The organism is Micromonospora palomenae, assembly GCF_007829925.1.
Lineage (GTDB): Bacteria > Actinomycetota > Actinomycetes > Mycobacteriales > Micromonosporaceae > Micromonospora > Micromonospora purpureochromogenes.
On the sequence record NZ_VIXA01000003.1, the window covers coordinates 620,686 to 677,083 of the forward strand.

At 72.7% G+C, this 56,398-nt stretch carries 50 protein-coding genes and 2 tRNA genes (2 of these 52 running past the window's edge); 34 read left to right on the plus strand and 18 right to left on the minus strand.

The genetic code is table 11. The annotated features are described in order from the left end of the window. The 17 genes from FHX75_RS23880 to FHX75_RS23960 form a co-directional block, all read left to right on the plus strand. Positions 1-662 carry the 3' portion of an ROK family protein gene (locus FHX75_RS23880; RefSeq protein ID WP_154942548.1) on the plus strand. Its footprint begins 517 nt before the window's first position, so 662 of the gene's 1,179 nt are visible here — the last part of the coding sequence; its start codon lies beyond the left edge, outside the window; the stop codon is at positions 660-662. Between the two features lie 180 nt (positions 663-842). Further along, positions 843-2,354: a sugar ABC transporter ATP-binding protein gene (locus FHX75_RS23885; protein ID WP_211364579.1), complete on the plus strand. Its 1,512-nt coding sequence runs from the start codon at positions 843-845 to the stop codon at positions 2,352-2,354. Between the two features lie 31 nt (positions 2,355-2,385). Further along, the gene (locus FHX75_RS23890; RefSeq protein WP_154942550.1) at positions 2,386-3,498 is read left to right on the plus strand and encodes an ABC transporter permease; all 1,113 of its coding nucleotides are present in this window, start codon (positions 2,386-2,388) and stop codon (positions 3,496-3,498) included. A 123-nt stretch (positions 3,499-3,621) separates the two neighbouring features. Continuing rightward, positions 3,622-4,674 (plus strand): substrate-binding domain-containing protein, encoded by a 1,053-nt coding sequence (locus FHX75_RS23895; protein ID WP_154942551.1) that lies wholly within the window; start codon positions 3,622-3,624, stop codon positions 4,672-4,674. Between the two features lie 53 nt (positions 4,675-4,727). Next, the gene (locus tag FHX75_RS23900) at positions 4,728-5,903 is read left to right on the plus strand and encodes a Gfo/Idh/MocA family protein (RefSeq protein ID WP_425463534.1); all 1,176 of its coding nucleotides are present in this window, start codon (positions 4,728-4,730) and stop codon (positions 5,901-5,903) included. Positions 5,904-6,414: 511 nt separating this feature from the next. Continuing rightward, the gene (locus FHX75_RS23905) at positions 6,415-7,563 is read left to right on the plus strand and encodes an inositol-3-phosphate synthase (protein ID WP_154942553.1); all 1,149 of its coding nucleotides are present in this window, start codon (positions 6,415-6,417) and stop codon (positions 7,561-7,563) included. Continuing rightward, positions 7,560-8,579 carry an SCO3242 family prenyltransferase gene (locus FHX75_RS23910; RefSeq protein WP_154942554.1) on the plus strand — a complete coding sequence of 340 codons (1,020 nt, stop codon included), beginning with the start codon at positions 7,560-7,562 and terminating at the stop codon, positions 8,577-8,579. The genes FHX75_RS23905 and FHX75_RS23910 overlap by 4 nt, the downstream gene beginning before the upstream one ends. Further along, positions 8,576-9,541: a sugar phosphate isomerase/epimerase family protein gene (locus FHX75_RS23915; RefSeq protein ID WP_154942555.1), complete on the plus strand. Its 966-nt coding sequence runs from the start codon at positions 8,576-8,578 to the stop codon at positions 9,539-9,541. The genes FHX75_RS23910 and FHX75_RS23915 overlap by 4 nt, the downstream gene beginning before the upstream one ends. 31 nt (positions 9,542-9,572) lie before the next feature. After that, a complete protein-coding gene (locus FHX75_RS23920; protein WP_154942556.1) occupies positions 9,573-10,172 on the plus strand; it encodes an EboA domain-containing protein in 600 nt (199 codons plus the stop codon). Further along, the gene (locus tag FHX75_RS23925; RefSeq protein WP_154942557.1) at positions 10,173-11,027 is read left to right on the plus strand and encodes a TatD family hydrolase; all 855 of its coding nucleotides are present in this window, start codon (positions 10,173-10,175) and stop codon (positions 11,025-11,027) included. Further along, positions 11,027-12,277: a metabolite traffic protein EboE gene (gene eboE, locus FHX75_RS23930; protein WP_154942558.1), complete on the plus strand. Its 1,251-nt coding sequence runs from the start codon at positions 11,027-11,029 to the stop codon at positions 12,275-12,277. The genes FHX75_RS23925 and eboE overlap by 1 nt, the downstream gene beginning before the upstream one ends. Further along, positions 12,274-13,770 carry an alkaline phosphatase family protein gene (locus FHX75_RS23935; RefSeq protein ID WP_246158497.1) on the plus strand — a complete coding sequence of 499 codons (1,497 nt, stop codon included), beginning with the start codon at positions 12,274-12,276 and terminating at the stop codon, positions 13,768-13,770. The genes eboE and FHX75_RS23935 overlap by 4 nt, the downstream gene beginning before the upstream one ends. Further along, entirely contained in the window at positions 13,767-14,834 is a 1,068-nt protein-coding gene (locus tag FHX75_RS23940) for a polyprenyl synthetase family protein (protein WP_154942559.1), read from the plus strand. The genes FHX75_RS23935 and FHX75_RS23940 overlap by 4 nt, the downstream gene beginning before the upstream one ends. A 339-nt stretch (positions 14,835-15,173) precedes the next feature. Continuing rightward, positions 15,174-18,041 carry a PQQ-dependent sugar dehydrogenase gene (locus tag FHX75_RS23945; protein WP_154942560.1) on the plus strand — a complete coding sequence of 956 codons (2,868 nt, stop codon included), beginning with the start codon at positions 15,174-15,176 and terminating at the stop codon, positions 18,039-18,041. 74 nt (positions 18,042-18,115) lie between these two features. Next, positions 18,116-20,230: a ThuA domain-containing protein gene (locus tag FHX75_RS23950; RefSeq protein ID WP_154942561.1), complete on the plus strand. Its 2,115-nt coding sequence runs from the start codon at positions 18,116-18,118 to the stop codon at positions 20,228-20,230. A 113-nt stretch (positions 20,231-20,343) separates the two neighbouring features. Continuing rightward, positions 20,344-21,333 carry a sensor histidine kinase gene (locus FHX75_RS23955; protein ID WP_154942562.1) on the plus strand — a complete coding sequence of 330 codons (990 nt, stop codon included), beginning with the start codon at positions 20,344-20,346 and terminating at the stop codon, positions 21,331-21,333. Positions 21,334-21,548: 215 nt separating this feature from the next. Then, the gene (locus FHX75_RS23960; RefSeq protein ID WP_154942563.1) at positions 21,549-22,556 is read left to right on the plus strand and encodes a sugar phosphate isomerase/epimerase family protein; all 1,008 of its coding nucleotides are present in this window, start codon (positions 21,549-21,551) and stop codon (positions 22,554-22,556) included. A gap of 79 nt (positions 22,557-22,635) precedes the next feature. Here the strand turns inward: FHX75_RS23960 and FHX75_RS23965 are convergent, their stop codons facing one another. From FHX75_RS23965 to FHX75_RS23980, 4 genes are all read right to left on the minus strand, one after another. After that, entirely contained in the window at positions 22,636-23,820 is a 1,185-nt protein-coding gene (locus FHX75_RS23965; RefSeq protein WP_154942564.1) for an ROK family transcriptional regulator, read from the minus strand. A gap of 107 nt (positions 23,821-23,927) precedes the next feature. Continuing rightward, positions 23,928-25,001, minus strand: coding sequence for a sugar phosphate isomerase/epimerase family protein (locus FHX75_RS23970; RefSeq protein WP_246158498.1), 1,074 nt, complete (start codon positions 24,999-25,001; stop codon positions 23,928-23,930). An 85-nt stretch (positions 25,002-25,086) separates the two neighbouring features. Continuing rightward, on the minus strand, positions 25,087-28,407 hold the full coding sequence (locus FHX75_RS23975) for a ThuA domain-containing protein (RefSeq protein WP_154942565.1): 3,321 nt from the start codon (positions 28,405-28,407) through the stop codon (positions 25,087-25,089). 283 nt (positions 28,408-28,690) lie between these two features. Next, complete coding sequence (locus FHX75_RS23980; RefSeq protein WP_154942566.1) at positions 28,691-29,080, minus strand: hypothetical protein; 390 nt, start codon at positions 29,078-29,080, stop codon at positions 28,691-28,693. A 285-nt stretch (positions 29,081-29,365) separates the two neighbouring features. Between FHX75_RS23980 and FHX75_RS23985 the strand changes: the two genes are divergently transcribed. The 4 genes from FHX75_RS23985 to FHX75_RS24000 all read left to right on the plus strand — a co-directional run bounded on the left by FHX75_RS23985 (position 29,366) and on the right by FHX75_RS24000 (position 33,285). Beyond that, positions 29,366-29,438: transfer RNA gene (locus FHX75_RS23985), tRNA-Asn, on the plus strand. Positions 29,439-29,716: 278 nt separating this feature from the next. Beyond that, a complete protein-coding gene (locus FHX75_RS23990; RefSeq protein ID WP_154942567.1) occupies positions 29,717-31,837 on the plus strand; it encodes an MMPL family transporter in 2,121 nt (706 codons plus the stop codon). Further along, entirely contained in the window at positions 31,827-33,068 is a 1,242-nt protein-coding gene (locus tag FHX75_RS23995) for an NAD(P)/FAD-dependent oxidoreductase (RefSeq protein WP_154942568.1), read from the plus strand. Before FHX75_RS23990 ends, FHX75_RS23995 begins: the two co-directional genes overlap by 11 nt. 140 nt (positions 33,069-33,208) lie before the next feature. Then, a tRNA-Ile gene (locus FHX75_RS24000) sits at positions 33,209-33,285 on the plus strand. 166 nt (positions 33,286-33,451) lie between these two features. On the opposite strand, the gene FHX75_RS24005 is transcribed toward FHX75_RS24000, so the two are convergent. Together FHX75_RS24005 and FHX75_RS24010 are read right to left on the minus strand one after the other, a co-directional pair. Continuing rightward, positions 33,452-34,096, minus strand: coding sequence for a dihydrofolate reductase family protein (locus FHX75_RS24005; RefSeq protein ID WP_154942569.1), 645 nt, complete (start codon positions 34,094-34,096; stop codon positions 33,452-33,454). Between the two features lie 226 nt (positions 34,097-34,322). Then, complete coding sequence (locus FHX75_RS24010; RefSeq protein ID WP_154942570.1) at positions 34,323-34,589, minus strand: helix-turn-helix domain-containing protein; 267 nt, start codon at positions 34,587-34,589, stop codon at positions 34,323-34,325. Between the two features lie 76 nt (positions 34,590-34,665). Between FHX75_RS24010 and map the strand changes: the two genes are divergently transcribed. After that, entirely contained in the window at positions 34,666-35,493 is an 828-nt protein-coding gene (gene map, locus FHX75_RS24015; RefSeq protein ID WP_154942571.1) for a type I methionyl aminopeptidase, read from the plus strand. A gap of 221 nt (positions 35,494-35,714) precedes the next feature. Then, positions 35,715-36,005, plus strand: coding sequence for a CPCC family cysteine-rich protein (locus tag FHX75_RS24020; RefSeq protein ID WP_246158500.1), 291 nt, complete (start codon positions 35,715-35,717; stop codon positions 36,003-36,005). A 107-nt stretch (positions 36,006-36,112) separates the two neighbouring features. Here FHX75_RS24020 and FHX75_RS24025 read toward each other — a convergent pair whose 3' ends face one another. From FHX75_RS24025 to FHX75_RS24035, 3 genes are read right to left on the minus strand one after another with little or no spacing between them, the layout of a single operon-like run. Further along, entirely contained in the window at positions 36,113-37,357 is a 1,245-nt protein-coding gene (locus tag FHX75_RS24025) for an RNA polymerase sigma factor (protein ID WP_154942572.1), read from the minus strand. Continuing rightward, the gene (locus FHX75_RS24030; protein WP_170285444.1) at positions 37,354-37,740 is read right to left on the minus strand and encodes a YciI family protein; all 387 of its coding nucleotides are present in this window, start codon (positions 37,738-37,740) and stop codon (positions 37,354-37,356) included. The genes FHX75_RS24025 and FHX75_RS24030 overlap by 4 nt, the downstream gene beginning before the upstream one ends. Before the next feature lie 5 nt (positions 37,741-37,745). Then, positions 37,746-38,126, minus strand: coding sequence for a YciI family protein (locus tag FHX75_RS24035; protein WP_154942573.1), 381 nt, complete (start codon positions 38,124-38,126; stop codon positions 37,746-37,748). A gap of 142 nt (positions 38,127-38,268) precedes the next feature. Between FHX75_RS24035 and FHX75_RS24040 the strand changes: the two genes are divergently transcribed. Further along, complete coding sequence (locus FHX75_RS24040; protein WP_246158511.1) at positions 38,269-38,685, plus strand: TfoX/Sxy family protein; 417 nt, start codon at positions 38,269-38,271, stop codon at positions 38,683-38,685. A gap of 90 nt (positions 38,686-38,775) precedes the next feature. On the opposite strand, the gene FHX75_RS24045 is transcribed toward FHX75_RS24040, so the two are convergent. From FHX75_RS24045 to FHX75_RS24055, 3 genes are all read right to left on the minus strand, one after another. Further along, positions 38,776-39,648, minus strand: coding sequence for a HEAT repeat domain-containing protein (locus FHX75_RS24045; protein ID WP_154942575.1), 873 nt, complete (start codon positions 39,646-39,648; stop codon positions 38,776-38,778). 92 nt (positions 39,649-39,740) lie between these two features. After that, positions 39,741-40,175, minus strand: a complete 435-nt coding sequence (locus tag FHX75_RS24050; protein ID WP_154942576.1) for a hypothetical protein — start codon at positions 40,173-40,175, stop codon at positions 39,741-39,743. Positions 40,176-40,273: 98 nt separating this feature from the next. Further along, positions 40,274-40,849: a TetR/AcrR family transcriptional regulator gene (locus FHX75_RS24055; RefSeq protein WP_154942577.1), complete on the minus strand. Its 576-nt coding sequence runs from the start codon at positions 40,847-40,849 to the stop codon at positions 40,274-40,276. Between the two features lie 190 nt (positions 40,850-41,039). Here FHX75_RS24055 and FHX75_RS24060 point away from each other — a divergent pair, with 190 nt between their 5' ends. Next, positions 41,040-41,759 carry a hypothetical protein gene (locus tag FHX75_RS24060; RefSeq protein ID WP_154942578.1) on the plus strand — a complete coding sequence of 240 codons (720 nt, stop codon included), beginning with the start codon at positions 41,040-41,042 and terminating at the stop codon, positions 41,757-41,759. Between the two features lie 68 nt (positions 41,760-41,827). Beyond that, the gene (locus FHX75_RS24065) at positions 41,828-42,169 is read left to right on the plus strand and encodes a hypothetical protein (RefSeq protein WP_154942579.1); all 342 of its coding nucleotides are present in this window, start codon (positions 41,828-41,830) and stop codon (positions 42,167-42,169) included. 125 nt (positions 42,170-42,294) lie between these two features. Here FHX75_RS24065 and FHX75_RS24070 read toward each other — a convergent pair whose 3' ends face one another. Next, the gene (locus tag FHX75_RS24070) at positions 42,295-45,123 is read right to left on the minus strand and encodes a ricin-type beta-trefoil lectin domain protein (RefSeq protein WP_154942580.1); all 2,829 of its coding nucleotides are present in this window, start codon (positions 45,121-45,123) and stop codon (positions 42,295-42,297) included. 306 nt (positions 45,124-45,429) lie between these two features. On the opposite strand from FHX75_RS24070, the gene FHX75_RS24075 reads away from it, so the two are divergent. The 4 genes from FHX75_RS24075 (at position 45,430) to FHX75_RS24090 (ending at position 48,427) form a co-directional block, all read left to right on the plus strand. Then, on the plus strand, positions 45,430-46,233 hold the full coding sequence (locus tag FHX75_RS24075) for a class I SAM-dependent methyltransferase (protein ID WP_154942581.1): 804 nt from the start codon (positions 45,430-45,432) through the stop codon (positions 46,231-46,233). A gap of 56 nt (positions 46,234-46,289) precedes the next feature. After that, positions 46,290-46,667 (plus strand): hypothetical protein, encoded by a 378-nt coding sequence (locus FHX75_RS24080; protein WP_154942747.1) that lies wholly within the window; start codon positions 46,290-46,292, stop codon positions 46,665-46,667. Positions 46,668-47,120: 453 nt separating this feature from the next. Beyond that, on the plus strand, positions 47,121-47,390 hold the full coding sequence (locus FHX75_RS24085) for a hypothetical protein (protein ID WP_154942582.1): 270 nt from the start codon (positions 47,121-47,123) through the stop codon (positions 47,388-47,390). Next, on the plus strand, positions 47,390-48,427 hold the full coding sequence (locus FHX75_RS24090) for a hypothetical protein (protein ID WP_154942583.1): 1,038 nt from the start codon (positions 47,390-47,392) through the stop codon (positions 48,425-48,427). The genes FHX75_RS24085 and FHX75_RS24090 overlap by 1 nt, the downstream gene beginning before the upstream one ends. Positions 48,428-48,699: 272 nt before the next feature. Here FHX75_RS24090 and FHX75_RS24095 read toward each other — a convergent pair whose 3' ends face one another. Both FHX75_RS24095 and FHX75_RS24100 read right to left on the minus strand, forming a co-directional pair. Continuing rightward, on the minus strand, positions 48,700-49,242 hold the full coding sequence (locus FHX75_RS24095) for an SRPBCC family protein (RefSeq protein WP_154942584.1): 543 nt from the start codon (positions 49,240-49,242) through the stop codon (positions 48,700-48,702). Between the two features lie 2 nt (positions 49,243-49,244). Next, positions 49,245-49,556 carry an ArsR/SmtB family transcription factor gene (locus FHX75_RS24100; protein ID WP_246158553.1) on the minus strand — a complete coding sequence of 104 codons (312 nt, stop codon included), beginning with the start codon at positions 49,554-49,556 and terminating at the stop codon, positions 49,245-49,247. A gap of 90 nt (positions 49,557-49,646) precedes the next feature. Between FHX75_RS24100 and FHX75_RS24105 the strand changes: the two genes are divergently transcribed. Continuing rightward, on the plus strand, positions 49,647-50,576 hold the full coding sequence (locus FHX75_RS24105; protein WP_154942586.1) for an LLM class F420-dependent oxidoreductase: 930 nt from the start codon (positions 49,647-49,649) through the stop codon (positions 50,574-50,576). Positions 50,577-50,579: 3 nt separating this feature from the next. Here the strand turns inward: FHX75_RS24105 and FHX75_RS24110 are convergent, their stop codons facing one another. Beyond that, positions 50,580-50,978 (minus strand): hypothetical protein, encoded by a 399-nt coding sequence (locus FHX75_RS24110; RefSeq protein WP_154942587.1) that lies wholly within the window; start codon positions 50,976-50,978, stop codon positions 50,580-50,582. A gap of 79 nt (positions 50,979-51,057) precedes the next feature. Here FHX75_RS24110 and FHX75_RS24115 point away from each other — a divergent pair, with 79 nt between their 5' ends. From FHX75_RS24115 to FHX75_RS24125, 3 genes are all read left to right on the plus strand, one after another. Beyond that, on the plus strand, positions 51,058-51,804 hold the full coding sequence (locus FHX75_RS24115) for a hypothetical protein (protein WP_154942588.1): 747 nt from the start codon (positions 51,058-51,060) through the stop codon (positions 51,802-51,804). Beyond that, a complete protein-coding gene (locus FHX75_RS24120) occupies positions 51,801-53,045 on the plus strand; it encodes an FAD-binding protein (RefSeq protein WP_154942589.1) in 1,245 nt (414 codons plus the stop codon). Before FHX75_RS24115 ends, FHX75_RS24120 begins: the two co-directional genes overlap by 4 nt. A gap of 94 nt (positions 53,046-53,139) precedes the next feature. Then, positions 53,140-54,006: an AraC family transcriptional regulator gene (locus FHX75_RS24125; protein WP_154942590.1), complete on the plus strand. Its 867-nt coding sequence runs from the start codon at positions 53,140-53,142 to the stop codon at positions 54,004-54,006. Positions 54,007-54,168: 162 nt separating this feature from the next. Here the strand turns inward: FHX75_RS24125 and FHX75_RS24130 are convergent, their stop codons facing one another. Both FHX75_RS24130 and FHX75_RS24135 read right to left on the minus strand, forming a co-directional pair. Then, positions 54,169-55,311 (minus strand): site-2 protease family protein, encoded by a 1,143-nt coding sequence (locus FHX75_RS24130; RefSeq protein WP_154942591.1) that lies wholly within the window; start codon positions 55,309-55,311, stop codon positions 54,169-54,171. 46 nt (positions 55,312-55,357) lie between these two features. Beyond that, positions 55,358-56,398, minus strand: partial view of a 7-cyano-7-deazaguanine synthase gene (locus FHX75_RS24135; protein ID WP_154942592.1) — the 3' portion only. 240 nt of this gene lie beyond the right edge of the window; only the last 1,041 of its 1,281 coding nucleotides appear in the window; the start codon falls outside the window, past its right edge; it ends in the stop codon at positions 55,358-55,360.

Sequence of the window (56,398 nt, forward strand, 5' to 3'; positions counted from 1 at the left end):
ACGGCTGCCCGGCGGTGGTCGACAACGACGTCAACATCATGGCGATCGGGGAACGGCACGGCGGGGTCGCCCACTCGATCGACGACTTCCTGTTCGTCAAGATCGGCACCGGCATAGGGTGCGGGATCTACCTCAGCGGCGAGGTCTACCGGGGCACCGACGGCTGCGCCGGCGACATCGGCCACATCCAGGTCGACGCGCACGGCGCGGTCTGCTCCTGCGGCAACGTCGGCTGCCTGGAGGCGGTCTTCAGCGGGGCCGCCCTGGCCCGCGAGGCGGTCGCCGCCGCCCGGGCCGGCACCTCCCCGGCGCTCGCCGAACGGCTCGCCGCCCGGGGCGTGGTCACCGCCCGGGACGTCGCCGAGGGGGCGGTCGAGGGCGACGTCACCTGCATCCAGCTGATCCGCGACGGCGGCCGACGGGTCGGCCAGGTGTTGGCCGGCCTGGTCAGCTTCACCAACCCCTCGATGATCGTGATCGGCGGCGGGCTGGCCCAGCTCGGTCACATCCTGCTCGCCGAGATCCGCAGCGTGGTCTACCGCCGGTCGCTGCCGCTGGCCACCGGCAACCTGCCGGTCGTCCTGTCCGAGCTGGGCCCCCGCGCCGGCGTCGCCGGCGCCGCGGTGCTGGCAAGCGACGTCGCTTTCGGGGAGGCATCGTGAGCGCGAGGAGTGAGCCGGGCCTGCGAGCCCCGCAGTCGCGAACTGAGGTGGCCCGGTGAGCGCGAGGAGTGAGCCGGGCCTGCGAGCCCCGCAGTCGCGAACTGAGGTGGCCCGGTGAGCGCGCCCGAGGGCGGGACGGCTCCGCTGGTGACCCCGCCGGCCGACACCGTCGCGGGCGAGGTGGTCCTGCGCCTGACCGACGTGGTGAAGACCTTCCCCGGCGTACGGGCGCTGGACGGGGTGCAGCTGGAGGTGCGGGCGGGCGAGGTGCACTGCCTGCTCGGGCAGAACGGCGCCGGCAAGTCCACCCTGATCAAGGTGCTCGCCGGGGTGCACCGGCCGGACTCGGGGCACGTCGAGTGGCGCGGCCAGCCCGCCGCCTTCGCCGACCCGCAGGCCGCCATGCGCGCCGGGATCGCCACCATCTACCAGGAACTCGACCTGGTCGAGGACCTGTCGGTGGCGGAGAACGCCTTCCTCGGCCACGAGCCGCGCCGGCTCGGCTTCGTCCGGCGCGGGCAGATGGCCCGCCGGACCCGGGAGATCCTGAGCCGGCTCGGCCACGGTGAGATCCCGCCGGGCCGGATGGTCCGCGCCCTGCCGGCCGCCGGCAAGCAGGTGGTCAGCATGGCCCGGGCGCTCTCCCACGAGGCGCGACTGATCATCATGGACGAGCCGAGCGCGGTGCTGGCCCACGACGAGGTGGGCAACCTGTTCCGGATCATCCGGGAGCTCACCGCGCAGGGCATCGCGGTCATCTACATCTCGCACCGGTTGGAGGAGATCCGCGAGATCGGCGACCGGGTGACCGTACTCAAGGACGGCCGGACCACCGCGGCGAACCTGCCGGCCCGCGAGACCCCGACCCGCGACCTGGTCTCGAAGATGACCGGCCGCACCATCGAGTACGTCTTCCCGGACCGCCCGGCCGGGACCGACACCGGCGCGGAACTGCTGCGCGTCGACCGGCTCGGCCGCGCGGGCGAGTTCGCCGACGTCTCGCTGCGCGTGCGGGCCGGCGAGATCGTCGGTATCGCCGGGCTGGTCGGCTCCGGGCGCTCCGAGCTGCTGGAGACCATCTTCGGCGCCCGCCGCGCGGAGACCGGCACCGTCCACGTGGACGGCCGGGCGCTGCGCCCGGGCAGCGTCGGCGCGGCCGTCCGGGCCGGCATGGGGATGGCGCCGGAGGAGCGCAAGAGCCAGGCGCTGCTGCTCGGCGAGCCGATCCACCGCAACGTCACGCTGGCCACCTTCAGCCGGTACGCCCGCCTCGGGTTCACCGACGCCGGCCGCGAGCGTGACGAGGCGGAGCGGATCGCCGACCGCCTCCAGCTCCGGCCGCGGGACGTACGCCGCCCGGTGCGCACGCTCTCCGGCGGCAACCAGCAGAAGGTGGTGGTCGGGCGCTGGCTGCTGGGCGACACCCGGCTGCTGCTGCTCGACGAACCCACCCGCGGGGTGGACGTCGGCGCCCGGGCCGAGCTGTACCGGGTGATCCGCGACCTGGCCGCGCAGGGCGTCGGGGTGCTGCTGGTCTCCAGCGAGGTGCCCGAGGTGCTCGGCCTGGCCGACCGGGTGCTGGTCATGCGCGAGGGCCGGATGGTGCGCGAGGCGCCCGCCGGCGAACTGGACGAGAACACCGTGCTCGACCTCGTCATGGCGGGGTCCCTGATGGAAGGCGCGCCGGCATGAACGAGCGCACACAGCGGAGCGAGGTGGCGGCATGAGCGAGACCGCGACGCCGGAGAGCCGGGCGGAGCTGCCGGCGCAGTCCCCGCCGGTCGACCCGGCGGAGACGGCGGCGGCGACCAACAAGGCCGCCGCGCCGGGCCGGCTGTCCTGGTGGCACGGCGACGGCGGCGAGGGCGCGAAGCGCAACCTCGGCCTGATCGCGGTGCTGGTGGTGCTGGTCGTCATCGGCGCCGCCACCCGCTCGGACCTCTACTCGAACCCGGACTGGGTGTGGGACAACACCCTCACCATCCTCAAGCTGGCCTCGGTGGTCGGCGTGGTGACCGTCGGGATGACCTTCGTGATCATCGGTGGGGGCATCGACCTCTCCGTCGGCGCGATCGTCGCGCTCGCCGGGGTCTGGTGCACCACGGTCGCCACCCAGAGCTACGGCGCCGGCGGCATGATCTTCTCGGCGCTGGTCGTCGGGTTGGCGGTCGGCCTGGTCAACGGGGTGCTCATCTCGTACGGCCGGCTGGTTCCGTTCATCGCCACGCTGGCGATGCTGGTCGCGGCGCGCGGTCTGGCCGCGGAGATCTCCGACAAGCAGACCCAGGTCTCGAACAACACCTTCATCAACGGGATCGCCGCCAACAAACTGCTCGGCATCCCGCTGCTGGTCTACATCCTCGCCGCGGTCGTCGCGGCCGGCTGGGTGCTGCTCAACCGCACCACCTTCGGCCGGCGTACGGTCGCGGTCGGCGGCAACCCGGAGGCGGCCCGCCTGGCCGGCATCAACGTCCGGCGGCACACCGTGCTGCTGTACGCGCTGTCCGGGCTGTGCTGCGGCATCGCCGCCATCATGCTCACCGCCCAGGCCAACTCGGCCCAGGCGGCGATGGCCAACCTCTACGAGCTGGACGCGATCGCCGCCGCGATCATCGGTGGCACGCTGCTCAGCGGCGGGCGGGGGACGATCGTCGGCTCCCTGCTCGGCGTGATCATCTTCTCGACGATCACCAACCTCTTCGCCATCAACGGCCTCTCCACCGAGGCCCAGAACATGGTCAAGGGCGGCATCATCGTGGCGGCCGTCCTGGTCCAGCAGGTGCAGTTCCGTAGCCTCACCCAGTTCCTCGGCCGCAATCGGGCCACCACCGCCTGACCGCCGCGGCGCGGTGACGCGCCGCCCTCCTCACGACACAACGCATCTCGGCGGCCACCTGACGACGGTGGCCGGGATCCGCACACCCTTTTTCGCCCCATCACCGTCACTTTGGAGGTCGTCATGACCCAGCACAGTCGTGACCTGTCCCGCCGCCGGTTGCTGTTCGGCGGGGCCGCCGTCGGCGCCGGCGTGCTCCTCGCCGGTTGCACCAGCAACGAGACCGAGCCCACCGCCGCGCAGACCAAGGCCGCCGCGACCGGCGGCAACGCCGAGCCGGGCAAGAAGGTGATCATCGGCTTCTCCGCCCCGGCCGCCGACCACGGCTGGATCGCCGCCATCACCAACAACGCCAAGGCGCAGGCCCAGGCGTACTCGGACGTGGAGTTCAAGTCCGTCGAGGCCGGCGCGGACGCGGCGGCGCAACGGGCGGCGCTGTCCACGCTGATCTCGCAGAAGCCCGACGTCATCGTGCTGCTGCCGCACGACGGCAAGGAGCTCAACGCCTTCGGCCTGGAGGCGATGAAGTCCGGCATCCCGGTGGTCAACCTGGACCGTGCCTTCCCGGACGCCCGCGCCTACCGGCTCCAGATCAAGGGTGACAACTACGGCATGGGCGTGGCCGCGGCCACGTACATCGTCGAGCAGCTCAAGGCCAAGGGCGTGAGCAACCCGGTCATCGGCGAGATCCCCGGCATCGACTCGCTGGAGCTGACCCAGGAGCGGTCGAAGGGGTTCGCCGACACCCTCGCGGCGAACGGTCTGAAGGTGGCCAACCGCCGACCGGCCGAGTTCACCGCCGACTCCGGCCAGCAGGCCGCGACCGGGCTGTTCCAGGCACTGCCGAAGATGGACGCCCTCTGGAACCACGACGACGACCAGGGCATCGGCGTCCTCGCGGCGGTCAACCAGGCCAACCGCAAGGAGTTCTTCATGGTCGGCGGCGCCGGCTCGAAGAAGGCGATGGAGGACATCCAGTCCGACAACACGGTGCTCAAGGCCACCGTCACCTACAGCCCGTCGATGGCCTCCTCGGCCATCTCCCTGGCCCGCCTGATCGGCCAGGGCAAGGGCATGTCCGACCTGGTGGAACTCCAGGTGCCCAAGGAGATCGTGCTCGCCTCCGAGACGATCACCAAGGAGAACGCGGGCAACTACCTCAAGCTCGGGTTCTGACACACGGGGGGAGACCCACCTTGTCCACACAGCACAGCGAACTGCGGGTCGGCATGGTCGGCTACGAGTTCATGGGCGCGGCGCACTCGCAGGCGTGGCGCACCGTGAACCGGGTGTTCGAGCTGCCGGCGCGGGTCCGGATGGCGACGATCTGCGGCCGGGACGCCGGGAAGGTCGCCGCCGCGGCCGACCGGCTCGGCTGGGACGCGTACAGCACCGACTGGCGGGACCTGGTCGCCTCGGACGACATCGACGTGGTCGACATCTGCACACCCGGGGACAGCCACGCCGAGATCGCGCTCGCCGCGCTCGCCGCCGGCAAGCACGTCATCTGCGAGAAGCCGCTGGCCAACACGGTGGCCGAGGCCCGGGAGATGACCGCCGCCGCGGCCGCCGCCCAGGCCGCGGGGGTACGGTCGATGTGCGGTTTCAACTACCGCCGGGTGCCCGCGGTCGCCCTGATGCGGCAGCTCGTCGCCGAGGGTCGGCTCGGGGTGCTGCGGCACGTCCGGGCGGCGTACCTCCAGGACTGGATCGTCGACCCGCAGTTCCCGCTGGTGTGGCGGTTGCAGAAGGACAGGGCGGGCTCCGGCGCGCTCGGTGACATCGGCGCGCACATCATCGACCTGACCCAGTACGTCACGGGCCAGCGGATCACCGGGGTCAGCGCGGTGACCGAGACGTTCGTCAAGGAACGGCCGTTGCCGGGCGGGTCGAGCGGCCTGGCCGCGCAGGCCGACGGCAACGGCCGGGCCACCGGCGCGGTCACCGTCGACGACGCGGCGGTCTTCGTCGCCCGGCTGGACGACGGGGCGCTGGCCACGTACGAGGCGAGCCGGTTCGCCACCGGTCGTAAGAACGCCCTCCGGGTGGAGATCAACGGGTCCCTCGGGACCGTCGCCTTCGACCTGGAACGCCTCAACGAGCTGGAGTTCTACGACGCCACCCGGCCCACGGCCGAGCAGGGCTTCAGCCGCATCCTGGTGACCGAGGCAGAGCACCCGTACCTGTCGGCCTGGTGGCCGCCGGGGCACATCATCGGCTACGAGCACTCCTTCACCCACCAGATGCGCGACTTCGTCGAGGCGGTCGCGACCGGCGCCGACCCGACGCCCTCCTTCGCCGACGCGTTGCAGGTCCAGCTGGTGCTGGACGCGGTGACCCGCTCGGCGGAGCTGGGCTCCCGGTGGACGGAGGTGGAGCCCGCGCTGGCCGCGCTCCCCGTCTGACCAGGCCACCTCCGGCGCCGACCGGCGAGGACCCGACCGCGGTTGCGCCCCGCGGGCGGGACGGGATCGGCACCGGAGGGCGTGCCGCCCCGGCCACCACGGCCGGCGGCGCACGCGTACGACGGTCGTCCGGTGCGGCCGGACCGGGATTCCCCGGCCGCACCGGAGGACCGCCACCACCGTCCCGGCGACCCGCAGCACGCCCGGCCGCCAACCGGCCGGGGCCGGGCCGCCACCACCACACGTCCGGTCGCGGGGCGCGCCGCCGCCCGTCGACCGGATACGGGGGAGGCAGGGCCGAGACGCCGACCGACCCTGCCTGCCAGCCCCGTCCGCACGCCGTGCGGGGTACCGGGTCCGGCGTCGCGCCGCCGACGTCGCCGCCGCGGCCCGGTCCCGCCCCGGACGTCCGGGCGGACGGGGCCCCGGCGGACCGGTATCTTTCCGGCGAACCATCTGATATTGATGTAGTTAGATGCAAGGGGCGGTTCCTCCGGACGGAAGGAGCACCATGCGTACGGGTGTCTGGCTGGTGGGGGCGCGCGGTTCGGTCGCGACCACCAGCATCGTCGGCGGTCTCGCCCTGCGGGCCGGGCTCACCGCGCCGACCGGTTGCGTCACCGAGCTGCCCGCGCTGCGCGGGCCGGCCCTGCCCACCTTCGCCGACCTGTTCTTCGGCGGCCACGACCTGGCCACCACCCCGCTGACCAAGCGGGCCGAGACGCTGGCCGACGCGGGCGTGCTGCCCGGCCGGCTGGCCGCCACCCTCGCCGCCGAGCTGACCGCCGTCGAGGAGGACCTGCGACCCGCCCCCACCGGCGGCACCCAGGCCGACCGGGCCGCCGCCGCCGTCGCCGACCTCACCGCGTTCCGCCGGCGGCACCGGCTGGACCGGGTGGTGGTGGTCGACGTCTCCGCCACCGAACCGGCCGCCCGGCCGCACCCCGGGCACGCCGACCCGGCCGCCCTGCGGGCCGCGCTCGCCGGCCCCGACGAGGTGCTGCCGCCCAGCTCGCTCTACGCGTACGCCGCCGTCGAGGCCGGCTGCCCGTACGTCGACTTCACCCCGTCCACCGGGCTGCGGCTGCCGGCGCTGGCCGAGCTGGCCGTCGCGCGCGGCCTGCCGTACGCCGGGCACGACGGCAAGACCGGGGAGACCCTGGTCAAGTCGGTGCTCGCGCCGATGTTCGCGATGCGGCACCTGGCCGTGCGCTCCTGGTCCGGGGTCAACCTGCTCGGCGGCGGCGACGGCGCCACCCTCGCCGACCCGGCCGCCAACGCCGCCAAGGTGGAGAGCAAGCAGCGGGTCCTCGGCGAGACCCTCGGCTACCTGCCGCAGGGGCAGACCCGCATCGAGTTCGTCGAGGAGCTGGGCGACTTCAAGACCGCCTGGGACCTGATCACCTTCACCGGCTTCCTCGGCACCGGCATGCGGATGGAGTTCAGCTGGCACGGCTGCGACTCCGCGCTCGCCGCCCCGCTCGTGCTCGACCTGGCCCGGCTGACCGCCGCCGCGCACGCCGCCGGCCGGGTCGGCCCCCTGACCGACCTGGCGTTCTTCTTCAAGGACCCGCTCGGCTCACCCACCCACTCGCTGGCCGAGCAGTGGCAGCGGCTGGTCGAGTTCACCGGGCGGCTGCACGCCGAGGCCGCGGCATGAGCACGTTGGGCGACCTGGCCGAGCTGGTCCGGGCGCCGGCCGCGCTCTCCGTACCGGGTGACGTGGTCGCCGGCGCCGCCGCGGCCGGGGCGCTCGGTCGGCGTACCGCCGGGCTGGCCGGCGCGTCGGTGCTGCTGTACTGGGCCGGGATGGCCGCCAACGACTGGGCCGACCGCCGGCTGGACGCGGTCGAACGCCCCGAGCGGCCGATCCCCAGCGGCCGGGTCTCGCCCGCCGCCGCGCTCGGTCTCGCCGCCGGCCTCACCGCCGCCGGCCTGGGCCTGGCCGCCGTCACGGGCGGCCGGCGGGCCACCGCCGTCGCGATCCCGCTCGCCGCGACGATCTGGGGGTACGACCTGGCGGCGAAGAACACCGCCGCCGGGCCGGCCGTGATGGCCGCCTGCCGGGGACTGGACGTGCTGCTCGGCGCGACCGGCGGGCGGCCGGTCCGGGCGCTGCCGGCGGCGCTCACCGTCGCCGCGCACACCGTCACCGTCACCGCGCTCTCCCGGCGCGAGGTGGCCGGCGCGGACACCGCGCTGCCGCTGCGCACCCTCGCCGGCACCGCCCTGGTCGCGATCGCCGCCGCCCGCCGGTCCACGACCCCCATCCGCCCCGCCCCGGCACCCCAAGGCCGCCCGGCCCCGCCCACCGTCGGGCTCGTCGCGGCGCCCGCCGCCGCTCGCCCTGCTCGCACCGGGCTCGTGGCGTCGGCCGCCGCCTGGTCCGTCGCGTCGACCAACGGCGGCCCCGGTGCCGGCGCGCGCCGCGCCGCCGCCGTGCTGCCCGTCGCGCTGGCCGGCTGGTACGCCGCCCGGTACGGCGGGGCGCAGGCCCGGGTGGCGGCCGACCCGTCCGCCGGCCGGGTGCGCGCCGCGGTCGGCGCCGGGATCACCGGGCTGCCGGCGTTGCAGGGCGCGCTCACCGCCCGGGCCGGTGCCGGCCTGCTCGGCCTGGCGGTGGCGGCCGCCGCGCCGCTGGGCCGCCGGCTGGCCCGCAGGGTGTCCCCGACATGACCACCCCGCGGCCCCACCCGCCGGCCCCGCGGCCGACCCCTGACCCGGTCGGCCCGGAGCACCCGGCCGGGGCGGGGCCGCGGTTCGGCTACGGCACCAACGGCTTCGCCAACCACCGGCTGGACGACGCCCTCGCGGTCATCGCCGAGCTGGGCTACCAGGGCGTCGCGCTCACCCTCGACCACGACCACCTCGACCCGTTCGCGCCCGGGCTGGCCCGCCGGGTCGACGAGGTGGCCCGCCGGCTGGACTCGCTCGGCCTCGCCGTGGTGGTCGAAACCGGGGCCCGGTACCTGCTCGACCCCTGGCACAAGCACGCGCCGACGCTGCTGCACGACGAGCCGGCCCGCCGGATCGACTTCCTGACCCGGGCGGTCCGGATCGGCGCCGACCTCGGCGCGGAGGCAGTCTCGTTCTGGGCCGGGGTACGCCCCGACGCCGTACCGCCGGCCGTCGCCTGGGACCGGCTGGTGGCCGGCTGCGCCACGGTGCTCGACGCCGCGGACCGCGCCGGGGTGACCCTCGGCTTCGAGCCGGAACCCGGGATGCTCGTCGAGGACATCGCCGGCTGGCGGCGGCTGCGGCAGGCCCTCGGCGACCCGGCGCGCTTCGGCATCACCCTCGACATCGGACACTGTCGCTGCCTGGAGCCGCACCCGGTGCCCGAGTGCGTCCACCAGGTGGCCGCGCACCTGGTCAACGTGCAGATCGACGACATGCGCCGGGGCGTGCACGAACACCTGGAGTTCGGCACCGGCGAGATCGACTTCCCGCCGGTGCTGCGCGCCCTCACCGACGCCGGCTACCGGGGGCTGGTGGCGGTGGAGCTGCCCCGGCACTCGCACGCCGCGCCCGCCGTCGCCGCCCGGTCCATCGACTTCCTGCGCGCCGCCGCCGAGGCGGGCCGAGCCGCCGGGGCCGCCCCGACCGGCCTGCCGCACCGGGCGACCGAGGTGGCCTAGACACCGACCAGCACCAGGGGAGGAGAGACGGATGACACCGGATCGACTGCGGGCCGCGCTCGAGGGCGTACCCGATCCCGACTGGCTGGCGGCGGCGCTGCGCCGCGTCGCGGCCGAACCCGCGACGATCGCGCGGTTCTTCCCGGCCGCCGGCCGGCACTGCGGTCGGGGTGACCTGGCCGGCGCGCCCGGCTGGACCGCCGACGAGGCGGCCCGCGCGCTGCTGCTCACCGCGCTGCCCGCCGACCACGCCACGCACGCCGAGGCGCTGTACCGGCACGGCGACGCCGCCGAGAAGCGGGCCGTGCTCAAGGCCCTGCCGCTGCTGCCCGTCGGCGCGGCCGGGGTGCCGCTGCTGCACGACGCGATCCGCACCAACGACACCCGGCTGGTGGCCGCCGGCCTCGGCCCGTACGCCCGGCACCTGGACCCGGCGTCCTGGCGGCAGGCGGTGCTCAAGTGCGTCTTCGCCGGCGTGCCGCTGGCCGTCGTGGCCGACCTGGACCGCCGCGCCGACGGCGAGCTGGCCGCGATGCTCGCCGCGCTCGCCGCGGAGCGGCACGCCGCCGGCCGGGAACTGCCCGCCGACGCCACCGACCTGCTCGACCGGCTCACCATCAGGGAGGCGTGAATGCGCATCTTCGACCCGCACATCCACATGACGTCGCGGACCACCGACGACTACGAGCGGATGGCCGCCGCCGGGGTCCGCGCGGTGGTGGAGCCGGCGTTCTGGCTGGGGCAGCCCCGCACCAGCCCCGCCTCCTTCGCCGACTACTTCGACTCGCTGATCGGGTGGGAGCCGTTCCGGGCCGGGCAGTTCGGCGTCCGGCACCACGCCACCGTCGCGCTCAACCCGAAGGAGGCCAACGACCCGCGCTGCCGGCCGGTGCTCGACCTGCTCCCGCGCTACCTGGAGAAGGACACCGTGGTCGCCGTCGGCGAGATCGGGTACGACTCGATGACCCCGCAGGAGGACGAGGCGTTCGCCGCCCAGCTGGCCCTGGCGGTGGCGCACGACCTGCCGGCGCTGGTGCACACCCCGCACCGGGACAAGGCCCGGGGCGTCGAGCGCAGCCTCGCGGTGGTCGCCGAGTCCGGCATCGACCCGGGCCGGGTGGTGCTGGACCACCTCAACGAGGTCACCGTCAAACTGGTCCGGGACACCGGCTGCTGGCTGGGCTTCTCCATCTACCCGGACACCAAGATGTCCCCGCCCCGGATGGTGGAGCTGCTGCGCACGTACGGGCCGGAGCGGGTGCTGGTCAACTCTGCCGCCGACTGGGGGCGCTCGGACCCGCTGCTGACCCGGGCCACCGGCGAGGCGATGCTGCTGGCCGGCTTCACCGACGACGACGTCGACCGGGTGCTCTGGCGCAACCCGGTGGAGTTCTACGGGCAGTCCGGCCGGCTCGACCTGACCGACCTGGACGCCGCGTCCGCCGGGACCTTCGCCGGGAACTCGATCCTGCGCGGCGGTGACTGATGCGGCTGCGGCACGCCGACGGCAGCACCGTCCACCTCGGCTACTGCACCAACGTGCACCCCGCCGAGGACGCCGCCGGCATCCTCGCCCAACTGCGGAGCCACGCCGAGCCGGTGCGCGAGGCGCTCGGCGCCGACCGGCTTGGGCTCGGCCTCTGGCTGGCCGCGCCGGTCGCCGCCGAGCTGGCCGCCGACCCGGCCGCCCGGCTCCGGCTGCGCGCCGAGCTGACCCGTCGCGGGCTGGAGGTGGTCACCCTCAACGGCTTCCCGTACGCGGCGTTCCAGGCACCCGTGGTGAAGGGCGCGGTCTACCGTCCGGACTGGACCACCGAGGCCCGGCTGCGCTACACCCTCGACCTGGCCCGGGTCCTGGCCGACCTGCTCCCCGACGACGCGGCCCGGGGCTCGGTCTCCACCCTGCCGCTGGCCTGGCGGCAGCCCTGGGACGCCGCCCGCGCCGACACCGCCCGCCGCCGGCTGGACGACCTCGCGACCGGGCTCGCCGCGATCGAACGCGACACCGGCCGCCCGGTGCGGGTCGGCTTCGAGCCGGAGCCGGGCTGCGTGGTCGAGCGCACCGGGCAGGCGGTCACCGCGCTGGCCGGCGTGGACACCGACCGGCTCGGCGTCTGCCTGGACCTGGCGCACCTCGCCTGCGCCTGGGAGGAGCCGGCCGAGGCGCTGGCCCGGCTGCGCGCCGCCGGGCTGCCGGTGGTCAAGGTGCAGGTCTCCGCCGCCCTGGAGGCCGCCCACCCGCCGACCGCCGCCGACGCGCTGGCGCGCTGGGTGGAGCCCCGCTTCCTGCACCAGACCCGGGCCGCCGGCACCGCCCACGCCGCCGACCCGGCCGACCCGGCGTACGCCGCCGACGACCTGGACGGCGCCCTGGCCGGGCGGCCGCCGGGGCCGTGGCGGGTGCACTACCACGTGCCGCTGCACGCCCCGCCCGAACCACCGCTGACCTCGACCGTGCCGGTGCTGCGTACCGCGCTGGCCGAGCTGTTCGCCGGTCCCGCCGCCGGCTGCGACCACCTCGACGTCGAGACGTACACGTGGGGGGTGCTGCCGGCGGCGCGCCGGCCGCGCACCGACGCGGAGCTGGCCGCCGGCATCGCCGCCGAGCTGGCCTTCGCCCGCGACGAGCTGGTCGCGCTCGGCCTGACACCGGCGGGGGAGTCCCGTCCCGACGACCGGAGGGGTACGACGATGAGCGAACGAGTGACCGACCGACATTCCGAGGTGCCGGCATGAGCCGTCGACTGGTGGTGCTGGACGTGGTCGGGTTGACCCCGCGGCTGCTGGCGCACATGCCCCGGCTGCGCGCGGTCGCCGACGAGGGGTTCGCCGCCGGCCTGGGCACGGTGCTGCCCGCGGTCACCTGCTCGGCGCAGGCGACCCTGCTCACCGGGGAGCCGCCGGCCGGGCACGGGATCGTGGGCAACGGCTGGTACTTCCGCGACCTCGGCGAGGTGCTGCTGTGGCGGCAGCACCACGCGCTGGTCGGCGGGGAGAAGCTCTGGCAGGCCGCCCGCCGGGCCGAACCGGGTTACACGGTGGCCAACGTCTGCTGGTGGTACGCGATGGGCGCGGACGTGAACTGGACGGTCACCCCCCGCCCGGTCTACCACGCCGACGGTCGCAAGGAGCCGGACTGCTGGACGGACCCGCCGGAGCTGCACGACACGCTCACCGACGCGCTGGGCACCTTCCCGCTCTTCACCTACTGGGGGCCCGGCGCCGGGCTGCCCTCCTCGGCGTGGATCTGCCGGGCCGCCGAGCGGATCCTCGCCGACCACGCCCCGGACCTCACCCTGGTCTACGTCCCGCACCTCGACTACGACCTGCAACGCTTCGGCCCGTCCTCGCCCCGCGCCGCCGCCGCGGCGGCGGAGCTGGACGCGGTGCTGGGCCCGCTGCTGGACGCCGCCCGCGCGCGGGACGCGACCGTGGTGGCGCTGTCCGAGTACGGCATCACCGACGTCTCCCGCCCGGTGGACGTCAACCGGCTGCTGCGCGCCGAGGGGCTGCTGCGGGTCTACACCCAGGCCGGGATGGAATACCTGGACCCGTGGACGTCGCGGGCCTTCGCCGTCGCCGACCACCAGGTGGCCCACGTCTACGTCCGGGACCCGGCCGACGTGCCGGCGGTGGCGAAGCTCTGCGCCGGCCTGCCCGGGGTGGCGGAGGTGCTCGACGCCGACGGCAAGGCGGCGGCCGGGCTGGACCATCCGCGCGCCGGCGAGCTGGTGCTGGTGGCCGAGCCGGACGCCTGGTTCACGTACTACTACTGGCTCGACGAGGCCCGCGCCCCGGACTTCGCCCGGCTCGTCGAGATCCACCGCAAACCCGGGTACGACCCGGCGGAGCTCTTCTTCGACCCGGCCGCGCCCGGGGCGGCGAAGCGCCGGGCGGCGGTCGCGCTGGCCCGCAAGAAGCTGGGCATGCGGTACCTGATGAGCGTGGTCGGCCTCGACGCCGGGGCGCGGGCGGTCCGGGGCTCGCACGGTCGGCTCCCGGCCGACCCGGCGGACGCCCCGGTGCTGCTCTGCTCCGATCCGGCCGCCGCCCGGGACCGGCTCGCGGCCACCGAGGTGAAGGCGCTGCTGCTGGAGCTGGCCGGGCTGGCCCCGCCGTCCGCCCCGGCCGGCGCGGCGCGGGTGCCGGCCGCCGTGGCGTCGTCGGCGGGTCCCGGGCGACCGTCCGGTCCGGCCGGACCGCCGCCGGGACCGGGGGAGCGGCGGTGACCGTCACCGCGCCCCCGACCGACACCAGCGGGCTGCGGGCGCGTTTCGACGCCGAACTGGTGGCCTTCCTGGACCGGCAGGGGCCGGACTGGCCGGACGGCGCGCCGCGCGGCATCTTCGCCGCCCTGCACCGCTTCGTGCTGGCCGGCGGCAAGCGGTTGCGCCCGCTGTTCTGCTACTGGGGCTGGCGCGGCGCCGGCGGCGGGGACGACCGGCCGATCGTGGTCGCCGCGGCGGCGCTGGAGCTGTTCCACGCGTTCGCCCTGATCCACGACGACATCCTCGACGGCAGCGACCGCCGCCGGGGCGCGCCGTCGGTGCACCGGCTCTTCGCCGACCTGCACACCCGGTCCGCCTGGCGCGGCGACCCGGAGGCGTACGGGCGCAACACCGCGCTGCTCTGCGGGGACCTCTGCGCCGCCTGGTCGGACCAGATGTTCCACGAGTGCGGGTTGAGCACCGCGCAGGTCTGCCGGGGGTACGCGGTCTTCGCCCGGATGCGGACCGAGGTGATCGCGGGGGAGTACCTGGACCTGGTCTCCGGTGTCGGGGACGGCTCGGTGGCCAGCGCGCTCACCGTGATCCGGATGAAGGCCGCCCGGTACACGGTCACCCGCCCGTTGCAGATCGGCGCGGCGCTGGCCGGCGCCGAGCCGGAGCTGGTCGCCGCGCTCACCGACTTCGGTGACCCGCTCGGCGACGCGTTCCAGCTCCGCGACGACGTGCTCGGCGTCTTCGGTGACCCGGCGGTGACCGGCAAGTCCGTCCTGGACGACCTGCGCGAGGGCAAGCCGACGGTGATGATGGCGCTGGCCCGCGACGCTGCCGACCGGGCGCAGAGCGCCCGCCTGCGCGACCTGTTCGGCAATCCTGGCCTGGACGCCGACGGCGCGGCCGAGCTGCGCGCGATCATCGAGGCGACCGGGGCCCGGGAGCAGATCGAACGGCTGATCCTGCTGCGGGCGGACGCCGCCCGGGCGGCGCTGGACCGGCTGCCGCTGGAGGAGCCGGCGCTGGCGGCGCTGGCCGCGCTGGCCGACCAGGCGGTGTACCGCCGGAGCTGACACCGGCAGCGCGCCACGGCCCTGCGGGGCCTTTCCTCGCCGTGCCCGCGAGCTTTCAACCGATTGAACAAAAGTTCGCTTCCACGGGGCAGAAGGTATGGACAGACAAATTCACAAGCCTTAATGTTCGTGGCATCACGAACATGTTTCGTCGAGGTGAACCGGCGGCGCGGTAACCCATCGACTGGTGGCCTCCGGGCGCGCGGTCCCCCGCCCCGACCGGTGGTCACGGCCGGTCCGGCGCCGCCCGGACGGCCCTGCCGCATCCCCGTACCCGGCACCGGCGCGACGGCGCGCGCCCCACCCTGGCAGTCACTCGTCAGGAAGGGACAGCACAGAATGTCCATGAAGGACGCACCCACCCACCGCTCCCCACGATGGTCCTCCGCCGCGTCCGCCCTGCTCCTGGTGGCGGCCGTCGGCACCGTCGGCGTCACGGCCGGCCCGACCGCCCTCGGCGGCCCCGCCCCGGCCGCCGCCCACGTCATCACCGCCACCGACTTCCAGCAGGTCGAGCTGGCCCGCGGCGTCGCCGAGACGGGCGAGCCGATGTCGCTGGCCGTGCTGCCGGACCGCTCGGTCCTGCACACCGCCCGCAACGGCACCCTGCGGCGCACCGACGCCAACGGCACCACCTCGGTGATCGGCACCCTGTCGGTCTACACCCACGACGAGGAGGGGTTGCAGGGCGTCGGCGTCGACCCGAACTTCGCCACCAACCGGCACATCTACCTCTACTACGCTCCGCCGCTGTCCACCCCCGCCGGCGACGCGCCGGCCACCGGCAGCGACTTCTCCGCCTGGCAGGGCGTCAACCGGCTGTCCCGGTTCACCCTCAACGCGGACTTCACCGTCAACCAGGCCAGCAAGGTCGACGTGCTGGACGTCCCCGCCGACCGGGGGCTGTGCTGCCACGTCGGCGGTGACATCGACTTCGACGCCGCCGGCAACCTCTACCTGTCCACCGGGGACGACACCAACCCGTTCGACTCCGCCGGCTACGCCCCGCTGGACGAGCGGACCAACCGCAACCCCGGATACGACGCGCAGCGCAGCGCCGGCAACACCAACGACCTGCGCGGCAAGATCCTGCGGATCAAGGTGAACGCCAACGGGTCGTACTCGATCCCGTCCGGCAACCTCTTCCCGGTCGGCACCGCGCGGACCCGGCCCGAGATCTACGCGATGGGCTTCCGCAACCCGTTCCGGATGAGCGTCGACAAGGCCACCGGCATCGTCTACGTCGGCGACTACGGCCCCGACGCCGGCACCACCTCGGCCACCCGGGGCCCCTCCGGCCAGGTCGAGTTCAACCGGGTCACCGCGCCGGGCAACTACGGCTGGCCGTACTGCACCGGCACCAACACCAGCACCGAGACCTACAACGAGTGGGACTTCGCCACCGGCACCGGCGGCGCCAAGTACAACTGCACCGGCGGCCCCACCAACAACTCGTTCCGCAACACCGGCCAGAGCACGCTGCCCGCGGCCAAGCCGGCCTGGATCCGATACGCCGGCGACGCCGGCAGCCCGCCCGAGTTCGGCGGCGGCTCCGAGTCCCCGATGGCCGGCCCGGTCTACCGCTACAACGCGTCGTCGACGTCGACCACCAAGTTCCCGCAGTCCTTCGACGGGCAGTTCTTCGCCACCGAGTTCGGCCGCGGCTGGATCAAGCCGATCCACGTCAACGCCGACGGCTCGCGCGGCACCATCGACAGCTTCCCGTGGACCGGCAAGCAGGTGATGGACTCCGCCTTCGGCCCGGACGGCGCGTACTACGTGCTCGACTACGGCACCGGCTACTTCAACGGCGACGCGAACTCGGCGCTCTACCGCTTCGACTACATCGGCGGTGGCAACCGGGCGCCGACGGCGAAGGCGACCGCCGACAAGACCTCCGGCGCCGCCCCGTTGACGGTCAACTTCTCCTCGGCCGGGTCGTCGGACCCGGAGGGCGGGGCGCTGACGTACGCGTGGACCTTCGGCGACGGCACCACCTCCACCGCCGCCAACCCGTCGAAGACCTACACCGCCAACGGGACCTACACCGCCACGCTGACGGTCAAGGACCCGCAGAACGCCACCGGCAGCGCCAGCGTGGTGATCAGCGTCGGCAACACCGCCCCGACCGTGACGATCAACAACCCCGGCAACGGCAAGCTCTTCTCCTACGGCGACACGGTGCCCTTCAGCATCACCGTCACCGACCCCGAGGACGGCACGATCGACTGCACCAAGGTCAAGATGACCTACGTGCTCGGCCACGACCAGCACGGCCACCAGATCACCTCGAAGACCGGCTGCTCCGGCTCGATTGCCATCCCGGTCGACGGCGAGCACGACGACGCGGCGAACATCTTCGCCATCTTCGACGCCGAGTACACCGACGCGGGCGGGCTGACCACGCACACCCAGCACACCCTCCAGCCTCGGCACCGGCAGGCCGAGCACTTCAAGACCTCGTCCGGCATCAACACCTTCGACAAGGCGACCGCCGAGGGCGGCAAGACCGTCGGCGACATCAACAACGGGGACTGGATCGCCTTCCAGCCGTACCAGCTGGGCAACGTCACCTCGTTCAGCGCCCGGGTCTCCTCGGCCGGCGCGGGCGGCACCCTCCAGGTCCGGGCCGGGTCGGCCACCGGCACGGTGCTCGGCTCCGCCACGGTGCCGGTCACCGGCGCCTGGGACTCCTTCACCACGGTCAGCGGCGCGATCTCCGGAGCGCCGGCGGGCACCACCACGCTCTACCTGACCTTCGCCGGGTCGGGCACCGGGGCGCTCTACGACGTCGACTCGTTCACCTTCACCACGGGCGCGACGGTGCGCACCGGGCCGGTGGTCGGGCTCGCCGGCAAGTGCCTGGACGTCCGCAACGCCGCCACCGCCGACGGCACCCAGATCCAGCTCTACACCTGCAACGGCACCACGGCGCAGACCTGGACGGTGACGCCGAACTCGACGATCAAGGCGCTGGGCAAGTGCCTGGACGTCTCCGGTGGCGGCTCGGCCGACGGGACCAAGATCCAGCTCTGGACCTGCAACGGCAGCGGCGCGCAGAACTGGTCCGCCCAGGCCGACGGCACGGTGCGCAACCCGCAGTCCGGCAAGTGCCTCGACGTCTCGGGCAACAACTCCGCCGACAGCACCCCGGTGCACCTGTGGACCTGCACCGGCGCCGCCAACCAGAAGTGGACCCTGCCGTAACCGAGTGAACGCGCGGGGACCCCGCCCGGCCCGCCGGCCCGCCCGGGGTCCCCGCCCACCGATAGGAGAGCGACATGCGCAGACTCCTGCGTCCCGTCCTCGGCGCGGCCACCGCCGTCCTCGCCGTCATCGCCTGCACCGCCCCCGCCACCCCGGCGTCCGCCGCCGACGCCCCGTACGACGTGCTGGTCTTCTCCAAGACCGCCGGGTTCCGGCACGACTCCATCGCCGTCGGCACCCAGGCCATCCGCGACCTGGGCGCGGCCAACAGCTTCACCGTCACCGCCACCGAGGACGCCGCCGCGTTCACCACCGGCAACCTGGCCCAGTACGAGGCGGTGGTCTTCCTCAACACCACCGGCGACGTGCTCAACGCCAGCCAGCAGACCGCCTTCGAGTCGTACATCGGCTCCGGCGGCGGGTACGTCGGCGTGCACGCCGCCGCCGACACCGAGTACGGCTGGTCGTTCTACGGCAACCTGGTCGGGGCGTACTTCGCCTCGCACCCGGCCATCCAGCAGGCCAACGTCAAGGTGGAGAACCGGGCGCACCCGGCCAGCGCGCACCTGCCGCAGACCTGGACCCGCACCGACGAGTGGTACAACTACCAGACCAACGCCCGCTCCACCGCCCGGGTGCTGGCCACCCTGGACGAGTCGTCGTACTCCGGTGGCGGGATGGGCGCGGACCACCCGCACTCCTGGTGCAAGACCTACAGCGGCGGCCGGGCCTTCTACACCGGCGGCGGGCACACCCAGGCGTCGTACGCCGAACCGGCGTTCCGGGCCCACCTGCTCGGCGGCATCCGCTACGCGGCCGGCCGCGCCAAGGCCGACTGCCGGCCGGAGACCGGCTACACCACCCTCTACAACGGTTCCACCACCGGCTGGTCGCAGGCCGGGCCGGGCAGCTTCACCAATGCCGACGCCACGCTCACCTCGGTCGGCGGGATGGGGCTCTACTGGTACAGCGCGAAGCAGTTCACCAACTACTCGCTCAAGCTGGACTGGCGGCTCGCCGGCGACGACAACTCCGGGGTCTTCATCGGCTTCCCGCCGTCGACCGACCCCTGGTCCGCGGTCAACAACGGCTACGAGATCCAGATCGACGCCACCGACGCGGCCGACCGCACCACCGGCGCGGTCTACACCTTCAAGTCGGCGGACATCGCCGCCCGGGACGCGGCGCTGAACCCGCCGGGCGAGTGGAACACCTACGAGCTGCTGGTCGAGGGCGAGCGGCTCCAGGTCTTCCTCAACGGCGTGAAGATCAACGACTTCACCAACACCAACCCGGTCCGCTCGCTCGCCGGGCACATCGGCCTGCAGAACCACGGCACCGGCGACGACGCCTCGTTCCGCAACATCCGGATCAAGGAACTCGGCTCCACCCCGCCGGGCGGCAACACCACCGTCCAGGCCGAGGCGTTCAGCTCGGCCAGCGGGGTCACCCCGTTCACCAAGGCCGGCGCGAACGGCGGGCAGACCCTCGGCTACATCGACCCGGGCGACTGGTCGGCGTACAACGGGGTGGACCTGACCGGGGTGACGTCGTTCAGGGCGCGGGTCGTCTCCGGCGGGCCCGGCGGCACCATCCAGGTGCGTACCGGCTCGACCACCGGCACCGTCCTCGGCTCGGTCGCGGTGCCCAACACCGGGAGCTGGACGACGTACGCCGACGTCACCACCGCCCTGTCCGGGGTGCCGTCCGGCACCCAGAACCTGTACCTGACCTACACCGGCACCGGCACCGGGCTCTTCGACGTCGACGACTTCACCCTGGTCCGGGGCGGTGGCGGCGGCACCGGCGGCACCGGACCGATCAAGGGCCTGGCCGGCAAGTGCCTGGACGTCCGCAGCAGCGGCACCGCCGACGGCACGCAGATCCAGCTCTACACCTGCAACGGCACCGGGGCGCAGACCTGGACGGTGACGCCGAACTCGACGATCAAGGCGCTGGGCAAGTGCCTGGACGTCTCCGGTGGCGGCTCGGCCGACGGGACCAAGATCCAGCTCTGGACCTGCAACGGCAGCGGCGCGCAGAACTGGTCGGCCCAGGCCGACGGGTCGCTGCGCAACCCGCAGTCCGGCAAGTGCCTGGACGTGGCCGGCAACAACTCCGCCGACAGCACCCCGGTCCAGCTCTGGACCTGCAACGGCGCGGCCAACCAGAAGTGGGTCCTGCCCTGACCCACCGACCGGGTCGTCCACCACGTCGATCCCGTGCACGCGACGCCGCCGGGGTGCCCTCGCACCCCGGCGGTGCCGCGTCCGGGGCCGGGCGGCTGCCGTACCTTGACCGCATGGGACGGCTCGCGGAGTGGCGCCGGATCGCGCGGGCGCACCCGGCGGTCGTCGACGCGCTGCTGGCCGCCGCGCTCTTCGTGGCCGGCCTGCTGCCGGTGAACCCGCCCGGGGCGCCGCTCACCCTCGCCGCCGTGCTGCTCGCCGCCATCGGCTCCGGTGCGCTGGCGGTGCGCCGCCGCCACCCGCTGCCGGTGCTCGCCCTGACCACCGTCAGCGTGCTGCTCGCGCAACTCGCCGGGGTCGCCCGGGGGCCCATGGTGCTCACCGTGGCGATCGCCGCGTACACCGTCGCCACCCGCGCCGACCGGCGGACCGCCGCCGTGGCCGGCCTGGTCGGCGCCCTGGCCGTCGGCGCGGCGGCGATCACCACGCTCGGCGTGGCCGGCCTGGACCCGGCGGTGGTGGTGCTGCTGCTCTGGTTCGGCGTCGCGGTGGCCGTCGGCGACGCGGTGCGCAGCCGGCGGGCGTACGTCGCGGTGCGGGAGGAAAGGGGCCGGCGCGCCGAGCGGATCCGTGCGGAGGAGGCGCTGCGCCGGGTCGCCGAGGAGCCCACCGAGCCGGCCCCCAGCCTGAACCGGCTGGACGCCCTGGTGGAGGGGTTCAGCGCCGGCCAGCCGGTGCGCTGGACCGTGGCCGGCCAGCCCCGCCCGCTGCCCACCGAGGTGGACGTCGCGGCGTACCAGATCATCCAGGAGTCGCTGACCAACGCCCGCCGGCACGCGCCGGGCGCGGCGGTCGCGGTCCGGCTGCGCTACGACCCCGACGGCGTCGCCATCGAGGTACGCGACACCGGCGCCGAGCCGTCCCCGTCACCGTCGCCGTCCCCGTCCCCGTCCCCGTCCCCGTCGCCGAGCGCCGGGCTCGGCCTGCCCGGCCTGCGCGAGCGGGCCGAGGCGGTCGGCGGCACCTTCACCGCCGGCCCCCGCCCGAACGGCGGCTGGTCGGTGCGCGCCGAACTGCCCGCCGCCGAGGAGCAGGCCGAGTGACGTCCGCGGGTCCGTGGCGACCCCTTCCCAGCCGGTCCCGGCGGTCCTAGAGTGAGGGCGGCGACCGCGAGGTGGCCGGTGACCCGGCGGGAGGCGCAACCCGTCGGGCCCAGGTGCGTGCCGCACCCACCGGCGACCCGTGACGCCTCCGCACTGGTGGCCCCTCGCCCCGCCCACGCTGAGGAATCCCCATCACGACAGGGGAGACAACGACGATGGCGCGACCGATCACGCTCTTCACCGGCCAGTGGGCCGATCTTCCGTTCGACGAGGTCTGCCGGCTCGCCTCCGAGTGGGGCTACGACGGGTTGGAGATCGCCTGCTGGGGCGACCACTTCGAGGTCGACAAGGCCCTCGCCGACGACTCGTACGTCGAGCGCAAGCGGGAGACCCTCGCCAAGCACCACCTCAGCGTCCACGCCATCTCCAACCACCTGGTCGGCCAGGCGGTCTGCGACCACCCGATCGACGAGCGGCACCAGGGCATCCTGCCGGCCCGGATCTGGGGCGACGGCGAGCCCGAAGGGGTGCGCCGGCGCGCCGCCGAGGAGATGAAGGACACCGCCCGCGCGGCGGCGAAGCTCGGGGTGAAGACGGTGGTCGGGTTCACCGGCTCGTCCATCTGGCACACCCTGGCGATGTTCCCGCCGGTGCCGCCGGAGATGATCGAGCGGGGCTACCGGGACTTCGCCGACCGGTGGAACCCCATCCTCGACGTCTTCGACTCCGTCGGGGTCCGCTTCGCCCACGAGGTGCACCCGAGCGAGATCGCCTACGACTACTGGACGACGCGGCGGGCGCTGGCGGCGATCGGCCACCGGCCGGCGTTCGGGCTCAACTGGGACCCGTCGCACTTCGTCTGGCAGGAGCTGGACCCGGTGAACTTCATCCTCGAGTTCGCCGACCGGATCTACCACGTGGACTGCAAGGACGCGAAGGTGCGCACCGGCGACGGGCGGCGCGGCCGGCTCTCGTCCCACCTGCCCTGGGCCGACCTGCGCCGGGGCTGGGACTTCGTCTCCACCGGCCACGGCGACGTGCCGTGGGAGGACTGCTTCCGGGCGCTCAACGCGATCGGCTACGACGGGCCGATCTCCATCGAGTGGGAGGACGCCGGGATGGACCGGCTGGTCGGCGCGCCGGAGGCGTTGCAGTTCGTCCGCCGGCTCGCCTTCGACGCCCCCGCGGCGGCGTTCGACGCCGCGTTCAGCAGCAAGGACTGACCCGTCCCGGTCCGACCGACCGCCTCCCTGCCCGCACGGTGCGGCGGGAGGCGGTCGGTCAGGCTGCCCGGCGGGCCGGTCACTCGGCGGCGAAAACCTGCTCGCTGATCAACCGGGCCGCGCCCACCACGCCGGCCCGCTCGCCGAGGTCGGACAGGACGATCGGCATCGTGCCGGTGGCCAGCGGCGCCGACCGGCGGTAGACCACGGCCCGGATCTCGGCCAGCAGGGTGTGCCCGAGGCCGTCCGGCGCGCCACCGATGATCACGATGCCCGGGTTGACGAAGCTCACCAGCCCGACCAGCACCTGGCCCAGCCGGCGGGCGGCGTCCCGCACGACGGCCTGCACCGCCGGATCGCCTCCGGCCGCCGCCCCGGCGACGTCCGCCATGGTCAGGGTGCCGGCGGTGGCGAGCCGGTCGGCCAGGGCGGGGGAGCGGCCCGACCGCGCCGCGTCCAGCGCCGCGCCGATCAGGCCGGCCTCGCCGCAGTACGCCTCCAGGCACCCCGCCTCGCCGCAGGCGCAGCCCGGGCCCTCGTCGGCGAGCCGCAGGTGGGCGATGTCGCCGGCGCCGCTCGTCGCGCCCCGGTGCGGCGCGCCCCGCAGCACCAGGCCGCAGCCGATCGCGGTGCCGAGCTTGACGTACAGGAAGTCGTCGAAGGTGCGGCCGATCCCGGCGTGCTGCTCGCCGAGCGCCATCACGTTGGCGTCGTTGTCGACCAGCGTCGGGCAGCCCAGCTCGGCGCCGAGGGTGTCCCGCACCGGAAACCCGTGCCAGCCGGGCAGGGCGCCGGGCGCGATCGGGGTGCCCTCCCGGAAGGCGACCGGCCCCGGCAGGCCGACGCCGACGCCGGTGAGCTGGGCCAGGCCCAGTTCGGCCCGGAGCTTGCCGACCAGTTCGCCGGCCCGGGCGACCACCGGCCCCGGACCGGACCGGACGTCTGCCGGCTCGCGGAGCTCGGCCAGCACGTTCAGCTCGCCGTCGGTGACGGCGACGGTGAGCCGGTCCGTGCCGATCACGACGCCGGCGAAGCGGACCGTGCCGGCGACGCGGAGCAGCGACGACCTCCGGCCGCCGCGGGAGGCCGCCGGCCCGGCGGTCTCGACCAGGCCCAGCTCCACGAGGCGGTCCACCTCCGCGATCAGCCTCGACCGGGACAGGCCGACGGCGTCGCCCAGCTCCACCCGCGACCGCGGGCCGTCGTCGCGCAGCATCCGCAGCAGTCGTGCCTGGTACGCGTTCTCCGGTCGGACGGGAACCATCGCCACCACCTCCGGCCGGAGTCTTCCACGGCGGTGTTACGTCTGATGGCGCGAGTGGCCGCACCCGGTACGCCCGGGTGCGGCCACTCGATCGACGGTCGGGTCCGTCAGCCCCGCAGACCCGACATGTGCTGGTAGCTCACCTCGGCGTAGCGCAGCGAGCGGCCCGGGTCGGCGCTGCCGCCCGGCGCGTTGTCCTGCTCCCACATCGGGTTGTGGTAGCCCTTGGCACCCATGTTGGCGAAGAAGGTGCCGTAGTCGATGTCGCCCTGGCCGAGCGGCACCATGTCGTACCCGCTGGTGGTGTTCGGGTTGAACGCGCCGTCCTTGGCGTGGAACAGCGGGAACCGGATCGGCTGGGCCGCCACCGTGGCCAGCGGGTCGAAGACGTCGGTCTGCGTCACCCCGTCCGGGTCGGTGTAGCTGCGGAACCGGTGCTGGGCCACGTGCGCCCAGTAGATGTCCATCTCGAACCAGACGTACTCCGGGTCGGTGAGCCCGATGAAGTACTCCAGCTTCCGGACGCCGGAGGACCGGGTGGGCCGGCCCAGCGCGTCCAGCGGCCCGCTGTCGAGCAGGAAGTTGTACGCCGCGTCGTGGTTGTGCGTGTAGAGCTTGAGCCCACGGGCGGCGGCCAACTGGCCGAGGGTGTTCCACCGGTCCGCCGCCGCGTCCCAGTCGGCCTTGTAGTTGCTGCCGGTCGGGTCGTTGCCGGTGCCGATGTGGGTCATCCCCAGCGTCTCGGCGATGTCGAGCTGCTGCTCGAACGCGGCGAGGGTGGTCGGGTTGATGGTGCTCGGGATGGAGGCGTGCGAGCCGTTGGCGCGCAGCCCGTTGTCGTCGAGGATCTTGCGGATCTCGGCGGCGGTGATCTGTCGGCCCAGGATCGAGACGTGCTGGTTGTAGCCGGCGAACTCGACCTCCTTGTAGCCGATCTCGGCGAGCCGGGCGAGCACCCGCTCGAAGCCGTACGGCACTCCGGTGGCGTCCGGTGCGGCGCCGATCCGGTCCCGGACGCTGTAGAGGATGATGCCGCGCTTGCCGGTCGGCACGAGCAGTCCGTTGCCCGCGGCTCCGGCGGCGGGCGCCAAGCCGGCGGCCCCGACGGCGGCCGCGCCGGCGACGCCGGCGAAGGCGCCGAGGATCCGGCGACGGCTCATTCCGTGCTGTCTGTCGTTCATCTGCTGCTGCCTCTCTCGGTGCGATGACGGGTGATGGTGCCCAGGGCCGCGGACCGCCGGGTGGCGGCCCGCGACCACGGCGGCGCTACGGAGCGACGCCGATGCCCTGGCCGGTGAACTCGACCCAGTTGAGGTTGCCGAGACCGCCGGTCGGGCCGCCGGGAACGGTGCGGAACACGAGGTAGAGCCGGTGCGTGCCGCCCGGGTCGGTGATCGGCACGCCTGTGCTCGTGAAGGCGTTGTTGCCGCTGGTCGCGTTGACCGTGGCGGTGGTCAGCAGGGGCCCGGTGGGGGAGTCGAGCCGGAACTCGACGCCGAACCGGGGCTGCCCGGCGGTGGCCGCGCTGCCGCCCGAGGTGCGCAGCGTGACCGACTGCATGTTCTGCAGGTTGACGGTGTTGTTCACCGCGATCCAGTCGCCCGGATCGAGGCTGCCGCGCTGCTGCCCGCCGCCGGTGTCGGCGCTGGTCCCGACGGTGGTGCCGGACTCGTCGGTGGCGAACTCGACCTCCTGCCGCTTCGCCTGGATGATCTGCTGGTCGACGGTGGTCAGCGCCGGTTGGCCGTTCGCGCCGCCGTCGGTGTACGACGCGCTGACCACGCCGTAGATGTAGCCGCCGTGGGACGCGTCGTCCGGGTCGGTGGGCAGCACCCCGGAGCAGCCGAACTGGTTGGCCTCGCCGTGGCCGTGCTGGTCGTGGCCCAGGACGAAGGTCACCTCGACCTTGGCGCAGTCGACCGGCCCGTCCTCCGGGTCGGTGACGGTCACCGACCAGGGGATGTCGTCGCCCCAGCTGAAGAAGCCGCCTTCGAGCGGGGTGTTGACCGTGACGGTCGGCGCGGTGTTGCCGACGGTGATGGTGGTGTTCGCCGACGCGCTCTTGCCGCTGGAGTCGGTCACCGTCAGCCGGGCGGTGTAGACCCCGTTGGCGGTGTAGGTGTGCGACGGGTTCGGGTCGACCGAGTCGGTGGTGCCGTTGCCGTCGAAGTCCCAGGCGAACGAGATCGAGTCCGCCGGGTCGGGGTCCTTGGAACCCTCGCTGGAGAAGGCGACGGTCAGCGGCGCGATGCCGTTGGTGGGCGTCGCGGTGAGCACGGCGTTCGGCGCCCGCAGCCCCTTGACGTAGCTGAACTTCAGCATCGCCGCGTCCGGGTTGACGTTGAAGAACCCGTCGCCGTACGTCAGCAGGTAGAAGTTGCCGTCGGCGCCCCACTTCATGTCCATCGGGTTGTCGCAGAGGAACGGCCTGGTCGCGGTGGTGGGCGCCTGGCCGCAGTTCAGCACATTGTTGATCTTCAGGATGTCGCCCTTGGCGTCGAGCCGGACCTCCTTGAGGGTGTCCCGGGTGAACTCGCCGAAGAAGACCGCGCCGTCGTAGTACTCGGGGAACTTCGTCTCCGACCTCAGCTCCGGGTCGAAGTCGTAGCGGGCGGCCCCGTGCGGCCCGACGCCGCCGGTGCCGAGTTCCGGGAAGAGCACCGGGCAGGTCTGCGTCGGCGTCGACAGGTACGACTCCGGGCACGGGGTCGGCGCCTGGAACGAGTACCAGAGCTCGGACTTCTCGACCGCCGGCAGGTCGGTCAGGCCGGTGTTGTGCCGCGAGGTGTTCTTCGGCGCCGCGCAGTCGAACGGCGCGACCGGCGAGATCGGGCTCGTGGTCCAGTTCATCTCGATGTACGGCAGGTTCGGCTGCACGCACATCGGCCAGCCGTAGTTCGCCGGCTTGTCGATCACCATCATCCGGCCAGTGCCCGCCGGTCCCCGGCCGACCGCGGCCGTCGAGGAGTCGGGGGAGTAGTCGGTGACGTAGGCGACGTCGTTCTTGTCCAGGGTGATCCGGAACGGGTTGCGCAGCCCCATCGCGTAGATCTCCGGCCGCGTCTTCTCGGTGCCGGCCGGGAAGAGGTTGCCCGGCGGCACGGTGTACGAGCCGTCCGCTCCCACCGCGATCCGCAGCACCTTGCCCCGCAGGTCGTTGGTGTTGGTCGAGCTGCGCCGGGCGTCCGCGAACGGCGCCTGGTACACCCCGGTCGCGCTGACCGAGTCGTTGTGCGGCGAGAAGCCACCCGAGCCGCCCGCGCCCGACGGGGTGTCGTCGCCGGTGACCAGCCAGAGGTTGTTCTTGGAGTCGAACGCGATGTCGCCGGCCACGTGGCAGCAGGCGCCCCGGTCCACCGGCACCTGGAGGATCTTCTGCTCGGTGCTCAGGTCGAGCGAGGGTGTCTCACCGTCGACGAACTTGTACCGGGACAGCTGGAAGTATCCCTTCCACCGGTCCCAGGTGGCCGGGTCGGTGCTGGTGGTCGGCGCGCCTCCGGCGGGGGTGTCCAGCGGGGGCGCGTAGTACAGGTAGACCCACCTGTTGGTGGCGAAGTCCCGGTCGATCGCCGGGCCGTACATCCCGTCCTCGCTGTGGGTGTAGACCGGGATCTGGGCCAGCACGGTGGTCTCGTTGCTCTCCGGGTCGTGCAGGCGTACGCCGCCGCGGCGGTCGGTCTGGATCACCCGTCCGTCGGGGAGCGTGTCGAAGCCGATCGGCTCGTTGACGTTCGGCTGGGCCCCGATCACCGTCATCTGGTAGTTGGCCAGCACGGTCGCGCCGCAGTCGCCGTCGGTCACGCCGGCCGCCCACTGGATCGCCCCGCCGAGGTGGGCGCGCAGGTCGGTGCTGCCGTAGCTCTCCGGCGTCGCGCCGAGTCCGGTGTAGAAGGAGCGGCCGCCCTGGTAGTCCTTGCACCAGGTGACCGGGTGGTCGAAGCCCATCGACCCGCCGGCGTACGTCTTCTCGTCCACGGTGGCCAGCACGTGCGACACGCCCCGGACGTTGTCGGCGAAGTTGTACCAGCGGTCGGTGTGCGTCCACCGTTCCGGCAGCCGCTCGGAGGCGGGGTGCACCCGGTCGGCGACGGTGACGGTGGCCGGGCTCGCCGAGGTGGCGGCGCCGGTCGCCCGGGTACCCAGGACCTTGTCCAGGAAGGACCAGCCGGGCTCGGCCTCGATGGCCGAGTGGACGCCGACGAAGCCGCCGCCGTCGCGGTAGTACTGCTCGAACGCGGCCTGCTGGCCGTCGGTGAGGACGTCGCCGGAGGTGTTCAGGAACACCACGGCGCGGAACTGCTTGAGATGCGGCTCGTCGAACTTGCGGGCGTCGTCGGTCACCTCGACGGTGAACCGCCGGTCGTTGCCGAGCTGCCGGATCGCGTCCACTCCGGCGGCGGTGGCGGCGTGGCTGCCTCCGGCCGACCGGGTGAACACGAGGACCTTGTAGTCCATGCCGTTGCTGGCGGGCACCGGGGCGGCGAGCGCCGGCGTCGGCTGCGGTGGTGCGGTCGCGACGAGTGTCGCGCCGACGAGGGTGAGAAGGCTGAGGTAGGCGGTGGCCCTTCGGCCGGTGGGTCTGCGCATCGAACCTCGCTCTGGTCGGGGCGGGTCCGCCTCAGCGCCGTCGCTGAGGAGGGTCGCTACGAGTACCAAGAGCCTGGCCAGGTTCTACGCAGGACGATATTTGCGCAGGGGACCAAAGAGAAGAGGTTGACGGCAGAAGTTTTCGATGTTTCGTGCGAACTTTTGCTTCAAATCGCCGAAAGTGGCATCGGCGGGGGTGGCTATGGGCCTGACCTGCCGCGTTTCCGGCCCAGACGCCAGCGGGCCGGTCGTCGATGACGACCGGCCCGCCGGAAGGTGCGGGTTAGAGGGTGCTGGCGTTGGTGCCCGTGCCCGACGGCTTGGGCCGCGGGGTGGTGGACGACGAGCTGGGGGAGCTCGACGAGCTGCCCGACTTCGCGCCGATGGTGGCCGGCGTGCCCGCGAAGGCGTCGTCCGCCGCGGTCAGCTCCTGCTTGTTGCCGTTGCCGGTGCCCAGCTTCTCGCCGAGCTTGGACTGGCCGAGCTTGTCCTTGCCCTCGCTGTAGAGCCGGGTCGCCTGGGCCTGTGCGACACCCGCCGCCTCCTGGACGGTCGGGTGGTCGAGCACCTTACGGCCCCGGACGACCAGCTCCTCGTACTTCTCCCGGCCGGCACGGGCGCCCAGGACGAAGCCCGCAGCCAGCCCGCCAAGGAACATGATCTTTCCGCGCATGGCGGCTCCTTTCGTACCTGACGCTCCGCCGTTCCCGCCCGGAGATCCGGTCGGGTCCGACCATGTCGCGCCCTAGTCCTCTGTCGGCAGCTAACTACCCATCCTGCTCCGCGCTCATGCCTGGTTGTGCCGTGATGACGATTTGTCCGGTTTTATTCCTGCCGTGTCGCACCCCTCCCGGGCGAGGGCTCGGGGAGGTAACCCCCTGGACCAGACCCCCCGGGAATCCTGTACTCTTGTGCCGTCGCCGAGCGCCGGAGAGATCCGGAGCACGGTGCCAAGCAGTCCCCCGTAGCTCAATTGGCAGAGCAGCCGGCTGTTAACCGGCAGGTTTTTGGTTCGAGTCCAAACGGGGGAGCTCACGCTCCACCCACGCCCGTCGGCCCCGCCGACGGGCATTTCTCGTTCTCCCCCCTGTCCGGCCGCCACCCTCCCGGTGATCAAGAAGTTTGCGTCACCGACGGGCCGTCCGCAGACGCAAACTCCTTGATCACCGACGGGCACCGGGCCGTGGAGAGCGGGTGTGGTCCCGCGTCCGGTTTCGGCCCGCCAGGGCGTGCTCGGGCGGCAGGATGGGCGATGTCGACTTAGACTCCCGCTGCGTCGATTGGTGCGTCGATTCAAGGACGGGTGGAGATGGCCGGAAGACGGGGACCTGGTGCGGCGACGCTGATCGCGGTGCTGGCGGTGCTCGGCTGGCTGGTGGTCGGCGGGATCGCCGGGCCGTACTCCGGGAAGCTGGGCGAGGTCGCCACCAACGACAACGCCTCGTTCCTGCCCGCCGACGCCGAGGCGACCCGGGCGCAGGACCTCGCCGGCGGCTTCGTGGAGCGGGAGAGCACCCCGGCGCTGGTGGTCTACGAGCGCGGCTCCGGCATCACCGACGCCGACAAGCAACGGGCGGCCGCCGACACCGCGCGGTTCGCCCAGGTCCCGGGCGTGCTCGGGCCGCTGCCGCCGCCGATCCCCAGCCAGGACGGTCAGGCGCTTCAGGTCGTCGTACCGATCGACGAGGCGGAGGGCGAGGAGATCGGCCGGGTGGTCGAGGAGCTGCGCGGGATCGCCGGTGGCGACCGGGACGGGCTCACCGTCGACGTCGCCGGACCGGCCGGGCTGCTGGCCGACCTGATCGAGGTGTTCGGCGCCATCGACGGGCCGCTGCTGCTGGTCACCCTGGTCGTGGTGCTGGTGATCCTGCTGATCGTCTACCGCAGCCCGGTGCTCTGGCTCTTTCCGCTGCTCGCGGCGGGGATGTCGTACGCGCTGGCGTCGGTGTTCGTCTACCACCTGGCGAAGAACGACGTGATCAAACTGAACGGGCAGGCGCAGGGCATCCTGACCGTGCTGGTCTTCGGCGCCGGCACCGACTACGCGCTGCTGCTGATCGCCCGCTACCGGGAGGAACTGCACCGGCACGAGCGGCCCTGGGACGCGATGAAGACCGCCTGGCGGGGCGCCGCCCCGGCGATCATCGCCTCCGGGGCCACGGTGATCGTCAGCCTGCTCTGCCTGCTGCTGTCCAGCCTCAACTCCAACCGGGCGCTCGGCCCGGTCGCCGCCGTCGGCATCGCCGCCACGCTGGTCGTGATGCTCACCTTCCTGCCGGCGCTGCTGGTGCTCGGCGGCCGGTGGGCGTTCTGGCCCCGCCGGCCCCGCGCGGACCAGGCCGACCCGCGGGCCGACGGCATCTGGAGCCGGGTCGCCGGCTTCGTCGCCCGGCGCGCCCGCCCGGTCTGGTTGGTGACCGCCGCGGCGCTGGCCCTGCTCACCCTCGGCCTGATCCAGCTCGGCATCACCACCCTCGGCCAGTCCGACCTGTTCACCAACCGGACCGACTCGGTCGCCGGCCAGGAGGTCATCGCCCGGCACTACCCGGCCGGCACCGGCAGCCCGGCGACCATCTTCACCAACCAGCAGGCCGCCCAGGAGGTCGCCCGGGTGGCCCAGGGCGTCCCCGGCGTCGCCGCCGTACGGCCGGTGACCGGTGAGCGGGCCGGCCCACCCGAGGAGAACGCGCCACCCAAGGTGGTCGACGGCAAGGTGCAGCTGGAGGCGACGCTGTCCGACCCGCCGGACAGCGACGGCGCGGAACGGGCCATCCGCGACCTGCGGTTGGCGGTGCACCGGGTCGCCGGCGCCGACGCCGTGGTCGGCGGGTTCACCGCGATCAACGTGGACACCTCCGCCGCCTCCACCCGGGACCGCAACGTGATCATCCCGGTGGTGCTGATCGTCATCGCGGTGATCCTGGCTCTGCTGCTGCGGGCCCTGCTCGCCCCGGTGCTGCTGATCGCCACCGTGGTGCTGTCGTTCCTGGCCACCCTCGGGCTGTGCGCGCTGATCTTCCGGTACGTCTTCGACTTCCCCGGGGTCGACGCGTCCTTCCCGCTCTTCGCGTTCGTCTTCCTGGTCGCCCTCGGCATCGACTACAACATCTTCCTGATGAGCCGGGTCCGCGAGGAGTCGGTCAAGCGCGGCACCCGGGCCGGGGTGCTGTCCGGCCTCGCCGTGACCGGCGGGGTGATCACCTCCGCCGGCATCGTGCTCGCCGCGACCTTCTCCGCGCTGGCCGTCCTGCCGCTGGTGGTGCTGGTGGAGCTCGGCGTGGCGGTGGCGGTGGGCGTACTGCTGGACACCATCGTGGTCCGCTCGCTGCTGGTGCCCGCGCTGTCGTACGACATCGGGCCGAAAATCTGGTGGCCGAGCCGGCTGGCCCGGACGGCCCGGACCGGGACGGAGGCCGGGCATGCTGGCTGAGACGGACGTCGTCATCGTCGGCGGCGGCCTCGCCGGGCTGGCCGCCGCCCGGCGGCTGCACCGCGCCGGCGTGCCCTGGCGGCTGCTGGAGGCCAGCGGCCGGCTCGGCGGCCGGGTCGCCACCGACGCGGTCGACGGCTACCTGCTGGACCGCGGCTTTCAGGTGTTGAACACCGCCTACCCGAGGCTGGGCACCCTGCTCGACGTCGACAGCCTGGAGCTGGGCTGGTTCACCTCCGGGGTGCTGGTGCGCCGCGGCGACCGGCTCGACCGGCTGGTCAACCCGCTGCGCGAGCCCGGCGGCGCGCCCGGCACGGCCCTGGCCGGCATCGGCTCGCTGCTCGACCGGATCCGCTTCGCCGCGCTCGCCACCGGCTGCGCCACCCTGCCGAAGAGCCGGCTGCTCACCGCACCGGAGACCACCACCGAGGCCGCGCTGCGCCGGGCCGGGCTCTCCGACACGATCATCGAGGAGCTGCTGCGGCCGTTCCTCTCCGGCGTCCTCATCGACCGGGAGCTGGAGACCTCCAGCCACGTGCTGGCGATGATCCTGCGCTCCTTCGCGCGCGGCCGGATCGGCCTGCCCGCCCGGGGGATGGCCGCGCTGCCCCGGGCCGTCGCCGAACCGCTGCCCGCCGACCTGATCGAGCTGGACACCCCGGTTGCCGAGGTGGCGCCCGGCCGGGTCCGCACCCAGGCCGGCGATATCGGCTGCCGCGCCGTCGTGGTCGCCGTCGACCCGCCCGCGGCGGGAACGCTGCTGCCCACCCTGGCCCGGGTACGCATGCACAGCTACACGACCTACTACCACAGCACGCCGGACGCGCCGCTGGACGAGCCGATCCTGCTGGTCGACGGGGACCGGCGGGAGATGGTCGCCAACACCGTGGTGGTCAGCAATGCCGCCCCGACGTACGCGCCGACCGGATGGCACCTGGTGGCCACGTCGGTGGTCGGCCCGAGCGCCCCGCCCGAGCCGGCGATCCGGCGCGAGCTGGACCGGCTCTACGGACGTTCCACCGCGGACTGGACCCATCTGACGACCGTCGAGGTCCCCGACGCGCTGCCCGCCGCGCCGCCACCGCAGAGGCGACTGCGCAAGCCGGTGGCGCTCGGCGACGGACTGTTCGTGGCCGGCGACCACCGGGACAGCCCATCGATCCAGGGCGCGCTGGCCAGCGGCTGGCGGACGGCCGGGGCGGTGCTGGCGGAGCTGCGCGCGGTGGGGTGATCCGGGCCGGTGCGGGGGGTCTTGCGGACCGCTGCTGACTGTTATCCTCGCGTAGCCCATCGTGCCGGTCGGGTGCCTGTGTCGGCCGTTTCGGTGGTGGCCGGTGATCCGCCGAGCGGGTTACGATCCGGCGCGGTATCGGGGCGGTAGCTCAGCCGGTTAGAGCAGGGGACTCATAATCCCTCGGTCGCGGGTTCGAGTCCCGCCCGCCCCACCATGCAACTTAGGGCGACGGGGCCTGCCAGACCATTGGGTGACGGCGGCGACGCTCTGGCGAGGCACTTCGTCACGGCGTCGGCACCTCGAACTGCCGACGCCGTGACGGAATGCCGACCTGGCGGATTCACCGCCGACGACACGGACCCACCTGGCCCGGGCCGGCTTCAGTCGTCGCGTCCGGCACCGCGATCGGGTGCGCTCATGTCCCCCGTCCCGGGCGTGCCATCGGCGAGCCCGTAGCGCAGGTACACGGTGCCCTTCGGATTGGCTACCGGCGGTTCGAGGAGTGTGACGTTCGTGGGCACCGCGCCACCGTCGAACACCTTCTTCCCGACACCGAGCACGATCGGGTGCACCCAGAGGTCGAGACGGTCGAAGAGCTTCTCGCGCAGGAGGGTCTGCACCAGGTTCAGGCTCCCGACGACCTTCACGTGCTCGTGCCGGTCACGGATCTCGCGCACCGCGCCGGCCAGATCCGGGCCGAGCTGCGTGGACCCGGCCCACGAGAGGTTGGGCCTGCCGCGGGAGGCCACGTACTTGGGGACGCTGTTGAAGAGCGTGGCGATCTCGTTGTCCTCGCCGCCCTCCTGGTACGGCCAGTAGGCGGCGAAGATGTCATACGTCCGCCGGCCGAGCAGGAGGGCGTCCGTGCCCTCGTACGCGGCACCGACCTGCGCCCCGGCGACCTCGTCCAGCAGCGGCGCCTGCCAGCCGCCGAACGGGAACCCCACCGGGTCCTCGTCGGGGCCGCCGGGCGCCTGCCCGACGAGGTCGAGGGTTGCGAACAGCTCGATGTGGATGAGGCCCATGCCTAACTCCCGATGAGTTGGTTGTCTCGGTCCGGAGGTAGACCTGTGGGCGCCGGCAGACTCGTCGCTGCGACGGCACTCAGTGTCGTACTCGTCCACCGCCTCGGTCACCACCCCGTCCCGCGGTCAGCGTCCATGCGACGCCCGGCAGCAGGGCTCGGCAGGCAGGCCGTACGCCTTGATCCAGCGTCACCGCGCCGTTGGAGCGTACTCGGGCGGCTGGTCTCTAGGACGCCTGGCGGACGGGCATGTCGGCCAGCCAGACGTCGGCCAGTTCGCTGAGGGGGACGTCGAAAGCCTGGCTGAGGCAGACCACCGTGCCGAACGCCGGGGCGGGTAGGCGGCCGGCCTCGATCTTGCGCAGCGTCTCGGGGGAGATGCCGGCTGCCAGGGCCACTTCGACGAGGCTGCGGCCGGCCCGTGCGGCCCGGAGGGCGGCTCCGAGGCGCTGGCCCGCTGCGATCTGCTCGGCGGTGAGTGGTTGGCGAACCATGCCGGCAGGATATCCCACCGGAGTATCCCCGACCTGTGGTGGTATAAAAATACCGCATACAGAGAGGGAGGCTGTCGTGATCGAGCTCAAGTCCGCCGAGGAGATCGGCCGGATGGCGGTGACCGGGCAGTTCGTCGGCGAGCTGCTCGCCGAGCTGAGCGGTGTCGCCGCAGTCGGCGTCAACCTGATGGATCTCGAACACCACGCCCGCCGCCGGATCAAGGAACGCGGCGCCGAATCCTGCTACTGGGACTACGCCCCTTCGTTCGGCCGCGGCCCGTTCCGCAACGTGCTGTGCCTGTCGGTCAACGACGCGGTGCTGCACGGCCTGCCGCACGACTATGTTTTGCGGGATGGTGACCTGCTCAGCATCGACATGGCGGCCAGCATCGACGGCTGGGTCGCCGACTCCGCGCTCTCCGTCATCGTCGGCACCCCCGACCCGGCCGACCTGAAGCTGATCGAGGCCACCGAGGTCGCACTGGAGGCCGGCATCACCGCCGCCCAGCCCGGCGGCCGCCTCGGCGACATCTCCGCCGCGATCGGCGAGGTCGCCCACTCCTACGGCTACGGCGTCAACGCCGAGTTCGGCGGCCACGGCATCGGCCGCACCATGCACGAGGCCCCGCACGTCTCCAACAACGGCCGCGCCCGCCGCGGCTTGAAACTCGACGCCGGCCTCACCATCGCCATCGAGCCCTGGTTCTGCCGCTCCACCGACAAAATCACGTTCGACAACGACGGCTGGACGATCCGCTCCGCCGACGGCTCCCGCACCGCACACTCCGAACACACCGTCGCCATCACGGCTTCCGGCCCCCAGGTCCTGACCCGCCGCCCCACTCACGGCGGCACCTCCGCCGATCCCAGCGGAAAGCCCGCCACAGGCGTCCTGGACAAGTAGCCGTCAGCCGCCCGTCGACCGAGCAGCCCGCAGTCGACGGAGAGCGGGGGAGCGCTGTGCGGTGTCGAGAGGCATTCCGCTGCCAGATCCCCATGCGCCGCTGTCTGCCAGGTCGGCGGGGCGGAATTCCGATCTCATGATCCCTCGGTTGCGGGTTCGAGTCTCGTCCGCCTCATGTCGGGGCATGCGCTGCTCCCGGCCTTGATGGCAGCATTCCCGCCGTGGAGGAGGGAACGTTCGTCAACGTCGTTCGTCGAGGGGGTGGCCCGTATGCCTGCCCGTGCTGCGGTTACCTGACGCTGGACGAGCGAGGCATGTACGAGATCTGCCCGGTGTGCTTCTGGGAGGACGATGGGCAGGACGACCACGACGCAGGCCGCATCCGGGGTGGGCCGAACAGGAACCTGAGCTTGATGCAGGCCCGATGCAACTTCGCCGAGTTCGGAGCGTCGGACAGAAGGCGTCTCGCGCGGGTACGCCCGCCTCGGGACGACGAACACCCGCTGGCCTGACGCGACTGCACCGTCACCGGGTCACCTCGCCGACGAGCGCGGCGCCGTTGCGTCGAGCGATCGCGGTCGGCAGGACCGGGGCGACAGGCGCTGGCTTCACGTGTCGGTCAGCCGGCGAGCTGGTCGCGGCGGCGGGTGAGGTAGGCCCGCTCCGCGGGGTTGCCGGCGAGACCGATGGCCCGGTCGTACGCCGCCCGCGACTCGCCGCCCCGCCCGAGTCGCCGCAGCAGGTCGGCGCGCGCGGCGTGGAAGGCATGGTAGCCGTCGAGGACCTCGGCGAGCCGGTCGATCTCGGCGAGCCCGACCCCGGGGCCGTCGACTTCGGCGACCGCGACCGCCCGGTTGAGCCGCACGATCGGCGAGGGGTCGAGCAGCACCATGCGGCCGTAGAGGGCGACGATGGTGGACCAGTTGGTGTCTCGGGCGGAGGGGGCCTCCGTATGGACCGCGTTGATCGCGGCCTGCAGCTGGTAGCGGCCGGGTGGGTCACCACCGGCCGCCACCGCCGCGATCCGCTCCCGGACGAGGGCGTTGCCCTCGGCGATGAGGGCGCGGTCCCATCCGCTGCGGTCCTGCTCGTCGAGAGTCACCAGCTCCCCGGTGCGAGACACGCGCGCCGGTCGCCGGGCGTCAGTGAGGAGCATCAGGGCAAGCAGGCCGGCCACCTCGCCGTCGTCCGGGAGGAGGGTTCGCAACAGGCGGCCGAGGCGGATCGCCTCGTCGGTGAGGTCGACGCGCACCGGGTCGTCCCCCTCGGTGGCGAGATAGCCCTCGTTGAAGACGAGGTAGACGACCGCGAGCACACCGGCGAGCCGCTCACGGAGGTCGTCGGCCGAAGGCACCCGGTAGGGAATGTGTGCCGCCTTGATCTTCGCCTTGGCGCGGGTGATCCGTCGCGCCATCGTGGTCTCCTGCACCAGGAAGGCGCGGGCGATCTCGGCGACGGTGAGGCCGCCGATCAGGCGCAGGGTGAGCGCCACCCGGGTCTCCATCGCGAGCGCCGGGTGGCAGCAGGTGAAGATTAGTCTGAGCCGGTCGTCCTCGACCGGACCGGTCGGCTCGGGAGGGGTGTCGTCGTACATGATCCGGGCCGCCTGGTGCTTGGCGTCGCGCTGCGACTCGCGACGGAGCCAATCGATCGCCTTGCGGGTCGCGGTGGTGGCGAGCCAACCGCCAGGATTGGGCGGTACGCCCTCGCGCGGCCACCGCTCCGCAGCCGCTACGAACGCCTCGGCCGTCGCTTCCTCGGCGACGTCGAGGTCGCCGAAACGGCGCGCGAGGCCGGCGACCACCCGCGCCCACTCCTCCTGGTGGACACGGGTGATCGCCTGCTCGACGGTGGGACCGGTCACGGCGCCGGCAGCGCTCGGACGGATTCCTCGGTTCGGAAAGGGCGCACCTCGACCGCGCCGCGGCACGCTCTCGACCCCTCGACGGCGAGCGCCAGCGCCACGTCGAGATCGGCCGCCTCGATGACCCAGAAGCCGTCGAGGTGCTCCTTCGTCTCCAGGTAGGGCCCGTCGGTGCAGGCCGGCTTCCCGCCCTGTCCGTCGACTGTGGTGGCGGTCGTCGCGGGCTCCAGGCCGCCGGCGAAGATGACGTGACCGTCCCGCTGCAGCCTCTCGTTGAAGGGGTCGGTGTCGGCGAACGCCTGCAGCATGACCTCCTGGGAGGGGTAGGTGCCCGACTCGGTGCGCTCGGCCGGTCCGTGGACCGACAGCAGGTACCTGGGCACCGCGCTCACCTTCCCCCGGAGCCGTTCCGCCGGGGCTCCCCCGGACCTCGGAACCGGTGCACCTCCTGCGGCCAGTCGAGCACGGTCGCGAGCCGGCCGGCCCAGTACCGCGCCGCCGCGTCGTCGGGCACGTCGACGACGGCGAAGCCGCCGAGGTGCTCCTTGGTCTCGACGTACGGGCCGTCGGTGAAGACGGGCTTGCCGTCGACCAGCTCGACACTGCACACCGCGGTGGACCGGTCGAGCGCGCCATTGGAGAAGATCAGGACACCCTCGGCTAGCATCTCCTCGATCACGGCCCGGGAGGCCGTGCCCTTCTCGCGTATTTCCTCCGCCGTGTGGTCCGGCACCCACTCATCGTTGAAGGTGATCAGGTACTCCGTCATGGTCGTCTCCTCTCAGTCCGGGACGAGGGCCTTGCCCGGCTCCTCCTGCGCGGCGGCCCGGGAGGCCGCCGCACCAGTTCCACGAACGGCTGCGCCTTGATACGACACCATCCCGGAAACCTCTTTTCGAGGCAGCCCCGGCGTGGTGACCGAGGATCGATCCGACGTACATCCGCTTCATGCCGCGTGCGAAAAGCTGGTCACTGCATGGTGCCAGGATGTCGGTATGGCATATGACGAGGATCTCGCGAACCGGGTGCGGGACCTGATCGGACGTGAGCCCGGGATCGGCGAGAAGCGGATGTTCGGTGGCCTGGCGCTGATGCTCAACGGCAACATGGCGGTGGTCATCCGCGGCGCGGGCGGCTTGATGGTCCGCGTCGACCCGGCCCTGTCTGAGCAGCTGCTGACCGAACACGGCGCTCAACCGGCGCAGATGCGCGGTCGGCCCATGCGCGGGTGGATCACAGTCGAGCCGTCGGCGTGCGCGCAGGACGCCGACCTTCGCCGCTGGGTCAACCAGGGCGTCACCTTTACCCGGTGCCTGCCGGCGAAGTGACCGCCGGCTGGACAGGCCGACTCGGGTAGCCGAACAGGGCTTCGGACCCAGTCATACGCGACTGCCCGACACGCTCGAACGTGGCGAGATCTAAGACGTGCCGTCGTCCATCGGGCCGGCGGTGCAACGGGCGATGGCGTGCTCAAGCTGCTCGACCCACGGATCGTCCGGTTCGTTGTCCGGTGCCCGCAGCTGCAGGAGTGCGGGAAGCAGGCGAGGGTCGGCCAGTTCGGCGGCGGCGCGCAGCCATAACGTGGTGGGGTCGGGCCTGGTCAGGCGATCTGCGATAGCGGTGAACACCTCCGGGTCAGCGCGGCGAGCCAGCCCAACGGCGGCCTCCGCCGCCGGATATGCCTCAGCCGTGTCGGTGTCCAATTCGCTGAGCAGACTACGCAGGCCGGCACGGATCTGCGGTGAGTCGACATCGAGCTGGCTGCCGAGCGCGAACGCCGCCCAGTCACGCAGCGTCGGTTCCTGGTCGGCGAGCAGCCCGACCAGCGCCGTGACTGCGGGGTCGTCCGCCGTTGGGTCGTCCAGCACGATCGGAAGGCCCCCGACCGCGATCTGGCGCACCTCGACGTCCGCATCGTTGAGCAGCCGCAGCAGGAAAGGCACGCACCGCTGTTCGCCGCCCTGGTTACCGAGTGCCTGGGCCACCGCGACTCGGACTCGCACGTCCACGTCGGAGCAGCCCGCATCGGCGTGATCGAGCAACTCCTTCAGCGCCGGCGGATGGTTCAACGCCACCCACCCGAGCGCCATGAACCCCACTTCTCGTACGTCAGGATCCGCATCGCGTATCCACTTTTGCGCGTACGTCAGGGCTTGCTCACGGCCCGTCGCCTCGGTGAACCGCCAGACGTCGTCGGCTGTGCCGGCCACCAGCTCCGCCAGCGCGGGATCCTGGTGCTCCGCGGACGGCCCTGGCGGCGGACTGCCGTCGGTGGGCTCGCGGTCGGGCACGTCGTGATCATGTCAGACCCGACCGTGCGGCGTGCGCTGCCAGGCCGAGGAGGCCGATCGGCTCCGCAGCCGATCGAGCGGTGTCGGAGGCGCTACGCCCAAGGTGGGGCGTAGCGGCTCACGTAGTCGCGAGCGCGGGGGAGCGGGTCGTCCCAATACTGGTGCGGCATGCGGGAGTGGTGCGTCTCGCAGAATGCGGCGATACCGTCCACGATCTTGACGCGCTCCAGCGGGCGGCCTTCGAAGTCCGTGTTGACCGCCAGCAGTTCCGGCTCGGGATTCCAGCCCGAGTGGTCGAACGCCCAGCCATCCCAGAGCGCGTAGGCGTGGAAGACCTGCCAGTCGCCCGCGAGGTGCACCCCCGCTATCTCGATCAGCCGGTCCGGGTAGGAATCGCGGCAGACCCAGGCGAGGATGTGACACGCTCCGGCAGCGAAGAAGGCCTGGTCCGGGCGTTCCCAGGCGATGCGCTGATCTGATCGCTCGATCGCCGTCCGACGAAACGCCCTCGCTGCCTCGGCTGCCACACGGGGACCTTAGTGGATGGTCCGACGCATCCGGTCAGGCCGCGGAGCGCAGCCCCGACGCGACGTGAAGGCCTCCGCCCGTCTCTTGGCGATGTTCCTCACGCCGGTGCGAGCAAGGTGTCGAACACCGAGAAGAAGGCGTCGAAGGCGGCGGGGGAGCGGTCGGTGCGCGCCCGGATGAGCGTGCCCTCCCAGGCGTTGACGAGGAACCCGGCGGTGACCTCGGGATCCACGTCGGCGCGGACCGTCCCGGCGCGCTGCGCCTCCGCCAGGGCCCTCGCAATGAGGCCGGCCCATTCGTCGAGGCTCTGCCGTACGGCGTCCCGGATGGCGTCCCGGTGGTCGACGATCTCGGTGCCGAAGTTCCCGTACAGGCAGCCGCGGTGGTATTCGTACCGGACGACCTCGTCGCGGAGGAACTCGAAGTGCGCCCGGAGGCGCTGCACCGGCGGGACCGAGCTGTCGGTGAGGTCCTCGAGCCGGCGTCCGGCGCCGTACCGCTCGAGCGCCACGATGGCGAGGGCTTCCTTGCTGTCGAAGTGGTTGTAGAACGACCCCTTCGGTACGCCAGCCGCCTGGGTGATGTCGTTGACGCCGGCGGCGTTGTACCCGCGGGCGTGGAACCGGTCGAGCGCGGCCGTGACGATCTCTTCGCGCGTGCTCTTCCTGGCCAAGACCGACCACCTCCCGGTGCAAATATGACCGGTCGTCTTGGCGGGGTCAAGCCCACCCCGCTGTGATCCAGCGCTCGTTGCCGCGGGTAAGACGACCGGTCATATTCGAGCGGTAGCCGGGTAAGCAGCGCCTGGTCAACCGGTGTCTACCCCGGGACGACGGATCCACCTCACCGAGGAGAAACTGATCGTGAGCGACCTTACGAACGCCGTCATCAAGGCCCACGGCGGCCTCGACCGCTACCAGCAGTTCAGCTCGGCCACGGCCCGGTTCCGCTCAGGCGGAGCGCTGTGGGCCATCAAGGGTCAGGAGGGGATCTTCGACCAGGCCGCCGTACGGGTCAACCTGCGCCGGCAGCATGCCAGTCACTTCCCCTTCAAGGCGCCTGACCTGCACACTTCGTTCACCGCCCAGCGGGTGGCCGTGGAGAGCGACACCGGCGAGGTGAAGGCCGAGCGCCGCAACCCCCGTGCCTCCTTCGCCGGTCACGTCCTCGAAACCCCCTGGGACGACCTGGACGTCGCCTACTTCGCCGGCTACGCCATGTGGACGTACCTGACGTCCCCGTTCACCTTCGCGAGGCCCGACTTCCAGACCGAAGACCTGTCTCCGGTGACCGAGGAGGGGGAGACCTGGAACCGTCTGAAGGTCACCTTCCCCGATCACATCGCCACCCACTCGCGGGAGCAGACGTTCTACTTCGACCAGGACGGGCTGCTGCGCAGGCACGACTACACGGCCGAGGTCATCAACGCCGGTCCGGCCGCGCACTACTGCTCCCATCACAAGGAGTTCGGCGGCATCATGGTCCCGACCCAGCGGCGCGTCTACCCACTGGCTGAGGACGGGACCGTGGTGCGCGACATCGAGCTCGTCACCATCGACATCGACGATGTCGTGTTCGCCTGACGCCGGACAGCCGCTGATGTCCCCTTGCCGCGCGTTCTCGGGTGCGGACCGCCGATACCGTGGCAGCCGTGCAGTCCGTCCGATCGCGAGCCCTGATCGCCCATGCCACGACGGTGGTCGTGCTGGTGATCCTCTTCCTGGCCATGTACTCGAGGATCGATCCGACGAACACCGGGCCGACCGCGAGTGTGGGCCTGCTACTGCCGTACCTTCCGCTGTTCGTACTCGGGCTGCCCTGGTCGCTGAGCTTCTGGAACGACCCCTACGCCTACGACGGGGTTGCGAGCCACGTCCGGCTCCTGGTGGTGCTGGGGCCGGCGATGCTCAACGTGGTCGTCCACGGGTTGATCCGTTGCATTGCGGTTGTCGCGCGACGCGTCCATGGCGGCACCCCGGGGCACGGCGGCTGAGTGACCACCTGAGGGGTAGCCGACCAGGGGCGTCCGGTGGCGAGCCGGCTGCAGCCGTACCCGTCGAGCACTGATCCGGGCGGCCACCGGCGAAGAGTTTCTTCGTCGGTGGCCGCCGTCATTGCTCAGCCGTTGACCACCCAGTGCTGGTGGGCGCCCCCGGCGTACGTCCCGATCTGAGCCTGGGTGCCGTCGGCGGTGCCGGCGCCGGCCGTCTCCAGGACCTTGCCGGACTGTGGATTGAGCAGCGATCCGTTGCTCTGCGGCTGCCAGGCCTGCGCGGCGGTGCCGTTGCAGGTCCAGAGCTGCACCTTGGTGCCGTTGGCGGTGCCGCCGTTGTCGACGTCCAGGCACTTGCCCAGCGCCCGGTAGGTGTCGCCGACCCGGCTCCACTGCTGGGCGTTGGTGCCGTTGCAGGTCCAGAGCTGGATCTTCGTACCGTCGGCGGTGCCCGCGTTGCTGACGTCGAGGCACTTGCCGGCGATGCCGGTGATGGTGCCGGACCCGCTCGGGCCGTAGACCTCGAATTCGTAGACGCGGGCGGCCGGGTCGGTGGTGCTGGTCGGCGCGGTGATGTTCAGGCGTACGTAGCGGGCGGTCACCGCGGCGATGTCGTGCGTGGTGGTGCTGGCGGTGTTGCCGGTCACCGTGGTCCGGGTCGTCCAGTTCGATCCGTCGGTGCTGGTGGCGATGGTGAAGTCCTTCGTGTTCCAGGCGGTGTTCTCGCCGCCGGCACCGGCGTGCTTGACCACGAACCGGTTCACGTTGGTGCTGGCCCCGAGGTCGACCTGGAGGTACTTCGTGGTGCCCTTCGAGCACCACTTGTCGGTGGTGCCGCCGGCGACGGAGCCGTTGACCGCCTTGTCGGGGCCTTCCGTGGTGGTGCAGGAGCTGTCGGCGGTGGCCGCCTTGTTCAGGGCCAGGTTGCCTCCGCCGGTCGGCGGCGGGGTGCTGCCGGGGATGGCGTTGAGGGTGTACCAGGCCTCGGTGCTCCAGAGCGACTGGCCGCTCTCGGAGGTGAACGGGCGGGGTGAGCGGACGTAGACCACCCGGCCGGCCTTGCGCCCGTCGACGGTCAGGCTGACCTTCTTGCGGTCCGTCGAGAGGGTGGCCGAGGTGACGGTCAGCGTCTCCTCGTCGATCTTCGGGCCGCCGTAGCTCGCGGTCGGCTGGTAGCGCCACTGCTTGACCTTGTAGTGCCCGGCCAGGTTCGCTGCCGTGTCGGCGGAGAGCGGCTGGGTGTACTCCAGCTCGAACCCGCCGGTGGTGGCGCGCATGGCCAGGATGTCGAAGGCGGTGGTGCCGTTCGGGGTCAGCTTCTGCAGGCCGTACGCAAGCTTGCCGCTCTGACCCCAGTTGCCGCCGGCGCCGAGGCCACCGACGTAGATCGCGCCGTCCGGGCCGAGGTTGACCTCCGAGACGCCCGCCTCCAGGCCCTGGGTGAGCCGGAACAGGGCGCCCTGGTACTCGCCGTTGACCTTCTCCACGTACGCGCGCTGCAGGCCGCCGTAGGTGACGTCGCCGATGACGAACTGCCCGGCGAACGGGCCGGACTTCAGGTACAGCGGGGTGCTCGGGGAGTTGGCGATCTCGTTCTGCGGCATCCAGAGCACCGGCGGGGTCACCGGGTTGGTGTCGAACGGGCCGGCCGGGTTCATGTAGTGGTTGAAGAACCGGCCCTGCTTGACGTGCAGCAGCTTCGACGACGGCAGCCAGCCGCCCTGGTTGTCGGTGACGAAGATGCCGTCCTCCGGGCCCCAGCCGATGCCGTGCGGCGTACGCAGGCCACCGGCGACGTAGGAGACGGCGCCGGTGTCCTTGTTCACCTTGATCGTGGTGCCGCGGTTGGGGGCCGGCTGCGGGTTGGTCGTCGCGCCGCCGTAGTTGATCGACACCGACAGGTTCAGGTAGAAGTACCCGCTCTGGTAGAGCAGGCCGAAGGCGAACTCGTGGAAGTTGCCCCCGTACGGCCAGGTGGCGACCGTGTCGAGGCGGTCAGCCACCTCGTCGCCGCTGGTGTCGACCAGCTTGGTCAGCCGTTGCTTCTCCGACACGTAGACCACGCCGTCGACGACCTTCAGCCCCATCGGCTCCTTGAGGCCACCGGCGATCTTCTTGGTGGTCACGCTGCCGGGGCCGGTCGACCCGCCGGTGTTGTTGAGGATGTACACCTCACCGTCCTGCGAGGTGCCGGACTGGTCGCTGCCGCCCCAGGTGGAGATCACCAGGCGGCCGTCGGCCAGCCAGTCCATCCCGGTCACCTTCGGCTGGAAGCCGCTGGGCCGCAGGTTGGTCAGGGTGTAGCCGGGATAGACGCCGGTCAGCGGCAGGCCGTCGCCGGGGGAGTCGGTGACGCCCTCGCACTCCTTCTTGCCCGGGGCGGTCACCCGGACCACACCGGCGTCGGTGCTCAGCGCCGAGTTGGGCACCACGGCGAAGGTCGACGAGCCCGGGGTCTTCCACTCCAGGGTGATCTGCTGCCCACCCTCGCGCTCGAAGTGGTCGATGCGCAGCGGGTGCAGCCCGGCGGTGAGGGTGACGGTGCCCTCCTTGGCCGGGGTCGGCCCGTGCAGCCCGTCGTGGTTGATGACGACCTTGTCGTCGATCGACAGCCGGGAGCCGTCGTCGCTGGTCAGCCGGAACGTGTAGCTGCCGGCCTGGGCGATGTTCAGGTTGCCGAGCACCTGGGAGACGAAGTACTGGTCGAAGCCGAAGTCGGTGGTCGACGTCCAGTTGATGGTGGGCATCAGCTTGTCGACGTTCGGCGTCTGCCCCGGCTTGAGGGTGCAGATCTCGTTCAGCGGCACCTGCACGTCGAAGACGCGCAGCGTGACGCCCGGTTCCTGGGCGGGGGCGGCCTGGGCGGGGACGGCCCAGACGCCGGTGGCCATGACGAGTGCGGCGATGGTGGTCAGGACAGGACTGCGGAATCGGCGCAGCAGCCGTGTGCCCATTGCTCCTCCTGGGAGGTCGGGGTGGTCCGGCGGGCCGTGTGATGCGGTGGGGGAGCGGTAGCCGCCGGGCGAGCCCGGACGAGTCATCGACGCCGACGAATGACGTGTCCGGAGCTGCGGTGATGGGCAACATTAACAAACTTCTATCTAGAGGCCCATAGCTTTCGTTCATAGATGCAAAAGTTCGATAACACCCTGCGGAAGTTCGCGGGATACCTCCGCTTGTGGGCGGAAGGTCCACGGTGGACATCCGCGGATCGCTGCCGGGAGCGCGCCGGCAGCGCGTACCGCCCGTATGGTGACCGCATGGCGCGCGAGGTATGGGCCGACGGTGCCGCGTACGAGGCGTACGTGGGCCGGTGGAGTCGCCTCGTGGCGGCGGAGTTCCTGGCCGGGCTGGAGCTGCCGCCCGGCCTGCGCTGGCTGGACGTGGGCTGCGGCACCGGCGCGCTGACCTCGACGGTGCTGGCCCGCACCGAGCCGGCCCGGGTGGACGGCGTCGACCCCTCCGAGGGTTTCGTGGCGCACGCCCGTACCCGGGTCGACGACCCGCGCGTGGTCTTCCACGTCGGCGACGCCCGCTCGCTGCCGCTGCCCGATGCCGCCGTCGACGTCGTCGTCAGCGGCCTGGCGCTGAACTTCGTGCCCGACCCGGCGCGCGCCGTGGCGGAGTTCGCCCGCGTCGTCGCCCCGGGCGGCGTGGCCGCCGCCTACGTCTGGGACTACGCCGACGGCATGGTGCTGATGCGCCACTTCTGGGACGCCGCAACGGCGCGCGACCCGGCGGCGGTTGAGCTGGACGAGGGCCGCCGCTACCCGCTGTGCCAACCGGAGCCGCTACGCGCGCTCTGGGCCGGTGCCGGGTTCCGCGACGTGTCCGTGCGGCCCGTCGAGGTGCCCACCGTCTTCGCCGATTTCGCCGACTACTGGACGCCGTTTCTCGGTGGGCAGGGCTCCGCGCCCGGCTACGTCAGCTCGCTCGCCGAGCCGGACCGGGCCGAGCTGCGGGAGCTGCTGCGCGTTCGGGTACCGACCGGACCGGACGGCGCGATCCGACTCAGCGCCCGCGCCTGGGCGGTCCGGGGGACCGCACCGACACCCCGATCGTGAGTACGAATGCTCATCCGCGACGCAGTCCGTACCGCGAGGATCGGGGCGTGAACAGCATGACGCGCGCCCTCCTCGCCGCCCTCGCCCTCGCCGTGGCGGCGGTCGCCACCTGGTGGGCCTGGCTGGGGTGGGACACCGGCTACACCATCGACCCCGAGACCGGCGCCGTCAGCGGGCCCTACCAGCCGTGGCAGGTGGCCGGCTGCGTGCTCACCCTCGCCCTGGTCGCCGCCGTCGCCGGCTGGCGGCTCCGGCCGTGGCTGGTCGCCCCGGTGCTGACGGTCGCCTTCACCGCCGCCTGGACGGCGCACGCCGCCTCGACCGACGACAGCGGGCTCTGGGCGGTGGGGGCCGCGCTGGTGCTGGTCGGCACGGGGCTCGGGACGACGGTGGTGAGCGGGGTCGCCCACCTGATCCGGCGCCGGCGGGGCTGAGGCCGGGCAGCCCCACCCCCCGGGTGCACCCGCGCGCTCTCGTCGCAATCGCCCGGTCGGCCAGCTCCGGGGACGGATAGCCGACAGGACGCCGTACCCCCTTGCGACGCATTGTTTATGCAGGTGGAGAGGCTGCGGATGGCGGGCCACATCCCATCCCTCACCCCGACGGCGACAGCACGGTCGCCGTCGGACGCCGCCATCGCCGGGCTCGGCCCGGCCGTCCCGGCGGACACGGCCGCGCCGGTCCGACCGCGCCCACGGCCACGTCGCGTCCCGGTGGACCCCGTCCCGGGCGCCAGGGCCGGGGTCAGCTTCCACCAGGACAAGGACGTCACCACCTCCGGTCGACGCCGTCGCGCGTCCGCTCCGCCCTGACCGGCGGCAGTCCCGCGCCTCGACCGGGCGCACCGGCGACAGCCGGGCGTACGAGCAAGGAAGGAGGGGGCGGACATGGCCGCTCCCACCGTCACCGCGAGCCTGAACGCCGCGACCTATTCCCCCGGCGACCAGATGACCCTCACGATCACCTACGGCGACCCGGACACCAGGCCCCTCACCGTCACCGTCGTGGTGACCGACGCGCAGGGCAACAGCAGCGCCCCGGTCAAGGTCACCGCCGTCATCGACCCGCTCACCCTCACCGTCACCGACGACTCCGGGCGTACCTGGACCCGGGCGTCGGACAACGGGTCGGTGGCCGTCTACCGGGCGGTGGCGTAATGCCCCGGGTCACCGTGACCGTCCGCGACAACGGCGGGCGTACCGCCACCGCGACCGCCGACTACGCCCTCGCCCCACCGGTCCTGGGCGGCTACTACCTCGCGGGCAACGCCGACCCGACGGCCGACATGGCCGGCGGCAACTTCCGCTCGCTGACCCAGTACCGCAGCTTCGCCGACGGCTACACGTTCCCGGGCTACAACAAGCCCTGGCTGCTCAGCCTGGGCCGCAGCGGGTTCGCGATCAACATGGTGCTGGAGCTGAAGCACTACGGCACCGCCACCACGGCGGCGCAGACCTTCGCCGTGGACGGCGTCAGCTACACCGTCCCCGCGCCGGCGATGACCATCCAGCAGCGGCCCGGGACGACCTGGCCGAAGGCCTACGGGTACGGCCAGGTGCTCGCCGGGCTCTGCGACGGCCTCTTCGCCCGGGCGCTGTCGCAGTACCGGACGATGGGCTTCGGGGTGAACATTCAGCTCGCCTCCGAGCTGGACACCGACCACGAGTTCGGCACCACCGAGTCCGGGGTGTCGTACGGCTGGGCGGAGTCGGACGCCCGCGCGGTGCAGGCGATGACCTACATCGTGAACTGGTTCCGGGCCCGCGCGCTGCCGGCCGGCACCACCTTCTCCGTCGGGTCGGGCGGCTTCGACCGGGCCTGCTTCCAGCGCACCCACCCGGAGTCGCTGATGGCCAAGCTGGACTTTCTCCAGTGGAACGCCTACGCCACCGACCCGAGCCACACCGCGCTCGCCCGGTTCCGCCGGGCGAAGGACTGGGCGGTCGCCGACCTGGGGCCGGTGGCGCTCTCCCGTCCCGTGATCATCGCCGAGTGGGGGGTACGGGCCGCCGAGATCCCCGACCAGGCGGCCTGGATCGCCACCGTGCCGGCAGCCGTCGCCCGGCTCAACAGCGAGCGCGGCCCGCGGATCGTCCGGACCAACTACTTCAACTCCAGCTGGGGCACCCTGGCGCCCCGCACCGACGGGCTCGCGGCGCTGCGGGCGGCGTACGCGACCAGGCCGTACGTCTGACGGGCGGCCTCGGCGCCCGGCGCCGTCGGCGTGCCCTCGCTCGCCCGGCGGGCGGCCACCCGCCGAGGTGACCGCCCGGTCGGCTGCGCACCTGCGCGGTCGCGACCGGGCGGAGGTGGCCGCGGGCTGCGCCGTCGGCCGACCCCCGGTCGCCCCCGGACCCCCCGATCACTCCAGTGCGGCGTGTCGCGCTGTCCCGGCGCGCTGACACCGCGACATGCCGCGAACGGGGGGCGGGAACGCGCCGTGGTCCGGACGTCGGTTGCGGCGGATCAGGGGCGGGGCTGTTGCCCGCCGAGTCGGTCGGCGTACGTGTCGCGCAGCTCCGCCCAGCCGAAGTCCTTCGCCTCCGCGCCCCGGATCGGGCCCACCGGGTCGCCGGCCAGCAGGTGGTCGGCGACGTCGAGGCAGAGGTGCCAGCCGGCGGCCACCATCGGCAGCATCCCCCGCTCGGCGAGGGTGTGTCGCAGCAGCAACCGGGTGCCGGTGCCGGACGGGGTCAGCTCCCAGCGGAGCAGATCGTCACCCCAGGTGTATTCGAGCAGGTGGGACGGCTCGGCCCGGCGTACCGTCGCGGGTTGCGGCACGGCCGTGTCGCCGTCGACCACGGTGAGCGTCGCGGCGCCCGGGGCGCCGAGGTCGCGGTCGGCCAGGAACGGCGCCCACTCCCGCAGCCGGGCCGGGTCGGTCAGCGCCGCCCACACCTTCTCCGGCGCGTGCCGCAGCTCGCGGACGAACAGCAACGTCCACCGGTCGCCGGCGGGCTCGGCGTCGATCTCGGCCGGCGGGCCGGGGCGGAACGAGTCGCGGTCCATGATCACTCCTTGTCGAGGTGGCGCTCCAGGGCGTCCAGGTGCGCGGTCCACATCTCGCGGTACGGCGCGAGCCAGCCGTCCACGGTGCGGAACGGGCGTACGTCGATGCGGTAGATGCGGTGCTGGGCGGCCGTGCGGCAGGAGACGAAGCCGGCCTCGCGCAGCACCTTGAGGTGCTTGGAGACGGCCGGCTGGCTCATGCCCAGCACGTCGACCAGCTCGCCGACGCTGCGCTCCGAGCGCCGCAGCGCGTCGAGGATCCGGCGTCGGGTGGGCTCGGCCAGCACGGCGAAGGCGTCGACGGACACCGCCATAATATGCCGCATCGCTCATATGCCTGTCAAGGAATGAAGGCTTGTCCGGGACCAGAGGTGACGGCGCCGTCGCCTCCATATGCTCGGCACATGGAACTGCGGATCTTCACCGAACCCCAGCAGGGCGCCAGCTACGACCAGTTGCTCGCCGTGGCCCGCGCCGTCGAGGACGCCGGGTACGGCGCCTTCTTCCGCTCCGACCACTACCTGAAGATGGGCTCGGTGAGCGGGGAGCCCGGGCCGACCGACGCCTGGACCACGCTGGCCGGCCTGGCCCGCGACACCTCCCGCATCCGGCTCGGCACGCTGATGACCGCGGCCACCTTCCGGCTGCCCGGCCCGCTCGCCATCACCGTGGCGCAGGTCGACCAGATGAGCGGCGGCCGGGTCGAGCTGGGCATCGGCACCGGCTGGTACGCCGAGGAGCACTCCGCCTACGGCATCCCGTTCCCGACGCTCGGGGAGCGGTTCGCGCGGCTGGAGGAGCAGCTGGCCGTGATCACCGGGCTCTGGGAGACGCCGGTCGGCAAGAGCTTCGACCATCCCGGGACGTACTACCCGGTTACCGACTCGCCGGCGCTGCCCAAGCCGGTGCAGCAGCCGCGCCCGCCGATCCTGCTCGGCGGGATGGGGCCGAAGCGCACCCCGCGCCTGGCCGCCCGCTACGCCGACGAGTTCAACCTGCCCTTCGCCTCGATCGAGGACACCGTCGCGCAGATCGGTCGGGTCCGCGCGGCCTGCGCGGAGATCGGCCGTGACCCGGCCACCATGCGCTGGTCCAACGCCCTGGTGCTCTGCTGCGGACGCGACGAGGCCGAGGTTGCCCGCCGGGCCGAGGCGATCGGCCGGGAGCCCGCCGAGCTGCGCGAGAACGGCCTCGCCGGCACCCCGGCCGAACTGGTCGACAAGATCGGCCGGTACGCCGAGGCCGGCAGCGAGCGGATCTATCTCCAGCTGCTGGACCTCACCGACCTGGACCACCTGGAGCTGGTCGCCGCCGAGGTGATGCCGCAGCTCTGAGGGTCAGCGCGCCCGCAGGCCGCCCGGCTCGCGCAGCACGGTGTCCAGCCGGCCGTCCCGGTCGCTGTCCAGATAGGTGATGTCCGGGACGCCGTCACCGTCCAGGTCGAACTGGACCACGTCGGCGATCCCGTCGCCGTCCAGGTCGGTGACCACCTGGGTCGACCCGTCCACGTGGTGGGTGACGATCGAGACCGAACCCGGCCCGGCCGCGCGCGGCGGCGGACCGGGGGTCGGCGGGGTGGGCTCCGGCTCGGGCGTGGGTGGCGGCACCGGCTCGGTCCGATCCGGGTACGCCGCCGGCGGCGTGCTCGTCGGCTCCAGGCCCACGCCGGTCGGGTCGATCTCCTCCTCGGACGGGTAGACGTCGCCGTGCAGAGTGGGGTCGCGGTAGCTGCTCATCCACCCATTGTTCCCATGGACGCCGTCGACAAGCGTGCCGGATGATGCACTCCGACACGATCGCGGACGGGGGTACGACGTGGAACTGCACCGCAGGAAGGGCCGGCTGCTGCTGCCGGCGATCTGCATTCTGGCCGGGATCGTCCTGCTGACGCTCGGTGACGGCGGTGGACTGCTGCGGACCCTGGTGGCCCTGGGCGGGATCGCGCTCGGCGTGGTGGTGCTCGTCGGCGCGCTGCGGCCGTTCCGGTTCGTCGTCGACGCCGACGGCCTGACCGTCCGGCGGCCGGGCCTGCGCCGGACGATCCGCTGGCCGGAGTTGGCCGCGGTGGTGCTCGACCAGCCGGCACCCCGCTCCGGTGTACCGGCCGCGCCGCGCCTGCTCGCCGTGCCGGCCACCGGCACCGGAATCGGCCCGCTGGACGCCCGGCACCCGCTCGACGAGCGTCCGGCGGTCGAGCTGCTCGACCTCGCCGGGATCCGGGAGTCGCCGGGGGAGATCGCGGCGACACTCGCCCGGTACGCCGGCGAGCGCTTCCTCGACGCCCGCGCGCTGCGCCGGGCCGCCTTCGCCGACCCCGACTTCGCCGTCGGCCTACGCGGCTACCGGGTCGACGTGGTCGACGCGCTGATCCGGGGCGGGCAGGAGGCCCTCGCCTCGGGCGACCCGACCCGGCGCCGCACGGCCCGGGCCGAGATCGACCAGGCTCGGCGGGCCGGCCTGCCGGTCGACCTGCGCGGCTACAGCACCCTCCAGGTGGACGAGGCGCTGGACGCCCTCGGCGCGGCGCTCGCCGACGAGCCCGCCGAGCGGGAGCCCTCGTGACCGACGTCGCCCGCCGCAACTGGGCCGGCAACGTTGCGTACGCCGCCCGCCGCTTCCACCGGCCGTCCACGGTGGACGAGCTGCGTCGGCTGGTGGCCGGCAGCGACCGGATCCGGGCGGTCGGCACCGGGCACTCCTTCAACCGGCTCGGTGACACCACCGGCGACCTGGTCTCCCTCGCCGGGCTGCCGTCCAGCCTCGAGGTGGACCGGGAACGCGGCACGGTCACCGTCGCCGCCGCCCTGCGGTACGGGGACCTGGCGACCCGGCTGCACGCCGAGGGGTTGGCCGTGGCGAATCTCGCCTCCCTGCCGCACATCTCGGTGGCCGGGTCGGTGGCGACCGGCACCCACGGCTCCGGCGACGGGAACCGCAACCTGGCCGCCGCCGTGGCCGCGCTGGAACTGGTCACCGCCGACGGTGACCTGCTCACCGTGAGCCGGGCCGACGGCGACCGGTTCGCCGGCATGGTGGTGTCGCTCGGTGCGCTCGGCGTCGTCACCCGGGTCACCCTGGACGTGGTGCCGACCTTCGCGATCTGCCAGTACGTCCGCCGCGACCTGCCCGCCGACCGGCTCGACGCGGCGTTCGCCTCGGCGTACAGCGTCAGCGGGTTCACCACCTGGCGGTCGTCGACCGTCGACCAGGTCTGGTGCAAGCAGCTCGCCGACCAGCCGCCGCCCCCGGCGGACTGGCTCGGCACCACCGCCGTCGAGGCCCCGCTGCACCCGGTGCCCGGCCTGGACCCGGTGCACTGCACCGCCCAGCTGGGCGAGCCCGGCCCGTGGCACGAGCGGCTGCCGCACTTCCGGCTCGGCTTCACCCCGAGCAGCGGCGACGAACTCCAGTCCGAGTACCACCTGCCCCGCGCGGCGGCGGCCGGCGCGCTGGCCGCGCTGGCCGGGATGCGGGACCGGATCGCCGCCGTGCTCCAGATCTCCGAACTGCGCACGATCGCCGCCGACGACCTCTGGCTCAGCCCGAACCAGGGGCGCGACAGCCTGGCGATCCACTTCACCTGGGTCGACGACCCGGCGGCGGTGCTGCCGGTGCTGGCCGAGGTGGAGGAGCGGCTGGCCCCCTTCGCGCCCCGCCCGCACTGGGGCAAGGTCTTCACGCTGGACCGGTCGTCGGTGGCCGCCGCCTTCGGCCGGTACGCCGACTTCGCCGCCCTCCTGGCGGAGCTGGACCCGAGCGGGAAGTTCCGCACCGACTTGCTCGACCGTTACTTCCCGCGCTGACCGACCGGCGCGGACCCGACCGGAGCGGGCACCGGATGTCGGGTCCCGCCGTCCGCCGGCCGCCTAGCGTCGAGGCACACGGGAAGGAGACCAGGTGCTGGAGCGGCTGAACGAGGCCATGGCCCACATCGAGCGGCACCTCGGCCAGCGGATCGAGGTCGCCGAGCTGGCGCGGATCGCCCTCACGTCGGAGTACCACTTCCGGCGGATGTTCTCCGCGCTGGCCGGCATGCCGCTGTCCGAGTACGTCCGCCGCCGCCGGCTCACCGTGGCCGCGGCGGAGGTGACGGCCGGCGAGCGGACGCTGCTCGACATCGCGGTCCGGCACGGGTACGGCTCGACCGAGGCGTTCACCCGGGCGTTCCGCGCGCTGCACGGGGTCGGGCCCGGCGAGGCCCGGCGGACCGGCGCGGCGTTGCGCTCGCAGCAGCGGTTGTCCTTCCGCCTCGTCGTCGAAGGGAGTGGCAGCATGCGTTACCGCGTGGTGGAGAAGCCGGAGTTCCGGCTGGTGGGCCGGCGGGCCCGGGTGCCCCTGGTGCACCAGGGGATGAACCCGGCGATCGTGGAGTTCATCCGGGGCATCCCGAAGGAGACCGTCGCCCGGATCGCGGCCCTGTCGGACCAGGAGCCGGCGGGGATCGTCAACGTCAGCGACAAGGTGGCCGACGACCGGGCCGAGGGCAGCGAGCTGGACTACTGGCACGGGGTGGTCACCGGGGCGGACGCCCCGGCCGACCTGGACTCGACGACCGTACCGGCGGGGACGTGGGCGGTCTTCGAGACCGCCGGCGAGTTCCCGGCCGCGGTGCAGGAGCTGTGGCGGGACGTGTTCACCCAGTGGTTCCCGTCGAACGCCTACCGCAGCCGGCCCGGGCCGGAGATCTCCCGGAACCGGCTCTCGGCGGACGGCACGCAGGTGGACGCCGAGCTGTGGATCCCGGTGGAGCGGGCCGCGGCCTAGGGCCGGTGTCAAAGTCCTCGGTCGAGCCGAGGCGGAGTCCAGGCGGCGATCCGGCAAGGCGGAGATCCGTCCGGATACCGGTGTTGTATCCGGACGGATCTCCAACGCGGCCGGTCGTCGTCTGGGCCCGCCGCAGGCCGGCCAGGGGCTTTGACACAGGCCCTAGTGCCGGCTGCCGGCCAACTGGTCGCGCAGGCTGCCGCGCTGCACCGCGCGGCTGATGTCGCTGGGCGAGACGATGCCGACCAGCCGCTGGTCGGTGACCACCAGCGCCCGGCCGTCGGCGCACTCGCTGAGCCGGGGGAGCAGGTCGTTGAGCTGCTCCTCCGGCCGGGCGAGCACCAGATCCTCGGCCCGGCAGGAGACCTCGGCCAGGGTGGTACTGCCCCGGCGGTCGGCCGGGATGCCGCGTACCCGGTCGAGGGTGACCAGGCCGACCGGCCGGCCCTCCTCGGTCAGCGGCAGCGCCGAGTGCCGGTACGCGAACAGGTAGTGGTCCACGAAGTCGGCCACCGTCATCTCCGCCGACGCGGTCTGCGGCTGCGGGGTCATCACGTCGCCGACCCGTACCCCGTGCAGGGCGCTGCCCATCCGGGCCTGGCGTTCCTCCACGCCGGCCGCGCCGATCAGGAACCAGCCGATCAGCGCCAGCCAGAGCCCGCCCACGCCGAAGCCGGTCAGGAACTGCAGCAGCCCCAGACCGATCAGCAGCGCGCCGAGGACCCAGCCGGCCCGGGCGGCCACCACGGAGGCCTTCGTCCGGTCGCCGGTGGCCTTCCAGACCGCGGCGCGCAGCAGCCGGCCGCCGTCCAGCGGCGCGGCCGGCAGCACGTTGAAGATCGCCAGCAGCACGTTGATGCCGGCCAGCCAGGCCAGCGAGCCGAGCAGCAGGCCGCGCTGCCCGGCCAGCGCGAGCACCACGGCGATGCCGCCGAAGAAGAGCCCGAGCAGCAGGCTCACCAGCGGCCCGACCCCGGCGATACGCAGCTCCGCGCCCGGGTTCTTCGCCTCGCCGCGCAGCTCCGCCACGCCGCCGAAGAGCCACAGCGTGATCCCCTCGACGTGCAGGCCGTTGCGTTTGGCGACGACCGCGTGGGAGACCTCGTGGGCGAGCAGGCCGAGGAAGAAGACGACCGCGGCGGCCAGGCCGGCCAGCACGTACGCGGCCGTGGAGCGGCCCGGGTACGCCTGGGGGAACTGGTTGGCCGACAGCCCCCAGGCGATCAGCAGGAAGATGACCAGGACGCTCCAGTTGACCCCGACGGGTACCCCCGCGATCCGGCCAAGCCGGAAGCTCGCCCTCATGAGTCGGTCATACCCCGGGAAGGTGATCCCATGCCAGGGCAGAAGGTCACTGTCTGACCGCTTCGCCGTGCCGAGCGAACAGGTTCGCGAGTTCCACCCGCCCTCGCCGGACCACCTCGACCAGTGGGGCCAGTTCGAGACCGTGCGGTAGCGGCATGTCGGTGATCAGATCTCGCACGCCGAATGGCCGATGCAGCCAGCGTTGCAGCGCCCTGCGGTCGACGGCGGCGTCCAGGTCGTCCGAGACGGTCCAGACATCCTTCGCGTACGGCGTGTCGTCGCTGTTTAGGGCGGTGAGGAGACCCGAGCGGCGCACCAGGCACGGGTAACAGTGGCCGCAGTGCAGTTCGGGCTGGTCCCTTGGCGGGTGGCCGCAACTCAGGGTGAGGCCGGTCAAGGCCGACGCTGGCATCCCAGCCTCGAGCGCCCGCCGGCACACCTCGCCCTTCGTCAGGTGCAGGTACGGGTTGACGACGGCGACCGAGCCGCCCAGCGCGCGGATCAACTCGTTCAGCAGGCTCAGCGTGTAGGGGTGCACTGATCGGGTGGAGCAGGCGGCGACCCGGGCCGGCGTCAGCGCCGGATTGAGCGCCAGTTGGCCGTTTTCCGGCACAGCGACCTGCGGGACGTCATGGGCGGCGGCGAGATAGACGGCGGTCGCCACATAGAGCAACCCTCGGGTACGCGCCGACGGTTCGAGTTCCCTCTGCTGGGCCCGGACCTGCTGTGACGTCTTGAACTGCCTGATGTTCCTGAGTGACGAGTTGCGGATGGTGGTGAGGACGCTTTCCTGCTGCATCCCCCACTGCGGCTCGTAGTACGAGACGGCCAAGAGGTCGTCCCCCGACACCCGGGATCGCTCGGCGGCGTATGCGGAGGAGTCCAGGCCGCCGGAGAAGAGGGCCACCTCCTCGACCGGCGGGGCTGTCAGGACGCGGCCCTGATGTGGCCATGCCACCGCCCCCGAGTGCATTTGGATCGCCCAGCGGTCGGCGGTGAGGGTCTCCGTGAGCTGGGACACCAGCTCACCCGCTCTGCCTGTCCAAGCATCAACCTCCGTCACCTGTACGGACAGATCGATCTGCCG

Excerpts from the sequence above, each read along its gene's own strand:
- FHX75_RS23890 (WP_154942550.1), top strand. The coding sequence starts at position 2,386 with ATGAGCGAGACCGCGACGCCGGAGAGCCGGGCGGAGCTGCCGGCGCAG.
- FHX75_RS23895 (WP_154942551.1), top strand. The coding sequence starts at position 3,622 with ATGACCCAGCACAGTCGTGACCTGTCCCGCCGCCGGTTGCTGTTCGGC.
- FHX75_RS23900 (WP_425463534.1), top strand. The coding sequence starts at position 4,728 with ATGGTCGGCTACGAGTTCATGGGCGCGGCGCACTCGCAGGCGTGGCGC.
- FHX75_RS23905 (WP_154942553.1), top strand. The coding sequence starts at position 6,415 with ATGCGTACGGGTGTCTGGCTGGTGGGGGCGCGCGGTTCGGTCGCGACC.
- FHX75_RS23910 (WP_154942554.1), top strand. The coding sequence starts at position 7,560 with ATGAGCACGTTGGGCGACCTGGCCGAGCTGGTCCGGGCGCCGGCCGCG.
- FHX75_RS23915 (WP_154942555.1), top strand. The coding sequence starts at position 8,576 with ATGACCACCCCGCGGCCCCACCCGCCGGCCCCGCGGCCGACCCCTGAC.
- FHX75_RS23920 (WP_154942556.1), top strand. The coding sequence starts at position 9,573 with ATGACACCGGATCGACTGCGGGCCGCGCTCGAGGGCGTACCCGATCCC.
- FHX75_RS23925 (WP_154942557.1), top strand. The coding sequence starts at position 10,173 with ATGCGCATCTTCGACCCGCACATCCACATGACGTCGCGGACCACCGAC.
- eboE (WP_154942558.1), top strand. The coding sequence starts at position 11,027 with ATGCGGCTGCGGCACGCCGACGGCAGCACCGTCCACCTCGGCTACTGC.
- FHX75_RS23935 (WP_246158497.1), top strand. The coding sequence starts at position 12,274 with ATGAGCCGTCGACTGGTGGTGCTGGACGTGGTCGGGTTGACCCCGCGG.
- FHX75_RS23945 (WP_154942560.1), top strand. The coding sequence starts at position 15,174 with ATGTCCATGAAGGACGCACCCACCCACCGCTCCCCACGATGGTCCTCC.
- FHX75_RS23950 (WP_154942561.1), top strand. The coding sequence starts at position 18,116 with ATGCGCAGACTCCTGCGTCCCGTCCTCGGCGCGGCCACCGCCGTCCTC.
- FHX75_RS23955 (WP_154942562.1), top strand. The coding sequence starts at position 20,344 with ATGGGACGGCTCGCGGAGTGGCGCCGGATCGCGCGGGCGCACCCGGCG.
- FHX75_RS23960 (WP_154942563.1), top strand. The coding sequence starts at position 21,549 with ATGGCGCGACCGATCACGCTCTTCACCGGCCAGTGGGCCGATCTTCCG.
- FHX75_RS23965 (WP_154942564.1), bottom strand. The coding sequence starts at position 23,820 with ATGGTTCCCGTCCGACCGGAGAACGCGTACCAGGCACGACTGCTGCGG.
- FHX75_RS23970 (WP_246158498.1), bottom strand. The coding sequence starts at position 25,001 with ATGAACGACAGACAGCACGGAATGAGCCGTCGCCGGATCCTCGGCGCC.
- FHX75_RS23975 (WP_154942565.1), bottom strand. The coding sequence starts at position 28,407 with ATGCGCAGACCCACCGGCCGAAGGGCCACCGCCTACCTCAGCCTTCTC.
- FHX75_RS23980 (WP_154942566.1), bottom strand. The coding sequence starts at position 29,080 with ATGCGCGGAAAGATCATGTTCCTTGGCGGGCTGGCTGCGGGCTTCGTC.
- FHX75_RS23990 (WP_154942567.1), top strand. The coding sequence starts at position 29,717 with ATGGCCGGAAGACGGGGACCTGGTGCGGCGACGCTGATCGCGGTGCTG.
- FHX75_RS23995 (WP_154942568.1), top strand. The coding sequence starts at position 31,827 with ATGCTGGCTGAGACGGACGTCGTCATCGTCGGCGGCGGCCTCGCCGGG.
- FHX75_RS24005 (WP_154942569.1), bottom strand. The coding sequence starts at position 34,096 with ATGGGCCTCATCCACATCGAGCTGTTCGCAACCCTCGACCTCGTCGGG.
- FHX75_RS24010 (WP_154942570.1), bottom strand. The coding sequence starts at position 34,589 with ATGGTTCGCCAACCACTCACCGCCGAGCAGATCGCAGCGGGCCAGCGC.
- FHX75_RS24035 (WP_154942573.1), bottom strand. The coding sequence starts at position 38,126 with ATGACGGAGTACCTGATCACCTTCAACGATGAGTGGGTGCCGGACCAC.
- FHX75_RS24070 (WP_154942580.1), bottom strand. The coding sequence starts at position 45,123 with ATGGGCACACGGCTGCTGCGCCGATTCCGCAGTCCTGTCCTGACCACC.
- FHX75_RS24075 (WP_154942581.1), top strand. The coding sequence starts at position 45,430 with ATGGCGCGCGAGGTATGGGCCGACGGTGCCGCGTACGAGGCGTACGTG.
- FHX75_RS24080 (WP_154942747.1), top strand. The coding sequence starts at position 46,290 with ATGACGCGCGCCCTCCTCGCCGCCCTCGCCCTCGCCGTGGCGGCGGTC.
- FHX75_RS24085 (WP_154942582.1), top strand. The coding sequence starts at position 47,121 with ATGGCCGCTCCCACCGTCACCGCGAGCCTGAACGCCGCGACCTATTCC.
- FHX75_RS24090 (WP_154942583.1), top strand. The coding sequence starts at position 47,390 with ATGCCCCGGGTCACCGTGACCGTCCGCGACAACGGCGGGCGTACCGCC.
- FHX75_RS24095 (WP_154942584.1), bottom strand. The coding sequence starts at position 49,242 with ATGGACCGCGACTCGTTCCGCCCCGGCCCGCCGGCCGAGATCGACGCC.
- FHX75_RS24100 (WP_246158553.1), bottom strand. The coding sequence starts at position 49,556 with ATGGCGGTGTCCGTCGACGCCTTCGCCGTGCTGGCCGAGCCCACCCGA.
- FHX75_RS24105 (WP_154942586.1), top strand. The coding sequence starts at position 49,647 with ATGGAACTGCGGATCTTCACCGAACCCCAGCAGGGCGCCAGCTACGAC.
- FHX75_RS24110 (WP_154942587.1), bottom strand. The coding sequence starts at position 50,978 with ATGAGCAGCTACCGCGACCCCACTCTGCACGGCGACGTCTACCCGTCC.
- FHX75_RS24130 (WP_154942591.1), bottom strand. The coding sequence starts at position 55,311 with ATGAGGGCGAGCTTCCGGCTTGGCCGGATCGCGGGGGTACCCGTCGGG.